Source organism: Mesorhizobium sp. M0317, from assembly GCF_040321555.1.
In the GTDB taxonomy this organism is placed as follows: Bacteria; Pseudomonadota; Alphaproteobacteria; order Rhizobiales; family Rhizobiaceae; genus Mesorhizobium.
Genome location: NZ_JAMYRV010000034.1, coordinates 1 through 57,671 on the forward strand (window position 1 = coordinate 1; position 57,671 = coordinate 57,671).

Here is a 57,671-nt window from a genome sequence, read left to right on the forward strand (position 1 = left end):
CGCCCGCGGGCTGTGCGCCCCCCGCGCCCCGCCGGCGGCGGTGGGGGTGGCTGGCCCGCGGCCGGCCGGGCGGGGGCGGCCCCCGCCACGGAGTGGATGTCGACCCTTGCGGCGCAAGGCGAGGTGATGTTTGCCCCTATTGCCCTTTCTATGTCCGTCGCGGCGGTTGCCAGGTGGTGGGCCCCCCCCCGCGGCGGGGGGGCGGGCCCGCCCGGCCCCCCCCCCCCGCCCGGCGCGCCCCCCCCCCCCCCCCCCCCCCCCGGGGGGGTGGCGTCGAGGGCGGCCCCCCCCGTCGCGGGCGGCCCCCCCCGGGCGCAGGGAGATACGCCCTATTTCTTGATCACGGCGTTGGCCTTGGCAGCCGCTTCCTTCAAGCCTGCCTCGGGGTCGCCGCCGAGATAGATCTTCTGCATGGCATCCGAGGTGATCTGGGCGACTTCTTCCCAGCCGGGGATGACCGGTGCAAAGCGGGCGTCGGGCAGCAGTGCTGTGAACGCGGCGAGGTCGGCATTGTTGACGTAATAGTCCATCTTGGCCTCTTCCTTGTTCACCGGCAGGAAGCCTTCCCCTTGCGTGAACTTGGCGCGCTGTTCGGTGGTGAACAGGAAGTCGAGCAGCTTCCAGGCCTCATCCTTGTTCTTGGAATTCTTGAACATGATGATGGAATCGGTGACGCCGTACGTGCCGCGCGCGCCGGTCGGTCCGGCGGGGATAGCGGCCACGCCATATTTCAGGTTCGGCGCCTCGTCCTTGATCTGGTTGGACAGGAAGGGCGCGGTGATCATCATGCCGACCTTGCCCTGCTTGAACAGGTTCTGGACGTCCTCGCGGTTGTTGGAGGTGACGCCGGGTTCCGTCAGGCCTTCGTCGATCATCGACTTGTAGAGCTTGGCGGCTTCGAGCGCGCCCGGCGTGCCGAGGCCCGACGTGCCATCCTTGTTGAGAATCTCGGTGCCTTGCGACCACATCGCATAATAGTAATAGACGTCGGTCTCGATCTCCTTGCCCTGCAGGCCGAAGCCGAACGTGCCGGTGCCCAGCGCCTTGATCTTGCGCGCATCCTCCTGCAACTCGGTCCAGGTTGCCGGCGGGTTGGCGATTCCGGCCTTCTCGAACAATTCCTTGTTGTAGTACATGGCGCGCGCCGAGGCCGCGATCGGCAGGCCGTAGGTCTTGCCCTCCATGATCGACGGCGACAGGAAGGTGTCGATGAAGCGATCCTTGAAGTCTGGCTTGATGTAGCCGTCGAGCGGCTCGGCGACATCCTGCTGGACGAAATCGATCAGCCAGCGGGTGCCGATGATCGACAGGTCGGCATTGGTGCCGGCGGTGATGTCGGTGGTCAGCTTCTGCAGCAGCACGTCCCACGGCACAACTTCGAACTTGACGGTGATACCCGGGTTGGCTGCCTCGAATTCCTTTTTCACCGCTTCGAAATACGGGCCGGTCTTGGCGCTGTATTCGGCGACGGTTACGCGCACCTCGCCGGCATCTGCCTGCGCGGCCAGGGCGAGCAGGCTCATTCCGGCCATCAGGCCGACAGTCCATTTTTCAAGCTTCATTCGATCTCTCCCATTTGATTGCGCCTGCGCTCTTGCGGCTTCCAGGCGACCAAGGCTTTATGTGACTTTCCTACATTATCTGGCATTTTACGCCTTGCAAGCAGATTATTCTGTTGCTTAATTACATTTCCTAAAATAGCGTTTCCGACCATCGTAGATCTCGGGGAGGCGCGCAGGGTGGTTTTTGAGGCCGAATTCGCAGGTAAGACTGTCGTGGTGACCGGCGCCGGCGGCGGCCTGGGCTCGGCCATCGTGGCGCTGCTGACCGAACGTGGCGCGCGGGTCGTCGGCTGCGACCAGTCGGAAGACGCGTTGCGCAGCCCGCACCTCGCGTCGCGTCACGTCTTCGACCTCCTCGACCGCCCTTCCATCGAGGCGGCGATACCAGCGATCCTCGAGAAAGATGGCGTTCCCGACATGCTGATCAACAATGCCGGCTGGACGCGCGCAGAGACGCTTGCCGCATTGACACCCGATAAGATTGAGCACGAGCTCGACCTCAATCTGACCGGGGTGATGCTGTTCGCCGATCCACTGATCAAGGCGATGGCCGCGCGCGGTTCGGGCAGCGTCGTCTTCATCTCTTCCGTCAACGCCATCGCCCACTTCGGCAACCCGGCCTATGCCGCAGCCAAGGCCGGCATCAATGCCTATGCCAAATCGGTCGCGGTGGAGCTCGGCCGCAGCGGCCTGCGCGCCAATGTCGTCTGCCCCGGCTCGATCCGCACTGCCGCCTGGGACCATCGCCTGGCCAAGAACCCGGATGTTCTCGGCAAGCTCAAGCGGCTCTATCCGCTCGGCCGCATCGTCGACGCCACGGAAGTGGCCGAAGCGGTGGCTTTCCTTGTTTCGGATCGCGCCTCGGGGATAACCGGCGCGGTGGTGCCGGTCGACGCCGGACTGACCGCCGGCTTCCTGCCCTTCATCGACGACATATTGGGAGCCTGACCATGACCGATGTCGAGTTCCGCGACCTGTCGAAATCCTTCGGACGCCACAAGATCCTCGAAAACATCAGCCTCGACATCAAGAGCGGCGAGTTCGTCGTGCTGGTCGGCCCTTCCGGCTGCGGCAAGTCGACCTTGCTGCGCATGCTGGCCGGGCTGGAGCCGATCACCGCAGGCGACCTCTTGATCGGCGGCGTGCGCGCCAACGATTTGCCGCCGCAACAGCGTAACATCGCGATGGTCTTCCAGTCCTATGCTCTGTTTCCGCACCTGAAAGCGGCCGACAATATCGGCTTTGGTCCCAAGATTCGCGGCGAGAGTCGCACGGCAATCGACGACAAGGTGAAAAAGGCCTCCGGCGTCCTCAACCTGTTCTCCTATCTCGACCGCTATCCCCGGGAGTTGTCGGGCGGCCAGCGCCAGCGCGTCGCCATGGGCCGCGCCATCGTGCGCGAACCCTCGGTGTTCCTGTTCGACGAGCCGCTCAGCAATCTCGACGCGCAATTGCGCGTGCAGATGCGCACCGAGATCAAGGCGCTGCACCAGCGGCTGAAATCGACCATCGTCTACGTCACCCACGACCAGATCGAGGCCATGACCATGGCCGACCGCATCGTGGTGATGGACCGCGGCAAGATCCAGCAGGTCGGCGCACCGCTGGAACTCTACGACCGTCCCGCCAACAAATTCGTCGCCTCCTTCATCGGCTCGCCGTCGATGAGTTTTGTCTCCGGCGCCCTGAAGACGACGCCCGAGAAAAGCTGGTTCGAATCGGCCGGCGGAGGGCGACTGGCGCTCGGCAGCAAGACGGTGCCGGCTGGCAGCACGGTCGAGGCCGGCATACGGCCCGAACACTTCGTCATCGGCGAGGCTGTCGACGCGATGGCGATCAAGGTCGATGTCGTCGAGCCGACCGGCTCGGAAACCCATGTCTATGGCGCGATCGGTGCCGACACGGTACGCGCCGTGTTCCGCGACCGGGTTCAGGTCAAGCCCGGCGAAATGCTGCCGGTCTCCGTCGCGCCGGGCAACATTCATCTGTTCGACACGGCAACAGGCCTGCCGCTATGAAGGCAGCGCTATGAAGACGAAACCTCTGAAATGAAAACGCCGGCCGACATCATCACGCGGCTGCAACTGATGTCGCAGGACGGCACCAAATCGGACCGCCGCCTGGCCGGCCTCGTGCTGACCGATCTCGACTTCGCCTCCAAGGCGGCAATCTCCGAGATTGCCGCGCGCGTCGGCGTCAGCGAGCCGACGGTCACCCGTTTCTGCCGCAATCTCGGCTGCGAGGGTCTGCGCGATTTCAAATTCTACCTGGCGCAGGCGATCGCCATTGGCGGCCAGTATCTGTCGCCCGAACCGCTGAACCGGGACGCGCGCGAGCAGCGCATTGCGTCGGCCATCACCGAAGCGGCAATCGCCGCCATCCAGCACGCCAGCGAAAACCTCGACATGAAGACGCTGGTGGGCGTGGCCGCGCGCATCGTCAGTTCGGGCAATGTGCTGTGCATCGGCTCCGGCGGCATTTCCTCGATGATGGCGACCGAGATGCAGAACCGGCTGTTTAGGCTGGGCGTGCCGGTGCTGGCGCAGATCGACGGGCAGTTGCAGCGCATGTATGCCGCGGTCGCTACGTCGGAGACGACGTTGATCGCGTTCTCGGTGTCCGGCTATGCGCGATCGGTCATCGACGCCGTGCAGGTGGCCCAGCAATATGGCGCCACCACCATCGCCATAACCCCGCCGGAATCAGCGCTCGCCAAGGCCGCCGATACCGTCATCCAGTTCCAGTCGCTGGAGGACGGCAACATCTACAAGCCGACCTCGTCGCGCTATGCTCTGCTGTCGATCGTCGACATGATCGTCACCTCCGTGGCCGAGACGCGCGGACCCAGGGTTCTCGAAAACCTGCGCCGCATCAAGCAGAGCGTGAACACGCTGAAGGTCGACGATCCAAAGTTGCCGCTGGGGGATTGAGGACTAACGGCCGAGCGCTTTGATGCTCGTCACCAGCGCCGCCGGATCGCCATTCACGCGTAGCGTCTTCAAGCGAGCGGTAGCGCCAGCAACGACCGACACCGCCGATGCCGGAACGCCCAGCGCCTTGGCCACCAGCCGTTCCAGCGCCGCATTGGCCGCGCCATTCTCCGGCACGGCGCGCACGCGCGCCTTCAAATGGCTGCGCGCGTCGGCCGTCGTCTCCACGCCTCCGAGCCTGTCCACGGAAGACTTCGGCGTCAGCCGGATAAACAGGTCGATGCCGTCAGCGCGCAAGCGGAATGGCGCGCTCATGCCATCGTCGGGTTCACAGGACCAGCGGCGCTATCGTGGTGAGAATGAGCTGCCTGAGGAAGAACAGGAGCAGAAGCAGGATGATCGGCGAGATGTCGACGCCGCCGAGGTCGGGCATAAATCGACGGATCGGCCGCAGCGCCGGCTCGGTCAGCCGGTAGAGCATGTTGCCGATGCTGCCGACAAATTGATTGCGCGAGTTGACGACGTTGAACGCATAGAGCCAGGAGAAGATCGCCGAGGCGATGATGACCCACCAGTACAGGTCCAGCGCCATGACGATTGTTTGAATGAGGGCGAGCATGCCGGTCTCCGATTGTTGCCGACATGTAGCCATTGCGCGCGAAACCGGCAAGGGCCGGTCGCCTACAAGCATCGGGCACAAGGGAATTCGGCAAAACCCCGCCTTGACAGGAAACCGCAGCCTTCGATAAATGCGCCATCCGCTGGACGGGGCTGTAGCTCAGCTGGGAGAGCGCGTCGTTCGCAATGACGAGGTCAGGAGTTCGATCCTCCTCAGCTCCACCAGCGGAATTTTCCTGCCTGTCGACACATCTAAGTTCCGAGACGTCTCGTCAAAGCCCCGCCTTCGCTGCGAGATAGGGCGCCAGGGCAAGCGAGTAGCTGGCGGTCAGATGATGACTGTCCCGCCAGACGATGATGTTGCCGACAACTGCCGGGCATAGTTGCGGCCCGCAAATGGCATCGAGCATATCGATGGCGCGCACATTTTTCTGTCCTTCCGCGGCCAGCGCCAACACGTTGCTCCGCTCAATATCGCTCAGTTTGGTGACGCATTTCGTTGGGGTCGAACTCAGGCATTCGCCCGGGTCGAATTTCATATAGGGCGTGTTGCGGATGGCAACGATTTGCGAGCCGGCGTCCGTCAGCCCGCCCCAGAGACTTCGCAGCCCCTCGATCATCACGTCTTGCTGAACCGCTCCGTAATTGGACTGGCTGGTGAAGATCAGATCCGGTTTCAGCTTTAGGATCTCGGCCAGCACCTTTTCGTGCCACTGCGCGCATAAGACGTTGGGTTTGCCATCCGCCGTGATGGCCACGCGGGTGAATGGGCAGGCGGATTTTGTAAAGGTAACCAGTTTGAAGTTGCGGTCCTTTGCGATCTTGTCCAGTGCCGGCACCCACTGGGCTGCATGAGAATCTCCCACCAGAACCATTGTTTTCGCACCCGTGGGATCGCCTAGAGAGCATCGTTTGGGCTCCGAGCTTTCCTCCTGGTGGCACTTCCTTGCATACACGACCGGCACGTCCCGCCTCAGCCGGGCCAGCGGCGGCAGAAGGTTCACACCGTCCGGGACCACGGCGCCGGAGACGAGAGCGGCGGGCCCAGGGTAGGAAGGCGTGCCGATCAGCGCGGTGTCGATGCGTTCGGTCTTCAGAAAGAGCAGCAGGCTGCCGGATGCGGCCACGCATGTGAGAACCGCCGCGGTGCCGTATCCCAGCGGCTTCCACCAGGCGCCGCCCCGAGCTTGCCGGTAGCGCTGCTCAACATATCGATAGGACAGATCCGATAGAAGCAGGGTCGCCGCAATCAGGCCGAAACCGCCGGCAAGGGTCAGCGAATGACCCTGCGCCTGGGAGATGGTGATCAGCGGCCAATGCCATAGATAGACCGAGTAGGAGCGATCGCCGATGAAACGAAGTGGCAACGAATCGAGCCCACGAAACCGGCCGACTTCAACCTCGCCAGCCAGGATGACCAGCACTGTGGCCAAGGTCGGCAACAACGCACTGACGCCGGGAAATGGAGTTGCAGCGGAAAACAGCAAGGCGGACGCAACGATGCCCAGGATGCCGGCGATCGCCAGCCACTGTCTAGTGAGTGCCGCCAGTCGAAACTGGTGTTCGGTCAGCACCAGCAGACCACCCAGCGCCAATTCCCACAGGCGGGTATGGCTGACGAAATAGGCCTGGGCCGGATCCGTCGCCGTCAAAACGACAGAGGCAACAAGTGATGCCGCGAAAATGAGCGACAACGCCCCGATCAAGCAGGCCCTCAGCGGAAGGTCACGGCGGCGCGCCAGCCAGATCACGCCGATCATCACCAACGGCCAGGCGATGTAGAACTGCTCTTCGATGGAAAGCGACCAGTAGTGTTGCACCGGGCTCGGCAAGGTGTCGGCCTCGAGATAGCTGACCGCAATCGAGGCCAGCCGCCAGTTCTCGACATAAAGAGCGCTCGCCACGATCTGGTTGCCTATTTCCTCCCAGCGCGCCTTTGAGATGAAAAGCAGCGTGCCCAGCAATGCCACCAGCAGCACCAGGGTTGCTGCCGGCAACAACCGTCGCACCCGTCGCGAGTAGAATTCGATCAGTGAAATCCGGCCGCCGCGCAGCGCCATCTGCGCCAGCAGGCCCGTGATCAGATAGCCAGAGATGACGAAAAAGACGTCGACGCCGACATATCCGCCAGGCAGCACATCCGGCCATATGTGATAGACCACGACAAGCGCGACCGCCAAGCCGCGCAGCCCCTGTATTTCGGGTCGAAACCGACGGTTCTGATCGATTGTCACCGGATATCCCCAACAGTCTCAGCCGGCCTGGATCAACCGGCCAGTCCCCGCCACGATCTTCATAAGGGCAGAGTGCCGTGAAGCAAGAGCCGATCGCAGCAGCTCATTCTCTTTCCGCCTTCAGCCCGCTTACCAGCGTGTCGACGAAACCCAGCAGCTCACTTTCGAGATCGGTGGACGCCAGGCCAATGAAACGGTCTTCGAGCGAGATGGTGACGATCCCATGCACGGCGGAGAACAGCGTGCGCGCGCGGGCCAAAAGCTCCGGCGTTGCCGCCGCCGGGAGCAGCTGGGCCAGCGGCTCGACCAGATGCTGGATCAGCACGGCATGTTCGGCCAGATGCCATCCGGGCACCGCCACGCCTGGCGCCATGCGATGCTCGAACAGCGCCTTCCACGCCATGCGATTGCCGCGGGCGAAGCCGAGATAGGCCTTGGCCAGTGCCTTCAGCTTGGCCCTTGGCTCGGCGGCGGCGGTCGCCTCTTGTTCCAACGCCGCCCCAAGTCTTGCCAGCGTGATCGAATTGACATGCAGGATGAGCTCGTCCAGGTCGGCGAAGGCGGTGTAGAGCGCGCCCAGCGCGCAGCCGGCATCGGCCGTGATGTCGCGCGCACGCAGACCGGCGAGCCCCGAGGACTGGATGCGCGCTTGCGCGGCCTCGATCAGCCTGCCTTTGAGGTCCTCGCGTTTGGCGTCCCGTTTTGCGGTCATTAACCTTCTCTTATGCGCAATCATGAACACCGTTCATTTTCTCCTTGAACGCCGTTCACAATGTGCTACTTTGCCTCATGAACAACGTTCATAGAGGAGAAACGGAAATGTTGAAACAGTTTTTTGCTCTCGTTCGCGGCCGAAGCTACGAAGCCGCCGAGGCGGTCGTCGACCGCAACGCGCTGATAATCCTGCGCCAGCAGATCCGCGATTGCGCCGACGCTATCGCGGCCGCCCGCCGGGCGGTTGCAATTGCCATCGCCCAGAATGAACAGGAAGTCGCGCAGTACAAGAAGCTTGTCCTCCGCATCGACGATTTGGAGAAGCGCACGATCGCCGCGATCGAGCAGGGACAGAATGAACTGGCCCGCGAAGCCGCCGAAACCATCGCCATGCTGGAAGCCGAACGCGACGCCTCCGCCGAGGCGCAGAAAAGCTTCGGCACCGAGATCGAGCGTCTCAAGCGGATCATCCGCGTCTCCGAAATGCGCCTGCGCGAATTGCAGCGCGGCCAGCGCATCGTTGCCGCGGTCGACTCGACCCAGCGCCTGCGAGAAAGCGCGCCCGGCTCCAGCCTGTCGGCGCTCAGGGACGCCGAGGAGACGCTGCTGCGCCTGCGCACCAGGCAAAAGCAGATCGACGCCACCGCGGCCGCCATGGCCGAGATGGAACAGTCGGGCGATCCTGCCGCGGTCTCAGAGAAGCTTGCGGCCGCCGGCTGCGGCGCGCCGCTGAGAAGCAGCGCCGACGCCGTGCTCGAACGGCTCACGAAGACCATGACCAAGCCGGCCTGATCGTACCCGGCCTGATTGTATCCAGTCTGATTGTATCCGGCCTGATTGTATCCAGCCTGAAACAGACCCACGCCCAACCAACCTAACCTTGAAACGAAAGGACCATATCGATGACCCCGAACACCTATTCCCCCAAGGACTCAAGCGCCTGGAAGACCTTCACCATGGCCAGTTTCGCCGTTGCCGCCACGATGATGGCCGGCGGCATCTACTTCATGGAGGCGAGCTTCGCCGCCAAGGGGTTTTATGCGATGGCCGCCATCATGCTCGTGCACACCTCGATCACCATCACCAAGACGCTGCGCGACTCGGAAGAGGCAAGCCGCTTCATCAACCGGCTGGAAGACGCCAAGACCGAGAAGTTGCTGATGGAAGTCAGCCGCAGTAACGAAGTGTAACCGGGTTCCCGCTAAACAAGGCTCAACGCGCAAGACCGCTGATCAATCCAGCCAGGATTTTAATCGGTCATGCCCAATGGAAGTCGCCGCTATGGAAATCGCCCCGATCAACCGACCGACAGCTCATCTGATGACGTCCAGGCGCTTTGCGCCCTTGTTCTGGACGCAGTTCCTGTCCGCCTTCAACGATAATTTCCTCAAGAACACGCTGGTGTTCCTTATTCTGTTCACGCTGGCGGCGGACCAGGCGGCATCACTGGTCACCTTGGCGGGCGCCGTCTTCATGGCCCCCTTCCTGCTCCTGTCGGCGCTCGGCGGCGAGCTCGCCGACCGCTTCGACAAGGCTCTCATAGCCAAGCGTCTGAAATTCGCCGAGATCGCGGCGGCGGGTGTCTCCGTCGTCGGCATCGCCCTGTCGTCCATTCCCGTGCTGATGACGGCGCTGTTGATGTTCGGCGTTATCTCGGCGCTGTTCGGACCGATCAAATACGGAATCCTGCCCGATCACCTCGAACGCAAGGAACTGCCCAAGGCCAACGCCTGGATCGAGTCAGCCACGTTTGCCGCGATTCTCGGCGGCACCATAGCCGGCGGCGTCGTTTCCGCCGATGGTATCGGCGTCGCGGTGTTCGGACCGATCATGATGGCGCTCGCCGTCGGTTGCTGGCTCGTCAGCCGCTATATCCCGTCCACCGGTTCGGCGGCGCCCGACCTTGTCATCGACAAGAACATCTTCCGCTCGACCTGGCGCCAGGTCACCGAATTGCGCACCGACACGCGCATCTGGCGCGCCGGCCTGATGACGTCTTGGTTCTGGCTGATCGGCGCCATCGTGCTCTCGCTCCTGCCGGTGCTGATCAAGGATTCGCTCGGCGGCAACGAAATGGCCGTCACCGTCTACCTCGCCGTGTTCGCCGTCTCGATCGCCATCGGTTCGGCCATCGCCGCCTGGATGTCGCAGGGCCGCATCGTGCTGTTGCCGGCACCGGTCGGCACGGCGCTGCTCGCCCTGTTCGGCCTGCATCTCGCCTGGACCATCTCCGGCATGACGCCGTCGCCCCAGGCGGAAACCCTTGGCGCATTCTTCGCCGGCCCAAACACGATCCGCGTCGCCATCGACCTCGCCGGCATGGCCATTGCAGCCGCTTTCCTGGTGGTGCCGACCTTCGCCGCCGTGCAGGCCTGGTCGCCCGAAGCGCGGCGCGCCCGGGTCGTCGCCGCCGTCAGTATCGTCAATGCCGGCTTCATGACTGGCGGCGGCATCATCATGGCCCTGATCCAGACGAAGGTCTCGACCGGCGGCATCCTGTTCGGCCTCGTCGCGGCCAATGCGATTGCCGCATGGCTGATGCTGAAATATTTGCCGACGAACCCCTTCCGTGACTTCGTCTCCATCCTGTTCCGCGCTTTCCTGCGCCTCGAAGTCGAGGGCATGGAAAACCTCAAGGCGGCCGGCAAGGCGCCGATCCTGGCGCTCAACCATGTCAGCTTCCTCGACGGTCCGCTCGCCTTGACGCTGACCGATGAGGAACCGGTCTTCGCCATCGACTACACCATTGCCCAGGCTTGGTGGATGAAGCCGTTCATGAAACTTGCCCGCGCTTTGCCGCTCAACCCGGCCAAGCCGATGTCGACCCGCACGCTGATCAAGATCGTGCAGGGCGGCGACCCGCTGGTGATCTTCCCGGAGGGACGCATCACCGTGACCGGCGGCCTGATGAAGGTCTATGACGGCGCCGCCATGGTTGCCGACAAGACCGGCTCGATGGTTGTGCCGGTGCGCATCGACGGGCTGGAGAAGACCTACTTCTCGCGGCTGAGCTCGCAGCATGTGCGCCGCCGCCTGTTCCCGAAGGTCAAGGTGACTATTCTGGAACCGGTCAAGCTCGAGGTGCCGCAGGAGCTGAAGGGCCGCAAGCGCCGCGCCGCGGCGGGTTCCGCGCTCTACCAGGTGATGTCGGATCTCGTTTTCCGCACCCAGGACATCGACAAGACCGTACTGGAAAAGATCATCGAGACGGCGAACGAACGCGGCATGAAACAGCTCGCAGTTCAGGATCCGGTCACCGGTTCTCTCAGCTACAGCAAGCTGCTCACGGCTGCCGCCGTGCTTGGTGAGAAGTTCCAGACCCTTTATGCCGACCAGCAGACGCTGGGCATCATGCTGCCCAACGCCAACGGCTCTTGCGCGACACTGCTCGGCGTCATGTCCGCCGGCAAGGTTCCGGCGATGATGAACTTCACCGCAGGTGCTGCCAATATTCTGTCCGCCTGCAAGGCCGCCGAAGTCCGCACCGTGCTGACGTCCCGCGCGTTCGTCGAACAGGCAAAGCTCGGCGTTGTAGTCGAGGAACTCGGTCGCTCGGTCGACATCGTGTGGCTCGACGATCTCAGAAAGACCATCAGTCTCAAGGATAAGCTGCTCGGCTTGCTGCGCAAGTCGACGCCGCGCGCGAAACGCAAGCCCGGCGACGCGGCGGTGATCCTGTTCACCTCGGGTTCGGAAGGTACGCCGAAGGGCGTCGTTCTGACGCACCGCAACATCCTGGCCAACGCCGCCCAGGCGGCGTCGCGTATCGACTTCCATTCGGGCGACAAGGTGTTCAACGTGCTGCCGATCTTCCACTCCTTCGGCATGACCGCGGGCACGGTGCTGCCGTTGATCTCCGGCGTGCCGGTCTATTTCTACCCCTCGCCGCTGCACTACCGCCTCGTGCCGGAACTGATCTACGGCTCGAACGCGACGATCATCTTCGGCACCGACACCTTCCTCTCCGGCTACGCGCGCACCGCGCACCCCTACGACTTCCGCTCGATACGCTACTGTTTTGCCGGCGCGGAACCGGTCAAGACAGCGACGCGCATGACGTATATGGAGAAGTTCGGCCTACGCATCCTCGAGGGCTACGGCGTCACCGAGACGGCGCCGGTGATCTCCATCAACACGCCGATGTACAATCGCTCTGGAACCGTCGGCAAGATCATGCCCGGCATGGAATACCGCCTCGATCCGGTCCCCGGCGTCGACGAAGGCGGCCGGCTGTTCGTGCGCGGCCCCAATGTCATGGCCGGTTATCTCCGGGCCGAGAAGCCCGGCGTGCTCGAACCGCTGGAGGACGGCTGGCATGATACGGGCGACGTCGTCGCTATCGACGAAGGCGGCTTCATCACCATTCGCGGCCGCGCCAAGCGCTTCGCCAAGATCGGCGGCGAGATGATCTCGCTCGCCGCTGTCGAAGCGCTGGCCGGCGAATTGTGGAAGGGCTCGCTGTCGGCGGTCGCCACGGTGCCCGACGCGCGCAAGGGCGAAAAGCTGATCCTCATCACTGAGGCATCCGGCGCCACACGAGCGGAATTCCTCGCCTACGCCAAGGCCAACGGCGCCATGGACCTGATGGTCCCGGCCGAAGTGCGGGTGGTCTCAAAGGTACCGGTCCTTGGCTCCGGCAAGCTCGACTTCGCCGCCGTGACAAAAATGGTGCGCGACGAAGAGGCCTTGAAGACCAAGGCCGCCTGACCCGGCTACGGCAACGGGCCGACGCAAGAGCCGGCCCGTTCAGTATGATCAACCCTTCGCATGCCGCTGCGAGATCAGCATCGCCATGCGCTGGACTGCCCGCAGCTCCATTTCCACGCCCGGCGACGATGCCAGCGCCGGCATGTTGAGCGCCACCACGGTCAACGGCTCGAGCGTCGCCAGCAGCACATGGGTCGCCTCAAATTTCTCGAACAGCCAGGCCAGCTGCTCGCGTATATCCTGGTCGACTGGCGCCCCCGGCTGCGTATCGGCGAGCGAGCGCACGGGCTCCTGCTCTAGTGCACGGGCCAGCACCTTCAGGTCGAAATCACCGAGGTCGGCTGCCGGCAGGATCAGCGCACCGTCGACAAGAATATGGCTCTGCAGGCCGCGCAGGAAGCGCGCCGAATCGGTGAGGTCGCCCTCGGCCATATGCTTCAGCAACGAGTCGCGGCGCTTCTCCGCGGTGAGGCTGACGCTGTCATTGTAGATGACTGCCAGCAGCGTCGCCGACAGCACGATCACCACGCCCTGCACACTGCCGCGCCAGCCGAGATCGTCGATGCCGCCCAGCGCCAGCCCGGCGAAAACCGAGCTCAGCGTAATCACGGTAAAGGCGCCGATCGTGTCGCGATGGCCGAGGCTCGCGCGTCCAAGGCCGATCGTCAGCCAACACAGGAACAGGATGGCGATGCCGCCAAGCCGAACCGGCACTTCGAACAGGCCGGGCCGGTAGTCGGTGACCATGAACGGAATGATCAACAGCAGCGACAGCGCCATGCGCTCGACCGTGCGGTTTTCGGCCGCCGACAGGCTGTCGCGATCGCGCGTCATCACCAGCCAGCCGATGGCGAGAAAACCTCCGAACTGGAAGGCAAGTAGTACCGCCATCCGCCATGGCTCGGCAAAGCGTTCCGGGATCGGCGCCAGCAGTAGAAACAGCAGGGCGCCGCCGGCGGCAAAGAACTTTAGCGCAAACGGCGCATGCCGGCGCAACAGCCCCTCGGTCAGCAGCAGTGCGGCCAGCGGCAGCAGGCCCGCCGCCGCGATGGTGACGAAGCGGAAGAGTGCGAGGCCGGTAGTCCAGTCGAGGATGCGGCAGGCGAGCAGAACCGTCAGCACCCGCAAACCGAACAGAAAACGCCGCGACAGCGGATCGCCGGTGTCGCGCCCGCCGACGACCGATATCACGATCAGCAGCCCGAACAGCGCCGCCAGCGAGGTGATGGTGTCGGCCACGAGCGTGTCGTCGAGGTTCATCGGTCAGCGCCCATCAGCTCACACCCAGGCATCATCACGGATGAAGCCATCAGCGTGTCCATGGTCTCAGCACATTCCATTGGCGGCTGCTATCCGCCCAGTGTACCACCGGCAAAACCAGCCGCTGCAGCGTGGCCGCCGCACCTGCTACCACAAGGGCGGCAAGCGAGCCGCGCGGAACCGCGTCGGCGAGATAGGTGCGCGCCGACTGAAAGCTCATCTGTCCGATCTGCAGCACATCATCGCCGCGCGTGTAGTCGAGTTCCTTGCGGCAGAACTCGTTAAAGGTCTCGACGCGGTGCTTGGCCGCCTCGTCGAAGGTCTTCTTCAGATCGTCCGATCCGCCCGTATAGGCGTTGGTGATGACGAAGCGCTCTTCGTCGAAACCAGCTTCGGGGCCGACACCGAAGACATGGCGATGGCGCGCCATGATCTGCCGCGCCAGAAGCACATGGGTAAGCGAGCGGCGCGCGCCGGCATGCGGTCCTGGGAACACATTGCTGAACGCCTCCGCGACCATGCCGACGACAGCGGGTACCTGGGTGACATTGGAAATCCAGATCGGCCGCAGTTGATTGCGCAAAAACATCAGGAAGCAGGTCAGGCCGTAGAGGATCCAGCTCAGCCCGCGGCTGCGCTCGTCGGGATCGATCATGACCAAACCGAGGTGCAAGACTTCATAGGGCTTGCCGGCGAGCGATATCTCCATCAGCGCCAGCGAGTTGAAGGCGATCGGCTGCCGGTCGCTGCGCCGGTAGACAATGGTGATGATGGAATGTTCCAGCCGGCTGCGGTCGCCGGAAAACACGCCATAGGTCAGGCTGCCGAACTTCAGTGTCTTGGACGCTACCAGCCGCAGATCGCTGCTCAGCTGCTCCAGTTCGGCAGCCTTCATCCAGCGCCCGGGCCGCTCCACGACGCGCGTCTCGTAGTCGGCGGATACGCGCATGCGCACATCCATGAACCGACCCGGCAGCAGCTGCAGAACCGCCTTGAGCACTATTTTTCCCCGTGGCAAGAACGCCGACCGTATAGTGGCCGCCGTCCACCTAAGACGCGGTAAACCCGAGACGGCAGTTCTTGGTTGTACTCAACTAAGTAAAAGAACAGCTGCCAGCCAGTGCGGGCTCAGCTTTCCGCAGCAACCAGATGGCCGCCGCCGACATCGTTCAGCGCCAGCTTCAGCGGCGCCTCCCCGATCCTGCGGGTGGCGCTCGGGATTTCCTGGTCGAGGCGCGCGAAGCGCGTTCTGCGCTGCGCCGGATCGGGCACCGGCACCGCTTCGATCAGCCGCCTCGTATAGGGATGGAGCGGGTTGGAAAACACCTGGTCGCGCGTGCCCATCTCGACGATCTGGCCGAGATACATGACGGCAACGCGGTCGGAAATGTTCTCGACCACCGCCATGTCGTGCGAGATGAAGAGATAGGCGACGCCGAATTCGCGCTGCAATTCCTTCAGGAGATCGAGCACGCGCGCCTGCACCGAGACGTCGAGCGCCGAGACGCTTTCGTCGGCGATGATCAGTTTTGGTCGTAGCGCCAGCGCTCGGGCGATGCAGCCGCGCTGGCGCTGGCCCCCGGAGAATTCGTGCGGGTAAAGCTCCATCTGGTCGGCCGACAGGCCGACACGCTCGAACAGCGCCCCCACTCGTTCGCGGCGCTCGTCCTTGGAGGCGATGCCATGAATCACCAGCGGCTCGGCGACGAGCTCGCCGACGCGCATGCGCGGATCGAGCGAAGCGAAGGGATCCTGGAAAATCATCTGGACGTCACGGCGCACCGCCTTGCGCTCGTCGCGGCCAAGACCGGAGAGATTGCGCCCGCCAATGACGATGTCGCCGCTATACGGCGCCAGTCCGGCCAGCGCCTTGGCCGTCGTCGACTTGCCGCAGCCGGATTCGCCGACCAGAGCGAGCGTTTCGTTGGGCGCGATCGAGAAGCTGACGCCCTCGACGGCATGGACGCGGCGGGTGACCTGGCCAAAGATGCCGCCACGCAGATCGAAGCGGACATGCAGGTCGTTGACCTCGGCGACATTGGCCGGCTTCAAGACGTCAATCGCATCCCTGGATTTCTGTCGACCGACACCACGGCCGATGCGCGGCACGGCAGCCAGCAGTTCGCGCGTATAGTCGGCCTGCGGCTGGACAAAAATATCCGATGTCGTGCCTTCTTCGACCATGCGGCCGTCGCGCATGACGATGACCCGGTCGGCCATTTCGGCAACCACGCCCATATCGTGGGTGATCAGGATGACGCTGGTGCCATGCTGGCGCTGCAGGTCGCGCAACAGCTCCAGCACTTCGCCTTGCACGGTGACGTCGAGCGCCGTCGTCGGCTCATCGGCGATCAGCACGTCGGGCTCGAGCGCCAGCGCCATGGCGATCATCACCCGCTGGCGCATGCCGCCGGAGAGTTCGTGCGGAAACTGCTTTAGCCGGCTTTCCGCCTCCGAAATGCGCACCGCCTTCAACGCCTCGATCGCGCGCTGGCGGGCTTGCGCCGACGACAGGCTGGTATGCGCTTCGATGGATTCGGTCAGTTGCCGGCCGATCGACAGCACCGGATTGAGCGAGGTCATCGGCTCCTGGAAGATCATGGCGATGCGGTCGCCGCGAATGCGCCGCATCTGGCGTTCGTCGAGGGTTGCTAGGTCGGTGTCGCCCCGATTCCCATCCCGAAGACGGATCATGCCTGACGATATGCGCGCCGCCGGCTGCGGCAAAAGCTGCATGATCGCCAGCGCGGTCATCGACTTGCCGGAGCCGGATTCGCCGGCAATGCAGAGCGTCTCGCCGCGCGCCAGCGTCAGCGACAGGTTGGAGACTACATTGCGCTCGCCGTCCTCGCCGCGCACGCTGACGGAGAGGTTGGCGATGGAGAGGACGGGGGTGTCGGCGAGGGTCATTGTGGGTGGAGCCCTGCGACGGATTGGTTCCGTCGCACCATTCGCACAAACCTTGGCGCTGACCCCCACCCGGACGTCCGGTCCGACCTCCCCACAAGGGGGAGGTAGGGCGGCAGCGCTTTACCCTCCGCCTTGTGGGGAGGGTCGCTGCGAAGCAGCGGGGTGGGGGTGCAGCGCCGACCTGACATCATTCAAACACGCAACGCGGAAAATAGAACGACACCACCCAGTTCGGCATGTCGACGATCTCGCTGATGCGCAGATCACCACACACCGAGGCCAGCATATAGGCCTCGACCGGATCGATCTGGTAACGCCCAGCGAGCAGATCGACCATCTGCGCCACCGCCTCCTTGGCGCCGGTCATCAGGTCCGGCCCGATACCCGTCGTCACCTCATAGCCCTTGGCGTCGAGATGGCGCGTCACCGGACCGGCGGTGGTGAAGCGCGGCGTCTTCAGCCTGGCGTCCTTGACAAGGTCGAGCTTGAGCACGACGTCCATCGGGCTCTCGATCGCCGTGCCGCAGACCTCGCCATCGCCTTGTGCGGCGTGCGTATCGCCGACCGAGAACAGCGCGCCGGCCACCTCAACCGGCAGATAGAGCGTCGTGCCGGCAGCGAGATCGCGGATGTCGAGATTGCCGCCGACCCGCCGTGGCGGCACCACCGAGTGAAGCCCCATCTCAGCCGGCGCATTGCCGATGGTGCCGGCGAACGGCTTCAGTGGTACGCGCGCGTTTTTCCCGAACAGCGCCGGTTCGAGCGCGGCTGCATCGTATTTCCAGATGTTCAGCGCCGGTTCCGTGAAGTCATCGGCGAGCAGGCCGAAACCGGGAATGTTCGCCGTCCAACCGAAGCCGGACGGTTTGAACATCTCGATCGTCACCTTGAGCGCGTCACCCGGCTCGGCGCCCTCGACGAAGATCGGCCCGGTCACCGGGTTGACCCCGGCGAAGTCGAGCTTGACGATTTCGGCGACCGTGCTGTCGGCGTTCAGCTGGCCGCCGGCGGCATCGAGGCACTGGAACTCGATGGTCGCGCCGGGCGCCACCCGCTCGGCCGGGACAAAGGAATTGTCCCAGCCGAAATGGTGATGGCGCCCATGGATGGTGTAGTCGCAGCTATTGCACATCTTTTACGTACACATTGTCATAGTTGATCGGGATATGGACCGGGTCGACATAGAGGTTGTCGGCGCCGCCCATTCGGGCGGATTTCATGGTGAAGCGCTGTTCGTTGAAGACCGGCGCCCAGGGCGCGTCTTCCATCACCTTGTCGTAGATGGCGCTCCACATCTTGTCGCGTTCGCCGGCCTTTGCCGGGTCGACCACAGAATCCGCCTCGGCCGCCTTGGCGTCGAGGTCCTTATTGCAGTACCACGACCAGTTCCAGCCGCCCGGCACCGCGCCGGCGCAGCCGAGGATCGGGCCGTAGAAATTCGACGGATCGGGGAAGTCGGCGATCCAGGCCATGCCGCCCGACCAGATCATCGGCGCGCCGGCCTTGTCACCGCCGGCGGCGATGACATTGGCCTGCGCCAGCGACTGGATGCTGGCCTTGATGCCGATGGCCGCCAGGTCCTGCTGGATCGCCTGGGCAATGCGCGGGTTGGGATCGGTGTTCATGGCGAACAGCTGCGTGTCGAAACCATCGGGATGACCGGCCTCGGCCAGCAGCGCCTTGGCCTTGGCTACGTCATAGGGATAACCTTTGTATTCCTTGTCGTAGCCCGGCATCGACGGCGGCAGCGGCTGGTTGGCCGGCACGGCGCGGCCGTTGATGATCTGGATGATGCGCGCCTTGTTGAGCGCCATGTTGACGGCCTGACGCACCTTCACATTGTCGAACGGCGCCATGGTGGTGTTCATGGTGACGTAGCCGGTGTGCAGCTGACCGCCTTCGACGACGCGCGCCTTCTGCTCGGGATCGGCCATCACCTCCTGGAATTTTGCCGGCGGAATGCCGTCGCCGGGCACATCGATCTCGCCCTTCTGCAAGCGCAGCAGCGCCACGATCGGTTCCTGGCCGATCTCGAAGGTGATCTTGTCGAGATGCGGCAGGCCCTTGTGCCAGTAATCCGCATTGCGCTCGAAGACGATGCGTTGGCCGAGTGTCCACTCGGCGAGCTTGAAGGCGCCGGTGCCCACCGGATGCTTGCCGAAATCGGCGCCATATTTCTCGACCTCTTCCTTCGGCACGACATGGGCGAAATTGATGGCCATGACATGCAGGAAGGTGGCGTCGGGCCGGGTCAGCTCGAACTTCACCGTGTAGGGATCGACGACGGTGACGCCGGAAAGGCCTTCGGCCTTGCCGGCAGCGACATCGTCATAGCCCTTGATCGAGCCGAAGAAGCCGGCGCCGGGGCTCTGCGTCTTCGGATTGGTGACGCGGTCGAGCGAATATTTCACGTCGTCGGCCGTCATCTCGCGGCCATTGTGGAATTTCACGCCATGGCGCAGCTTGAAGGTAAAGGTCTGGCCGTCGGGCGAAATCTCGTAGCTTTCTGCCAGATCGGGTTTCAGGTTGGTGGTGCCTGGCTCGTAATCCATCAGCCCATCGAACAGGCTCTTGATCATCGACCAGTTCTGCCAGTCATAGCCGATCGCCGGATCGAGGGTCGCAACATCGTCCTTGTAGGTGATGGTCATGGCGCCGCCTTGCTTGGCGTTGGGATCGACCGTGTCTTCGGCGCGGACGCTTGTCATGCCGAGCATGAGGGCCAAGGCGGATGCCGCGACTGTGGATGCGAGAAACTTTTTCATTGTTGTGTTCCCTTTCTCTGTTTCATTTTCATCTGAGCTTGATGCGGGGATCGATGAACGGCGCGATGATGTCGGCGAGCAGATTGCCGAGCACGATGGCGAAGGCCGACACCAGCGTGACGCCCATGATGATCGGAATGTCGACGCGCTGGATCGCCTGCCACGCCAGCTGACCGATGCCGGGCCAGCCGAACACGCTTTCGACGACGACGATGCCGCCCATGAAGATGCCGATGTCGATGCCGATCATGGCGATGACCGGCAGGATGGCATTCGGCAGTGCGTGGCGGAATATGATGGCGCTGCGCGCCAGGCCCTTGGCCCGCGCCGTGCGGACATAATCCTGGCGCAGGACGTCTATCATCGACGAGCGCATCATGCGCGCATACCAGCCGGCGCCGAGTACGCCCATGGTCAACGACGGCAGCACCAGATGGCGCCATGTGCCGTAGCCGCCGATCGGAAACCAGCTTAGCCGCACGGCAAAGACGTAGAGCAGCAATAAGCCGACGACGAATTGCGGCGCCGAGACGCCGACGAAGGAGGCCACCATCAGGGTCTGGTCGGTGGCGGAGCCGCGCTTGACGGCGGCGATCAGCCCCATGCTTAGACCGATCAGCAACTCGCACAATATGGCGCCCACCATCAAAAGCAGGCTGGCCGGCAGCCGCGAGACGATGAGCTCGGTAACCTCCGAGCGCTGGATGTAGGAGCGGCCGAGATCGCCGCTGATTAGCTTCGTCAGGTAGTGCCAATACTGGACGACGAAAGGCTGGTCCAGGCCGAGCTGCTGGCGGATGTTTTCCACGGTCTGCGGCGTAGCACTGCGGCCGGCGATCTGCCGCACCGGGTCGGCCGGCAAGAGGTAGAGCAGCGCAAAAGTGATCAGCGAGACGCCAAGCAGGATGAGCAGCGACTGGATCAGCCGGCGGCCGAGATAGGCGATCATGACCGGCCCCCCATTATTCCCGGCCCCTTTGCGTCGGATCGAGGATGTCGCGCAGCGCGTCGCCGATCAGATTGAAGGCCAGCGCCAACGCCAGGATTGCGGCGCCGGGGAAGAACACCAGCCAGGGCGCGGCCTGGAAATAGGTCTGGTTCTCGAAAATGATGTTGCCCCACGACGCCGTCGGCGGCTGCACGCCGATGCCGAGGAAGGAAAGCGTCGCCTCCAGCAGTACCGTGGTGGAGATGCCGAGCGTGCCCCAGACGATGATGGTCGGCAGCAGATGCGGCAGGATGTGGCGAAACAGGATGCGCGGCGCACTCGCCCCGATGCTGCGCTCGGCATCGATGAACTCGCGCTCGGCCAGCGATGAGGTCTCGGTGTAGATGACACGCGCCGTCTGCACCCAGTTGACCAGCGCGATGACCATGGCGACGATCCACAGACTCGGCTGAAACACTGCCGCCAGGCAGATGGCGAGCAGCAGCGCCGGGAACGCCATCATCAGATCGGTGAAGCGCATCAGCGCACTGCCGATCCAGCCGCGGAAATAGCCTGCGGTGACGCCCACCAAAGTGCCGATCAAAAGCGCCACGCCATTGGCGACGATGCCGATGATCAGCGAGGTGCGGGCGCCGTAGAGGATGCGGGTCAAGAGGTCACGTCCGAGCAGGTCGGTGCCGAGCCAATACTGGGCGCTGGGCGGCAGCGGCGAGCCCTCGATGGTCAGGCCGTCGAACATCTGCTCGTTGGGATCGTAGCCGGTCAGCCGGGGCGCCAGCACAGCGCCGGCGACAACAATGGCGACGATGACCAGCCCGAGCAGCGCCAGGCGGCGTTTGACCAGCCGACGCCAGACGCCGGCGCGCGGTTTTGCCGGCATGCGTACCGGGAGATCAGGCGCGATGGGACTGGTCATCGCCGCCTTCCTCATCCGTCATTGCCACGATCCTGCGCGCGGCATCCTCGACGCTGATCTGCCAGCTCATCGCCAGCGATCGCAGTTGTGCATAGGCACGCTCGTCATCGCTGCCTTTCGACAGCGCCGTCACCGCGCGCACAATGGTCTGGCGCTCGGCGACGCGCTGGCGCAGCGACGCTATCTCGCCGGCTAAATGCTTGCGTGCCTCGAAGCTCTGCCTTGCGATCAGCAATGCGCTGTACACACCGGCATTGCCGACCGGCTTCAGCAGCTGCGCATCGGCCTTGTGCGACAGCGCCCATTCGATACGCCCCGGCGCCTCGGAACCGATCAGCGCCACCAGCGGCATCGGCGCCTCGCCCGGCTTCCACGGGAATTGCTCGTCAAAGCCGAGATCGGCATCGAAGAAAACGAAATCGGCCGCGAGAGCTTCCGGCGGCAATTCCGGCCAGCAGTCGATCGTAGCCAGGCCGATGGCCGACAATTGCCTGGTGATGGCCTGCACCGTCGGATGCGGGCGATGCAGGATGAAAGCCCGCGCGCCGCCGAGATTGGGGATGCGCGTCCGGGTCATGACACCACCCTCAGGCGCGGACGGCCGAATGTCTTGGCGGGGTCGTAGCGCGACAGATAGGGATCCGGCGCGACCTCATCCTCCTGGCTGACGACCTCGAAGAAGCCATCGGCGATCCGGCCGATGATCACCGGCAGCGTCGCGTGCTGGGAGTGGGCGTCGATGGCGATCGGCCCGAGCCGGGTGGAGAAGCGTCGCTCGGCGAAGGCTTTGGAAAATTCCGCCGGGCCGGCATCAGTGTCGCGCGACAGCACGTCGGCCATCACCTGCACCGAGGCATAGGCGGAGGCCTCGAAGGACGAAGCGAAGGCAGCCGGCCGGGGCGCGAAATAGGGCCCGACCGACAGATGCCCTTTCCCTGTCTCGCCGATCGCCGGCAACTCGCCTTCGGTGAGGTTGCAGGAGATGACGGGGCAGTTTTCCGGCCTGAATGCCGCATCCTCATCGCCCAGCTCGCGGTAAGCCGCCAGGAAGGCGTAGGATGAGGTGCCGATCAGATTGTTGAGGATGAAGCTCGGCCGCGTCGCCCGGACCTCGGCGATCAGCCGCGACACGTCGGTCTCGCCGATGCGCAGATAGCGCTCGCCCAGCACTTTGCCGCCGGCATCCGCGATCAGGTCGCGCGCCACGCGGTTCATCTCCCAGCCCCAAATGTAGTTCGAGCCGAGCAGGAAGCCGTTGGCGCCGAAACGCGGCACGACATGCGCCATCAGCGGAACCAGATGCTGGTTGGGGCAGGCGTGCATGTAGACGACATGCTCGTTGGCCTCGAACCCTTCATAGGGGCAGGCATACCAGAGCATGCCGCCGGCCTTCTCCAGCACTGGGATGGTTTCCTTGCGGCTCCACGAGGTGACGCAACCGACGACATGGCGCGCGCTGCTGGTCCTGAAAATGTCCTCGCACAAAGTCGCGTAGCGATCGGCATTACTTTGCGGATCGCGCTCGACCGGAACCAGTTCGATGCCATAGCTCCGATCGGCATTGATGTCGGCGATGGCGCGCATGGCGCCCATCCGGCACGCATCGGAGACCAGCTGGTAGCTGCCCGAGCGGGAATACAGGATGCCGATCTCGATACGCCGTTTCAAACCGATCCTCAGAAATGACAATGCCCCGCAGCCAGCGCCGGAGGGCGAGGCATGCGAGGCATATTTGCCGCCCGGCGACCAAGGCCGGTATTTTGCGCTAGCGTATTCGGTCCGGCGGGTCAGTCAAGCGGGAAAGTACGTGGTCATGGGATCGGCCTTGTCCGGCTGCTTCTAGTTCCGCAGCGTGAACATCAAAGGCGCCACGACAGCCGTACCGGCCTTCTCAGGCGGTGGCGCGGGCACCGTCGCACCCTGCAGAATGCCGAGCGCGGCGCGATCGAGATCGGCGTCCCCCGAAGATCGTGTCAGCCGGACGGAGGTCACCTTGCCCGAAGCGCTGACGACGAAGGTCACATTTGCGGTACCCACGGCGCGCCGCGACCTTGCCGCGCTCGGGTAGCGCTTGTGCCGATTGATCCATCCGATCAGCTGGGAGTTCCATTTGCTTGCATTGACTGATGATCCACTCGATTGCGAAGCCTTCGGCGCCGACGCCTTCGCCGCTGCCTTTTGATCGACACTGGCGGTCACGACCGCTTTCGCCGGCGCGGCCTTTTCCTTCTTCTCTTTCTTTGCTTTCGGCTTGGGTTTTTCGGCAGCCTTCTTCGCCTTCTCGATCGGCTTGTCCTCCACCGGCTTGTCCTCCGTCGGCTTGGTCTCCACCGGCCTGGTCTGCAGCGGAATGACCACATCCGGCGCTATGGTCGGGACGATGTCGGGCACCACCTCATCCAGCGGCGGCGATTGATCGGGCTGCTCGGCCGCTGCCGTCTCGATCGGAGCGGCGGGTTGAACCGCTTCCGTCTTCTCGGTGACCGGCTCCGGCTGACCGGGCTCGGGCTCCACGACCGGCTTGAGTTCGGCAACCGCCTCCTCGATCTGGTTCGGCGGCTCGGGCGTCACCACGTCGGCCGCTGAGTCCACCCGCACCGCCGGCGCCACCATCATCGGCGACAGCTCGATAGCCACAGCCGGCGGGCCGCCATCGGCCATGTTGGCCAGGCTGAAGCTCTGCACGACATAGGCGATCGCGACATGCGCGCCGACAATGACAATGGCCGCAGCCGCCCACAAACCGATCTCGCGCGCGCCGGCGCCCGGCGGGTCGGCGGTGGGAACGGCCGCGGCCAGTTGCGTCATGGGGCGGCGCCCGGGTGCGGCGGGGATGCGTCCGCTGGCACCCTCTCCAGCCCGACCAGCGCGATCTTCAGATAACCGGCGCCGCGCAGCAGGTTCATCACCTCCATCAACTCGCCATAGCCGACCGCCTTGTCGGCACGCAGGAAGATGCGGGTCTGCTTGTCGCCCTTGGTTCTGCCGTCGAGCACGGAGGCAAAAGCCTGGCGCGGCACGCTGTCATTGCCGATCGCCAGCGTCAGATCGTCCTTCAGCGTCAGGAACAGCGGCGTTTCCGGCCGCGGCGCCGGTGTCGCGGTCGAACCCGGCAGATCGACATTGACGTCGACTGTCGCCAACGGGGCAGCGACCATGAAGATGATCAGCAGCACCAGGATGACGTCGATGAACGGCGTCACGTTGATCTCGTAGCTTTCCTCGAGATCGCCGTCGATAGTCTCGCGAATTCTAGCCGCCATGGCCCATCACTCCGCCGCCAGCGCGGGCGCCTGCGGCACCGTGCGGAAATCGAGATCGCGGCTGACCAGCCGTTCGACCCCGGCCGAGGCATCGGCAAGGAGCTGCCGGTAGCCGGCTATCGACCGCGCAAAGACGTTGTAGATGACCACCGCGGGAATGGCCGCGACCAGGCCCATCGCCGTGGCGAGCAGCGCCTCGGCGATGCCGGGCGCGACGACCGCGAGGTTGGTGGTCTGCGCCTGCGAGATGCCGATGAAGGCGTTCATGATGCCCCAGACGGTGCCGAACAAGCCCACGAAGGGCGCCGTCGAGCCGATCGTCGCCAGCACGCCGGTGCCGCGCGACATGCGCCGCGCCGCCGCCGCTTCGATGCGCGACAGGCGCGACGTCACGCGTTCCTTCAGCCCGTCGCCGGTGACATGGCCGAGCGCACCGGCCGAAAGGGCAGTCTCTTCCTCGGCCGCCCGCACCAAAAGCGCACCGGGGCCGCCACTGTTGCCAAGCGCGCGCCCGGCCTGGCGCAGCGTGGCGGCATTGCCGATGGCGCGCGCAGCGCGACGGGCGCCGAGCTTGCCGAAGAGAATCTCCAGCGATTTGGCCAGCCACACCGTCCAGGTGACCAGCGAGGCGAAGGCCAACCCGATCATCACCGCCTTGACGATGATGTCGGCGGCCATGAACATGCCCCAGGGCGACAGATCGTGCGGCAGCGTCAGCGATATTGCCGAAGGCTCGGCCTGCGCGGATGCACCGGGCTGGGTTGCCGGCCGTAGCGCGGTCGGCGCCGCCTGCCCGGCAGCTGGCGAAGCCGGCGCGACAGGCGCAGCCGGTGCGGGCTGTTCGACTACGGTTCGCGCCGACTGGGGAGCTGCAGCGGGCACCGTCGTCACCCTGGGCTGCGTGTTTGGCTGCTCTTGCGCAGCAGCGCTGCCGGCCGACAGCATGACCGCGGCCAGCGCCGCCAACAAACCATTTCTGGACACGCTTCGTCCTCGCTTCGTCATTGCACGTACCGATCGGCTGGTCGGTGACGGGATGCGGGAACACCCCGATCTCGACCCCGAAAACTCCAGCCACGGATTCTGGCTTCTCTCAAACGCGGCACAGCCGCTGGAAACAATTCAGGCGGCCGAGTGCCCCTGCTTGACTATAAAACATGAGTTTAGTAGTCAACAAACAAGATGGCTTTTTTGGCCAACGATTGTGGGCGCGATGTCTCAACGGCACATCGTCCTGGCATCGGTCTACCTGGTGTCGTCGCACTGAGGGATGGACGGCCGCAGGGTTGCTGGGCCACGATACCGGGCAGCAATTGAGGCAGGCTGCGATGATCAAGGCGATACCGTTCGATTTCCCCTATGACGGCCGGCTGGTGCCAGCAAACACCGCGCTGCTGGTCATCGACCTGCAGGAGGATTTCCTTTCGCCGACCGGCTATTTCGCCAGGAAGGGTTATGACCCCGCGCCGCTGCGCGCCATCCTGCCGACAGTTAACCGACTGATATCAGCGGCACGTGCGGCCGGCCTCACCATCATTTACACCAGGCAGGGATATCGCGGCGACATGGCCGACATGACGCCGTACGAGAGATGGCGCCGCAAGCGGGCGGGTCTCGAAGGCACCGACGTGCTGCTGCGCTCCGGCCCCGGCTTTCAGATCGTCGCCGAGATCGACGTCGCGCCGCACGACATCATCGTCGACAAGACCTGCAACAGCGCCTTCACCTATACGGATCTGGAGCTTGTGCTGCGCGCACGCGGCATCACCCATCTGATCTTTTCCGGCTGCACGACCGATGTCTGCGTGCACACGACGCTGCGCGAGGCCTGCGACCGCAATTTCCAGTGCCTGACCATCGCCGATGCCTGCGCCAGTGGCGACCAATACGCGCATGACGCGGCGCTGCATATGGTGACGGTGGAGGACGGGGTATTTGGTACGCTGACGGAATCTGACGCGGTGCTGGAGGCGCTGGCAGTGCTGAGTGGTGATTAGACGCTGGCGGGACAGCGCCCCTCTGCCCTGCCGGGCAGAGGGGGGTGTGACGGAACGCTACGAAATAGCTTTTCATTCCACCCGCAAATTCACCCTGCGTGAATGTCCCCACCCGCCCGCGCAAACTGCGGCACCTCAGCCTCACGGCGTGCCAGCGAGTTGCGCAAGAGCGCGATCGTCTCGCGGCCGACGCTGGCGATCTCGCGCGGCCGGTCGACACCGACGATCATGAACTCGCTGATGCCCAGCGCTGCATAGGGCAGCAGCGACAGGGCGATCTGCGCCGGTGGTCCGGAAAGTTCGACCGCCTTGTGTCCGACGGTAGAGGCGCCACCCTCCGAGCGGACCCGGACCGGAAGCGCAAAACGCAGCTTGCCGGCGCGGCCATGCTCGGCGGCGGCGCTGCGCGCCCGTTCCATCAGCTGGCGGATCTCGTCGAGCGAACCAGCCGTGAGTTCAAACACGTCGGCATGGCGGCCGGCGACCTTGAGCGCGGTGCCGGACTGGCCACCCATGCGGATGATCACGTCGACGCCATGCGGCCCCTTGCGCGGCACATAGCCACCCTTGATGCTGTAGAACGCACCTTCATGGTCGAAGGGCCGGTCGTTCGACCACAGCCGCTTCAGCAGCACCAGATATTCGTCGATGCGCTGCCAGACCACGGTGTGGCCGACCGGACGCGTCTCGGCATCGTCGTCATCCAGCGGCTCGCTCAGCATCCTCAGCGCCAGCCGGCCGCCGCTCCTGGCGTCGAGCGCCGCCAGTTGCCGCGCCGCAACGGCTGGCGCGATCACGCCGGCCCAGTGCGTCAGCACCACTTCCAGCGACGAGGTGCGGTCCAGCGCCTGGGCGGCGATGTCCATATTGGTCAACAGCCCGGCCGGGTCGTCGACGACGATGTTCTGGAAGCCGGAATCCTCGATCAGCGACAGCTTGGTCGCCGTCTCGACGAAATCATAGAAGAACGGTACGGCCGAACCGGCATCGGCGGCGTGCGTTTTACCGGGAACATGCGTGAACTCGATCGGCATTGCCATCTCCTCCATCACGTTGGATGTATGTCGCCCCCGGTTTTGAGACGACGACATGCGTAAAAACAAGCATCAGCGCCAAAGCGCGTCCGCGTTCGGTTCATCAACTCCGGTCACTCACTGAAAGCGCTAGGTCGCCACCCTTTCGGCCTGATCGGTCAGGGAATCAAGCCGAGCACGACTGCCCCGGTGAACACGAACGCAAGGGCAAAGACGAGATAGGCGAAAGCGCCGGCATAGGCCGGGCGGAAAGCCTGGCTATTGGCCAGCCTCTGGCTGGTGCGGTCCGTCTCGGCGTTCTGGATATAGGACATATCGACCTCCGTCTTGCGGATTAATCTATAAAATCAGTAGACTTTGTCGAGTGCTATTTTTTGGCGATATGTAGAACGATTTTCTCAGTATTCCTTATTATTTGGTTTGGGATTGCTGGGAGACCCCTGTTGGCGACAAGCGAGCGACAAGCTTGGCCGACATCTGCATAGGCGATAGCATCGCCATTCCGGCGTAAATGCGGATCATTTCGATCGGGAACGGGGAACAGAACATGGGTACAAGACTAGCCGGCAAGATTGCAATCATCTCGGGCGGCGCGACCGGAATGGGCGGAGCGGCCTCGGAATTGTTCGCCGCCGAAGGCGCCAAGGTGGCGATCATCGACCGCAATGGCGAGGCGGCGGCAGCCACTGCGGCGGCGATACGCGCGCGGGGACATATCGCCGAACACTGGGTGGCCGACGTCTCGGACGAGGCGCAGGTCGAGGCCGCAGTGAAGGCGGCGACTGCCAGGCTCGGCCCGGCCACGGTGTTGTTCAACCATGCCGGCACCATCGTGATAAAGCCGTTCCTGGAGACGACAGTGCAGGAATGGGACTGGCTGCATGCGGTCAATGTCCGCTCGATGTTCCTGATGACGCGCGCCGTGTTGCCGGGCATGATCGCTGCCGGTGGCGGTTCGATCGTCTGCACCTCGTCGATCTCGGCTGTGGCGGCCACACCCATGGAGGTGCTCTACGACACCACCAAGGGCGCCTGCCACATGTTCGCGCGCGCCATCGCAGTCGAATTCCGCGACCGCAACATACGCTGCAACGCCGTCTGTCCCGGCTTCATCCGCACGCCGCACGGCCTGCGCGAGGTCGCCGATCTCGGCAAGCTCGGCGTCGACGTGTCGGACGCCGCATTGGCCGCACAGCAGGGCCGCATCGGTGAGCCGGAGGAAGTGGCCAAGGCAGCGCTGTACCTCGCCAGCGATGAGTCCAGCTTCGTCAATGGCACGCATCTGTTTGTCGATAATGGTTTTACGGCGATGTGAGTATCCCAGGCTTGGCGCCCTTCCTCTCCCCCGTCGATCGGGGGAGAGGAAGGGCGCCAAGTCCTACTCGCTTACCGCTCTTCTCGTCGAAACGGCTTCAGCAGCGCCGACGGCGCAACCGCGTTGCGTGACATCACGGCCATCGCGACGGTGGTGAAAATGAACGGCAGCATCAAGAACGTCTCATAGGGAATATGCCCGAGGCCGCTCGCCTGCATGCGCAATTGTAGCGCATCGACGAAGGCGAACAGCAGCGCCGCGCCCGCAGAGCGCCACGGGTCCCAGCGGCCGAACACGACCAGCGCGATCGCCACCCAGCCACGGCCCGACACGACACCAAAGGTGAAGGCGTTGAACTGTGCCATGGTGAGGAAGGCGCCCGCAAGCCCCATCAGCGCACCGCCGAGGATGACCGCCTGGAAGCGCGTGGCGATGACGCTGACCCCAGCGGAATCAGCGGCGCGCGGGTTCTCGCCGACCATCCGCACCGACAGCCCCCAAGGCGTGCGGTAGAGCACGAAAGCAGCGAGCGGGATGGCAATGATTGCCAAGTAGACCAGCGCAAACTGGTTGAAAACCGCTGACCCCAGAACCGGAATATCCGACAGCAGCGGGATCGGCACCGTCTGAAAACCCTTGATGCTGGGCGGCACCGATTGCTGGCCGAAGGTCAGACGGTAGAGGAAATAGGCAAGGCCGGACGAGAACAAAGTAACGCCGATGCCGCAGACATGCTGGCTGAGGCCGAGCGCCACGGTGAACAGCGCATGCAGCGCGCTCATCGCCATGCCGGTCAACACCGCGGCCAGCACGCCGAGCCACAGGCTGCCGCTGAGGCTGGCGGCGGTGAAGCCGGTCATCGCGCAGAGCAGCATGATGCCTTCGATACCGAGATTGAGCACGCCGGCCCGCTCGGAGAACATCTCGCCCAGCGTGGCAAATGCCAGCGGCGTGGCGATGCGGATAATGGCGGCGAGGAAGCCGACCTGAAAGATCTGTTCGAACACCGCGCTCATAAGGCGGCACCGACGCGGCGGATGCGATAGGCCGTGAACAGCAGCGCCACCAGCATGGCGAGCAGCGCCGTGCCCTGGATGACATCGCTGAGGAACGCCGGCACGCCGGTGGCGCGCGACATCGCTTCGGCGCCGGTCATCACGGCGGCCAGGAAGATCGCCGCCGGTACGACGCCGAGCGGATTGAGCCTGGCCAGCATGGCAACGACGATGCCGGAATAGCCATAGCCCGGCGAAATGTCGCTCATCACCTGGAAATGCACGCCGCCGACCTCGCCTACGCCGGCAAGCCCGGCCAGCGCGCCCGACAGCAGCGCCGTCGAAATCAGCACCCGCTCGACGTGGATGCCGCCATAGCGGGCGGCTTCCGGGCTTTCGCCGGTGACCCTGATCCGGAAGCCGAGCGTGGTGCGCACGATCAGGAACCAGATCAACGGGGCCCCGATCAACGCGGCGATGACACCCAGATGCAGCCTTGTGCCTTCGAGCAGCACCGGGAAATTCGCCGAATCCTCGATCGGCGGCGAGATCGGATAGCCGCTGAACGAGTCCTTCCACGGCCCCTCGATCAGCGCCATTAGCGCATAGTAGATGACCGAATTGAGCAGCAGCGAACTGACGACGTCATCGACTTTGAATTTCACTCGCAGGGTCGCCGGCACAAGCGCGACAGCGGCACCGGCAGCAGCGCCGGCCAGCGCCATCGACAGGATCGCCAGCGCGCCCGGCATTGGGATGGCGCCGACGAAGCAGCTGGCCACGGCGCCGGCCAGCAATTGGCCCTCGGCGCCGATGTTCCAGAATTTGGCCCGGAAGGCGACGGCCACAGCCAGCCCGGTGAAGATCATCGGGGCGGCGCGCACCAGCGTTTCGGTGATGGCATAGCTGTCGCCGAACGAGGCCGACAGCATCACGCCATAGGCCTCAAGCACGCCGGCGCCGGCCAGCGCGATGAGGCCGCTGCACAGGACCAGCGCTGCGCCGATGGCCAGCAGCGGCAAAGCGAGATTGAACCAGGCGGGGGTGGAACTGCGGGCTTCGAGGCGGAACATCAGCTATGCCCCTCCGCCGCCCAGACGGTCGCGCCGCCCTTCATCCGCCTGCCGGCACCTTCTCCCCGTATAGACACGGGGAGAAGGGATCCGGGCCCTATGCAACTCCCCTCTTGCAGCTGTGGTGATTGGCGAAACCATGGGTGAGAGCCCCTCTCCCCGTCTCTATACGGGGAGAGGATGCCGGCAGGCAGGTGAGGGGCAGCGCTGACGCTTAAAGTCAGCCAAAAGCGGGCAGTATTATTTGAGGTTTCTGCGAGGAACCGAGTGAGAAAGTCCATCTAGGCTCTGCCCTCCGCCCCGGTCATCAGCAGCCCAAGCCGCGCGATGGTCGCATCGGCGCTGTCCAGCGTGCCGGCGATGCGGCCCTCATACATCACCGCGATGCGGTCGCAGAGCACCAGCAGCTCTTCGAGATCCTCGCCGATGACGATGATCCCGCAGCCCTTGGCACGCATGTCGAGGAATTTTTCGTGGATGAAGCGGGCGGCACCGATGTCGAGGCCGCGCGTCGGCTGCGAGACGATCAGCACCTTCGGGTCGAAAGCCAGTTCGCGCGCCAGCAGCGCCTTCTGCAGATTGCCGCCCGACAGCGCGCCGGCGCGGGTCATCGGCCCGGGGCACCTGATGTCATAGGCCTTGATCTGTTCTTCGGCGAAGGCGCGGATCGCATCTGGCTTGAGCAGGCCCCGGCTGCTGAAAGCCGCAGTACCAATGCGCGGCAACACCATGGAATCGGCGAGCGGCAGATTGGTGACCAGCCCGGTCGTCATACGGTCTTCCGGGATGCGGCCAAGGCCGAGCGCCTGCACCTCGCGCGGCGAGAACCGCGTAACAGGTTTGCCGGCTATCGTCATCGCGCCGGCGTCGGGCGCGCGCGTGCCGGAAATCACCTCGGCCAGCGCCCGCTGGCCATTGCCGGAGACCCCGGCAATGCCGAGGATTTCGCCCGCGCGAACGGCAAGCGATACATCGCGCAGCGGCGTCCCCGAATGCCGTGAGGTGGAAATACCGTCGAGCGTCAGCACCGCCGCGCCTGGGGTCGAAGGTCCTCTTGCCGGCGGCACGATCTCATGGCCGCACATCAGCTGCGCCATTTCTGCCGATGTCGTGTTCGCCGGATCGTCGACACGGCCGGCGACGCGGCCGTGCCGCAATACGGTGCAGCGATGGGTGAGCGCCCGCACCTCGTTCAATTTATGCGAGATGAAGATGATTCCGAGCCCCTGCGCCGCCATCGAGCGCAGCGCCGAAAACAGCCCGTCGACCTCGCCCGGCGCCAACACCGCCGTCGGCTCGTCGAGGATTAACAGGCTGGCGCCACGAAACAGCGCCTTGACGATTTCGAGCCGCTGCTGCTCGCCGACCGACAGCGCGGAGACAGGCAGGTTGGGGTCCAGCGTCAGCCCATGCCGACGGCTGATGTCGGACAACCGGGCAAGTCCGCCGGCGCGGTCGATGCGGCCGGATTTGCCGGGAATGCCAATCAGAAGGTTTTCCAGGACCGTCAGCCTTGGCGCCAAATGAAAATGCTGGTGCACCATGCCGATGCCGGCGGCCAGCGCATCGGCCGAACTGGTGATCCGCACGGTCTTGCCCTGGATAAGAATTTCGCCGGCATCCGGCGCATAGGCGCCGAACAGCACATTCATCAGCGTCGTCTTGCCGGCGCCGTTTTCGCCCAGCAGGCCGAGGATCTCACCTGGGGCGACGCTTAGATCGACAGCCTCATTCGCCTTGACGGCGCCGAAGCTCTTGGTGATGCCGCGCATTTCGATGAGAGGGGCGGACAAGGATGCTCCTGCGGAGATACCCCTCCCCCTCGAGGGGAGGGTGCCGAGCGAAGCGAGGCGGGTGGGGTCACCTCAACTGCCTCAACCCATGACTTAGCAGGATGGAGCACTTCGCGGAGGACCCCACCCGGCCCTGCGGGCCACCCTCCCCTCAAGGGGAGGGGGTGCGCCGAGCTAATCCGAAACCGGCGTGTTCTCATCCACATCCACCCGGAAATTGCCTTCCAGGATCTCGACCTTCTTCTTCTCGACCAGATCCTTCACATCCGCCGGCAGCGTCTTGTCGAATTTATGGTAGGGCGCCAGGAACGACCCGCCCTTGGCCATGCGCGAGAAATCGCCATAGTCCTGCGCGGTGAAGACACCGGCCTTGACCAGCTTGATCGCCTGCTCGACCGTCGGATACATGTCCCAGACCGGCCCGGTTATGACCGTGTCGGGGCCGAGGCTCGACTGGTCGGACATGTTGGAGATGGCGAGGATCTTCTTGTCCACCGCCGCCTCGATGACGCCGAAGCGCTCCGCATAGATGACATCGACGCCGGCATCGATCTGGGCGACCGCCGCTTCCTTGGCCTTGGGCGGATCGAAGAACGAGCCAATGAAGGCGACCTTCTTCTTGATGTTGGGATTGACCTCCTTGGCGCCGGCAAAGAAGGCGTTGACCAGCCGGTTCACTTCCGGAATGCCCATGGCCGCCACCGCGCCGATCGTGCCCGACTTCGACATCTTGCCGGCGATCATGCCGGAGAGATAGGCCGGTTCGTGGATCCAGTTGTCGAAGACGCCGAAATTGGGCTCGGCCGGCCCGGCGCCCGAGCCGAACAGCCATGCCGTCTTCGGGAACTGCTTTGCCGTGCGGCGCGATTCACGCTCGGCGGCGAAGGCGTCGCCCAGCACCAGCTGATACCCGCCTTGCGCATATTCGCGCATGACGCGGCTGAAATCGGCGGTCTGCACCTTTTCCGACCATTTGTATTCGATGCCGAGTTCCTTCTCGGCCTTCTGCAGGGCGACGTGGATCTGGTTGTCCCACGGCTCCTCGATCGGCGTGGCGAAGATCGCCGCCACCTTCAGCTTCTTGTCCTTGGCGAAGGCTGCACCCGGCAGCATGGCTGCGGCCAGGCCAAGTGCGCCGAGTTCCAGCACGTCGCGCCGCGACAGGCCGGTCGATTGCGATTTGTTTTTCCGGTTTTCCATCTAGTGCCCCTCTGTTTGACAGCCGTGTCGAGCCGGCTGTTCCGAAATCAGACGCGGAACTATGGAACGGGTGCGGACTTTTGTCCACATGGTCAAATTTGGCGGTGTCGCTGGCAGGAGCCGGCGCTAGCGTACCGCTTTCTCGCCGCCGGCTACGGTGATGACGCCGACGATGATCAGCCCGGTCAGCAACAGCCGAACGCCGGCGCTGACGCCGAACGTGTTGAGCATGGTCAGAAGCAGTACCAGGAACAGCGCCGCGCCCCAGACACCGGGAACATTGGCCTTGCCACCGGCGACCGAGGTGCCGCCGATGACGACGACGGCGATCGAGGCCAGCAGGTACTCGTTGCCGATATCGACATTGGCGCCGCGGAAATAGCCGGCGAGCAGCGCCCCGTCCATGCCGCCGAGCGCGCCCGACAGCGTGTAAGTCAGGAAGCGGGTGCGGCCGACATTGACGCCGGCAAGCCACGCGGCGCGGATGTTCTGGCCGATCGCCAGCACCGAGCGGCCATAGATCATGCGCTGCAAGGCGATGGCCGCACCGATGCTGAACAATACGGTAAGGATCGCCAGCACTGGAATGCCCAGGATTTGCCAGTTCGCAAAATCGGCAAAGCCGGGCGGCGGCTTGATCTGCAGGCCACGCCCATAGCTGATGTCGATCGACTGGATGATGAAGCTGGCCGACAGAGTGGCGATGATCGGCGGGATCCTCAGCGCCCAGATCAGGAGATAGTTGACGGCACCGATGGCGGCGCCGCAGGCGAGCGCGGCGAGCAGCCCGACCACGATCATGGAATCGCTGCCGCCCATGACCTTCATGGCGACGGCACTGGCGAGCCCGATATTGGCCGGCAGCGACAGGTCGACATTGCCTGGCCCGAGCGTGATGACGAACATTTGGCCGACTCCGACGATGACGGTGAACACCGCCAGCGACAGTGCCGCCGTGACCATGCCACCGCCGCCATAGCCGCCGGTGAAAGCGATGGTCGCCAGCCAGACGAACATCGCGCCGATGAACGACCATATCCAGGGTTTGGCGGCCAGCGATTTAACCAGCGTCATCGCTACCTCTCCCTGCGGCTGATCAGGACGCGGGCTGCCAGCACGATGATCAGGATGGCGCCGTTGGCGGCGACCTGCCAATCCGGCGGAATGTGCATGAAGGTGAGCAGAGGCGATGCCGCCAGCGCCAGTGTCAGCGCGCCGAGCACGGCGCCGATCGGCGACACCCGGCCGCCGACGAACTCGCCGCCGCCGAGAATGACGCCGGCGATCGCCAGCAGCGTGTAGCCATTGCCGATATTGGCGTCGGCCGAGGTGGTGATGCCGATCAGCGCCATGCCGGACAGAACGCCGAACAGGCCGGTCAGCGCAAACAGCACGATCTTGGTTCGAAGCAGCGACCAGCCAGCGCGCCTGAGCGCCGCCGGATTGCCGCCGGATCCCCGCAGGATGACGCCATAGGAGGTGCGCATCAGCCCAAAATGCACCACCGCTGCGATCGCCAGCGCGGCGATGATAGGGAACGGAATGAAGGGCGGCTTGAAGGCCATCAGCGACAAGAGCCAGTCCGGCGCCTTGCCACCGGGCTTGGGCAGCACCAGAATGGCAAGCCCCTGCCAGACGAAGCTCATGCCCAGCGTCACCACGATCGACGGCAGATTGCGCAGATGGATCAGTGCGCCGAGCAGCGCATAAACGCCTATGGAGCCGAGCAGGATGATCACGCCGAGCAGCGGCGCGTCCTTCAGCCAGGTCGCGGTGACGCAGCCGACAAAGCCGACAAAGGTGCCGATCGACAGATCGAGCTCATTGCCGGCGATGACGAACATCTGGGCGATCGTCGCCAGCGCGATCGGAATAGCGAGGTTCAACATCAGGCTGAAGCCGAAATAGCTGATGGCGCGTGGGTTGAGCCAGGCGATGGCGATAACCACCAGCGCCAGCGACAGCGCCGGCAACAGGCTGCGCAGCAGGCGCGCGCGGGCCGCGCTGCTGCGCGGCGAGGACGTAGGGCCGGGAGCGACTGCCGTCATCTCAGGCCGCGTCGCCGAATGAGGACTGGATGATCTTTTCCTCGGTCAGCTCGTCGCGCGTGAGATTGGCGACGATGCGGCCGTTCTTGAAGACATGGATGTGGTCGCAATTGTCGAGCTCTTCGGTCTCGGTGGTGTACCAGAGGAAGGTCCGGCCCTTGGCCGCCTCCTCGCGCACGAGATCGTAGACCTCGAGCTTGGTGCCGATGTCCACGCCGCGCATCGGATCGTCCATCAGCACGATCTGCGCATCGGAACCCAGTGCGCGGGCAAACAGCGCCTTCTGCTGGTTGCCGCCGGACAGCGAGAAGATGTTGTTGGTCATGTCAGGCGTGCGGATGCCGATCTTCTGCTTCCAAAACTCAGCAAGCTCGGCCTCGCGCTGCGGCGAGATCAGCAACCCTTTGCGCAGCCGCGCCAGCGAGCGGATGCCGATGTTTTCGGCAATAGACCATTGCGGGAAAATGCCGTCCGATTGGCGGTCTCCGGCCACCAGCGCCACCGGGGCGGTCACCTCGATATCAAGCCTTCTACGCGTCGCGGCGGCAAAGATCGCCAGCAACAGGTCGGTCTGGCCATGGCCGGCAAGCCCGGCAAGCCCGATGATCTCGCCGGCGCGGGCGACAAGCTCCTTGCCGTCCTGCTGCCGCTCGGGCCGCGCCCGCACCCTGACCGGGCCACCCGCCGGCCTGGCGGCGATCTCCGCCGCGATCTTCTCGCGCGCTTCCGAGCCACCCATGGTGGCCACCAGCCGGTCGCGGTCGAACGCTTTTGCAACGTCCGTGGCGACCACCTTGCCGTCGCGCATCACCACGATGCGGTCGGCATTTTGCAGCACCTCGCCCAGCACATGCGAGATCAGGATGCAGCTGCCCCCGGTGGCTACGAAACGGCGCACGAAGGCAAGCAGCTGGCCCGCAGTATGCGCGTCCAGCGAAGAAGTCGGCTCGTCGAGAATGACCAGGTCGAGCGGATCGCGCGTCACCGTGAAGGCGCGCGCCACCTCGACCATCTGCCGCCGGCCGATGGAGAGATCGCCGGCAATGTCGTCCGCCGAGATGCCGTGATCCGGAAAGATTTCGTCCAGCTTGGCGGCAATGAGAGCAGCCGCCTTGCGTCGCCAGCCGAAGCCGGTGAGCGCCGGATGGTTGATGCGCGTATTCTCCGCGATACTGAGGTTAGGGCAGAGCGACAGTTCCTGGAACACGCAGCGTATGCCGAGTTTCAGCGCGCGCGCCACCGAGTAGTCGGTTTCGGCATTGCCACGCACCGCGATCTCACCGCCATCGGGCTGCAGTGTACCGGCCACCATATGCATCAGCGTCGACTTGCCGGCGCCGTTGTGGCCGACCAGCCCGACGCATTCGCCTGATGCGACATGAAAATCGACGCCGTTAAGCGCCCGAACGGCGCCGAAATGTTTTTCGGCGCCGTTCAGCCTGATGATGTCCAAATGGGCGGCGCCGATTTGTTTTTCGGCACCGCCCAGTCTGATGATGTCCGTATTGGCCTCAGGCATGCTCAACGATATCCGGTCGGTCATGCCGCTGGCAATGAATGCAATGCATCACTTGATATTGGCTTTGATCGCCGCGATTGCGTCTTGCTGGCTGTATTCGTGGGTGGCGACGCCGCCCTCCTTGATTTTCGGCAGCTCGGTCTCGAAATTGTCCTGGGTAAAGGCGAGATACGGCACCAAAAGGTCATGCGGAATGTCCGTGCGGCCGTCGAGCACCTGCTGCGCCACCCAGAAGGCCAGCGACGACACGCCGGGCGCGATCGAGGCTGACCAGGTCTGGTAGCCGTCCTTGTCCTTCTGCTCCTTCCACCATTTCAGCTCGTCCTGGCGGTTGCCCATGATGATCGTCGGACGCGGCTTGCCTGCGGCGGCAAAGGCTTGTGCCGCGCCATAACCGTCACCGCCCTGGTCGACGATGCCGACGATGTCGGGCAACGAAGGCAGGATCGTCGCGACCGCCTTCTGCGCCGTCGTCTGGTCCCAGTCGCCGGTCACCGAACCGACGATCTTGAACTCGGGATGGGCGGCGACGCCTTCGAGGATGCCGGCATGGATGGCATCGTCGATCGAGGTGCCGGCAAGGCCGCGGATTTCCAGCAAATTGCCGCCCTTGGGCTGGAATTTGGCCATCTGCTCGACTTCCTGCTTGCCCATGTCCTTGAAGTCGACGACGACGCGGTAGGCGCAAGGTTCGGTGACGGTCCCGTCGAAGGAGACGACGACGATGCCGGCATCGCAGGCCTGCTTGATGGCGCCGTTCAGCGCATCCGGCGAGGCGGCGTTGATGACGATGGCGTCATAGCCCTGCAGGATCAGGTTCTGCACCTGGGCAGCCTGCGTCGGCACTTCCTTGTCGGCGGTGGTGAAGATGTCGGCGGCGCCGACGATCTTATCCTCCACCGCCTTCTTCGTGACGATGCCGTAGCTGTCGAGCATCGCCTGACGCCACGAATTGCCGGCGTAATTGTTGGAGAAGGCGATCTTCTTGCCGCTGGTGTCGGCAAGCGCCGTGCCCGAGGCGAGCATCGCCGCCAGAGCGCTCAGGACGAGCAGTTTCTTCATGTCGTAATCCTCCCATGGATTGTCGGCCCCGCCGACTGTTGCTGATGGTTTTGGCGTTGGCTGCCTGTTTTTTATCTATTGTCAGACAAATGCAGATGAGCTCGCTTGTCAACTGCGATCGATCACGCTTGGACGATCAACTTCAGGTGCGGCGGTTGAAAAGCCTTCGCGTGCTGGTCTAGGGAAGGGTCCAGGAGACCATGCATGGCAGCGATGCCGCCGACCCTTCCCCCCAGTGCACCCAAAAGAATGGGCGCCCCCGGAATTCCGGCGCGCTGGACGTCAAGCGCCAAGAGCGGCGTAGGTGCCGCGCTTTCGCCGGCGAGCCGCGTCTGGTTCACGCTCAGCCATGGCATCGTCAACGAGGTCTATTATCCCGGCCTCGACAGCGCCTGCACGCGCGACATGGGACTGCTGGTCACCGGTCCCGGCGGCTGGTTTTCCGAGGAGAAGCGTGACGCCACGCATGCCATCGAGCCGTTCGAGGACGGCGTGCCCGCCTACCGGCTGGTCAACGCAACGGCGCGTTACCGGGTCGAAAAGCGCATCCTGGCGGATCCGGCGCGCCCGGCCTTGCTGCAGGAAACCAGCTTCACGGCACTCGAGGGCGTGGCCACGGACTACCGCGTCTACGCCCTGCTGGCGCCGCATTTGGTCAATGCCGGCATGGGCAATACCGCCTGGATCGGCGAGCACAAGGGCAAGCCGATGCTGTTTGCGTCCGGGCGCGGCGCCTGCCTGGCGCTTGCCTCCTCGCTGCCCTGGGGCGACTGCTCGGCCGGCTATGCAGGCTTTTCCGACGGTTGGCAGCAACTCAGCCGCGCCGGCCGGCTCGATCCGACCTGCCAAAGGGCGGAGGACGGCAATGTCGCGCTGACCGGCGAGATCGGCTTTTCCTTACGCAACAGCAAAGCCTTGCTTGCGCTTGGGTTTGGGGCAACGCCGGATGAAGCGGCCGAAAACGCCGCCGCCAGCCTGAAACGCGGTTTTGAGCCGGCGGCAAAGGCCTATGTCGCGAAATGGCGGAAATGGCAGGCAGGCCTGACGGCGCTCGACCACCATGATGCATCCGGGCTCAACACCTACCGCGTCAGCACAGCGGTGCTGGCGACGCACCTGTCGCTGGCGAGGCCCGGTGCGGCCGTTGCCAGCCTGTCGATCCCCTGGGGAGCGAGCAAGGGCGACGACGACCTCGGCGGCTATCATCTGGTCTGGCCGCGCGACCTCGTCGAAACCGCGGGCGGCTTCCTCGCCGCCGGCGATCCGGCGCAGGCACTTGAGATCCTCGCCTATCTCCGTTCCATCCAGCAGCCGGACGGCCACTGGCCACAAAATGTGTGGCTCGACGGCTCGCTCTATTGGCCGGGCATCCAGATGGACGAATGCGCCTTCCCGCTGCTGCTTGCCGATGCGCTGCACCGCGCCGGCCACCTGCCGCGCGCCAAGCTCGCCGCCTTCATGCCGATGATCGAGAAGGCCGTGTCCTATGTCGTGCGCAATGGTCCCGTCACCGGGCAGGACCGCTGGGAAGAGGATGCCGGCTACAGCCCATTCACGCTTGCCGTCGAAATATCGGCACTGCTTGGCGCCGCCGATCTGTTCGACGTTGACGGCAAACCGGAGCCGGCTAACTATTTGCCCGAGGTCGCGGATTGCTGGAACGACCAGATCGAGCGCTGGACCTATGTCAGCGGCACACCGGAGTGCCACGAGGCTGGCGTCGACGGCTACTACATCCGCATCGCGCCGGCCGACGGTTCAGGCGCCGCATCGCCGAAGGACGGCTTCGTACCGATCAAGAACCGTCCGCCGGGCGATACCGACAAGCCGGCCGAAGCGATTGTCAGCCCGGACGCGCTGGCGCTGGTCCGCTTCGGCCTCAGGGCCGCGGACGATCCGCGCATCGTCGATACGGTCAAGATCATCGACGCGCAACTGCGCTGCGACCTGCCGCAAGGGCCTCTCTGGTATCGCTACACCAGCGACGGTTATGGCGAACACGCCGACGGCGCGCCCTTCGACGGCAATGGCCGGGGCCGGCCCTGGCCGTTGCTGGCCGGCGAACGCGCCCACTACGAGCTGGCCGCCGGCCGCAAGGACAAGGCGGCAAGCCTGCTCGACACATTCGAGGCTTCGGCTGGCGTGGGCGGTCTGCTGCCGGAACAGGTCTGGGACGGCGCCGACATACCGGAGCGCGAATTGTGGCTGGGCAGGCCGTCGGGCAGCGCCATGCCGCTGGTCTGGGCGCATTCGGAACACATCAAGCTGTTGCGCTCGCTCCGCGACGGCGCCGTCTTCGACATGCCGCCGCAAGGCGTCAAGCGCTATGTCAGGGACAAGACCGGCTCGCCGCTGAGGATATGGCGCTTCAACAACAGGCTGCGCACCATGGAAGCCGGCAAGACGCTGCGGGTTGAACTGCTGCAGCCGGCACTGATCCGCTGGAGCGGCGACCAGTGGCAGACCAGCCATGAAATCAACACGTCCGTGAATGTCTTTGGCGTCCATCTGGCGGATCTGCCGGTGGCCGATATTCCGCGAGGTAATACGATCGTCTTCACTTTTTTCTGGCCCGACGGCGACCGTTGGGAGAATGTCGACTTCACCGTCGGCATTGAGAACTAACTCGCCAGCAATTTCTTTCCTCAAGCGACTAGGACAAGACCATGCAGATCGGAATGATGGGACTGGGCAGGATGGGCGCCAACATGGTGCGCCGCCTGATGCGCGACGGCCATGAATGCGTCGTCTACGACATCAACCCGGCAAGCGTTGCCGCCCTGGTTGCCGATGGCGCCATCGGCGCCGCATCGATGGAGGAGTTCGTCGGCAAGCTTTCCAAGCCGCGCAGCGCCTGGCTGATGCTGCCGGCGGCGATCACCGGCAAGATCGCCGACCAGGTGGCGGCGCTGATGGAGCCCGGCGACATCATTATCGACGGCGGCAATTCCTATTATCACGACGCTGTCGACCAGGCGGCCGAGCTTGCGGCCAAGGGCCTGCACTATGTCGATGTCGGGACCAGCGGCGGCGTCTGGGGCTTGGAGCGCGGCTATTGCCTGATGATCGGCGGCCCCGATACGGCGGTTAAACACCTCGATCCGATCTTCGCCACGCTGGCGCCCGGCGCCGATGCCGGCGCCACGCCCGACAAGGCGGGCGGAACCGCACCCTTTGGCTACCTGCATTGCGGACCGAGCGGCGCCGGTCATTTCGTCAAGATGATCCACAACGGCATCGAATATGGCGTCATGGCCGCCTACGCCGAAGGCATGAACATCCTGAAATCGGCCAATGCCGGCAAAAGACAGCGCACGGCGGACGCCGAGACCAGCCCTTTGGAAAACCCGCAATACTATCAGTTCGACATCGACCTGCCGCAAGTGGCCGAGGTCTGGCGCCATGGCAGTGTGATCGGCTCGTGGCTGCTCGACCTCACCGCCGGCGCACTGAAGAGCGACCCGGCATTGACCCAGTTCGGCGGCCGCGTCTCCGATTCCGGCGAAGGACGCTGGACGCTGAAGGCGGCGATCGACACCGGGGTGCCGGCGCCGGTTCTGTCCTCGGCTTTGTTCGACCGCTTCTCCTCGCAGGGCGAATCCGAATTCGCCGACAAGCTGCTGTCGGCCATGCGCTATGCCTTTGGCGGCCATGTCGAAAAGCCGAAGGCCGGCAAGTGAAGGCCGCAGGGGAGACGCGCAAGATGAACCCGGAACGGTCCGACACGCTGGTGCTCTTCGGAGCAACCGGCGACCTTGCCCACAAGAAGATATTTCCGGCCCTCTACCAGATGGTAGCCAAGGGGACGCTGACCGAGCCGGTGATCGGCGTCGCCTTCGATGCCTGGGACATCAACCAATTGCAGGCGCGGGCCCGCGACGGCATCGTCAACGCTGTCGGCAAGATCGACGAAAAGATCTTCGCCAAATTCGCCAGTCTGCTGCGCTATGTCAGCGGCGACTACCGCGACGGCGCGACCTTCGAGAAGCTGAAGACGGCGCTCGGCTCGGCGCAGCGGCCGCTGCACTATATGGCGGTGCCGCCGACCATGTTCGAGACCGTTGTCCAGGGGCTGGAGCAATCCGGTACCGCGCATGGCGCGCGGCTGATGGTGGAAAAGCCGTTCGGCCACGATCTCCAATCAGCGCGCTGGCTGAACCGCGTGCTGCATCTGGTGTTCGAAGAGCAGTCGATCTTCCGCATCGACCACTATCTCGGCAAGGAGGCGATCCAGAACCTGCTCTATTTCCGCTTTGCCAATTCCTTTCTCGAGCCGATCTGGAACCGCAACTTCGTCGAAAGCGTACAGATCACCATGGCCGAGGACTTCGGCGTCGAAGGCCGTGGCAAATTCTATGACGATGTCGGCGCTATCCGCGATGTGATCGAGAACCATCTGCTCAACATCCTTTTGCTGCTCGCCATGGAACCGCCGGTCGGCCGCTCGGCCGACGATCTGATCGACGAGAAGGTGCAGGTGCTGCGCGCCATCCGCACGCTGACCAAGGACGACGTCGTGCGCGGCCAGTTCACCGGCTACCTCGCTGAACCCGGCGTGAAGCCGAACTCGCCGGTCGAAACCTTTGCCGCGGTGCGCTTCATGGTCGACACCTGGCGCTGGCAGGACGTGCCCTTCTTCATCCGCACCGGCAAGAACATGCCGGTGCATGTGACCGAAGTGATCGTGCGGCTGAAGCGGCCGCCGCTCGACGTCTTCGATCCGATCAAGCCCAGCGACGCCAATTACGTGCGCTTCCGCATCGACCCGCAGGTGGCGATCTCGATCGGCGCGCAGCGCAAGGCGCCCGGCGACGACATGGTCGGCGAGCAGGTCGAGCTCACCGCGCTGGACGATTCGAAGGGCGACATGCCGCCCTATGAGCGGCTGATCGGCGATGCCATGAACGGCAATGGCCAATTGTTCACCCGCCAGGATGCCAGCGAGCTTGCCTGGCGCATTGTCGGCCCGGTGCTCGGCGACACCACGCCGCCGCATATATATGAGCCGAAGACCTGGGGGCCGGCCGACGCCATGGTCAGCTTCGGGCCGCCCAACGGCTGGATCAATCCGAGTTGAGCAATTCCAGGAAAAGTGCGAGCGGTCTTTCCGTCCGAAATTGGGTAAAAACAAAGAGTTGGAGCATTCCCCCGTTTCCCTGAAACGCGGGAATGCGCCAAGTGAGCGGAGGAAACGACATGGCCAAGGCAGCCAGGCCCGCGAAGGCCAAGGCCGAACCGATCGTGCTGACGATCGATGTCGGCGGCTCGCATGTGAAAATCCTCACCAGCGCAGGCGGCGAGATGCGCCGCGCCGATTCCGGACCGGACCTGACGCCGCAGCAGATGGTCGCCACGGTGAAGACGCTGGCCGAAGGGCTGGCCTATGACCTGATCTCGATGGGCTATCCCGGCCCGGTCAGGCACAACAGGCCTTCGCTCGATCCCGCCAATCTCGGCAAGGGCTGGGACGGCTACGATTTTGCCGCCGCCTTCGGCAAGCCGGTCAAGGTCGTCAACGACGCGCTGCTGCAGGCGATCGGCAGCTACGATGGCGGGCGCATGCTGTTCCTCGGCCTCGGCACCGGCCTGGGCGCTGCGATGATCCTCAACAATGTCGGCCAGCCGATGGAACTGGCGCATCTGCCGTACCGCAAGGGCGGCAGTTTCGAAGATTATGTCGGCGAGCGCGGCCTGGAGAAATACGGCAAGAAAAAATGGCGCAAATACGTTTTCGACGTCGTCGGGCGGCTGCGTGCGGCGCTGCAGCCGGATTATGTCGTCATCGGCGGCGGCAATGTCGACAGACTGGATGAATTGCCCGCCACATCCAGGCGTGGCGACAATACGCGCGCCTTCGAGGGCGGTTTTCGACTATGGCGCGACAAGGCGCTGATCGTCTGATAGTATTAAAATTCAGTATAGTTGTTCAAAATGACGTGTGGCGCGATACGAAGTCATTGCGTTACGCAGATTTGGCGATTAGATCGGTGGCACCGGATGGAATCATCTGGCGCAACCGCACATATGCGGCAGACAAATGACTAGAGCGGATTTCCGGCTCCGCTGGGACCGCTCTGGGAGTTTCCGCCACCCCCCTAGCGACGGAGAGATAAATTGGCCGACGACAGCAACGACTCTGACAAGGACATCGACCTGCTCGAGCTTACCGCCCATATCGTGTCCGCTTACGTCGAGAAGAACCGCTTGCCCGTTGCCGGCCTGAGCGATCTCATCGCCAGCGTTGCGGCGTCGATCGGCGGGCTCAGCCAGCCGCCGGCCCCAGTGGCGGCGCCGCAGATCCCGGCCGTCAATCCCAAGCGGTCGGTGACGCCGGATTACATCATCTGCCTCGAGGACGGCAAAAAATTCAAATCGCTGAAGCGCCATCTCGGCGTCCATTTCAACCTGACGCCGGAAGCCTATCGTACCAAATGGGGCCTGCCGGCCGACTATCCGATGGTTGCCCCCAACTACGCGGCGTCGCGCTCCGAGCTGGCCAAGTCGATCGGCCTCGGCCGCAAGGCTGCAGTGGCCGCGCCGGCGAAAGCCAAGGGTCGGAAGGCCAAAGTTCCGGCCTGAGTGGGATCAGCGCCTCGGCCCTGAGCCAATCGTTTGGACGACTGGAACAGAAGCCTGCCGGCGAATGAGCCTTGGCAGGCTTCGTGCTTTTATGGCTTGTACCTCTGAGTGTCAGGACTTTGGGGGAGCAGCCATGAACTACGCCAGAATGGTGATCGAGAAAGAGGCGCCGGAGGAATACGGCTACGATCGCATTCGGTTCAATCTCTCCGAAAGCTCGATCGCCGATCAGAAACTCTCCGACGTCGGCCTGTCGCTGCCGGATCTCACGCTGTTCTACGGCGAGCATCGCGGCGACAAGGAGTTGCGGGCGCTGATCGCGGCGCAGGATTCCGGCATTTCGCCTGACGATGTTCTTGTGACCGCCGGTGCGGCGGGCGCGCTCTTCATCATTTCGACCTCGCTTCTGTCGGAGCGCGACCACCTTGTCGTCGTCCGGCCGAACTACGCCACCAACATCGAGACCCCCAAGGCGATCGGCTGCGCCATCTCCTATGTCGATCTCGATTTCGACGCAGGCTTTGCCATCGATTTCGGCCGCGTCGCCGCCAGCATGCAACCGAACACCAAGCTGATCAGCGTCACCTGCCCGCACAACCCGACCGGCACGATGATGGGCCGGGCCGATCTCGACGCGCTGATTGCGCTGGCCGAAGCGAGCGGCCGCCATCTGCTGGTCGACGAGACCTATCGCGACCTCTCCTATGGACAGCGCCTGCCGGCGGCGGCTTCTCTCAGCCCCAAAGCGATCAGCGTCTCGTCGCTGTCGAAAGCCTTCGGCATTCCCGGCATCCGCATTGGCTGGCTGATCACCAGCGATGCCGAACTGCAGGAGCGCTTCCTCGCCGCCAAGGAGCAGATCGGCATTTGCGGCAGCGTCATCGACGAAGGCATTGCGCGCGGCATGCTGGGGCGCCGCGACGCTTTCTTGGGCGCGCTGCTGCCCGAGATGGCGAAACGCCGCGACATCGTGCAAGACTGGATCGACCGCGAGCCGCTGGTCGACTGGGTGCGGCCACAAGGCGGCGTCGTCGGATTTCCAAGGCTCAATGTCAGTCCAGACTTCGACCTCGACCGTTTCTACGTCAATCTCTTGGAAAACCACGGCACCTATGTCGGTCCCGGCCACTGGTTCGATATGCCCAAGCGCTTCTTCCGCGTCGGTTTCGGCTGGCCGAAAGAGGCGGAATTACAGGGCGGCCTCGACGCCATCACCGCCGCGCTGAGGCAGTAACGTCCGCGTGCAATCGGGCGAGCGGCTGGAAAACCGCTTGATCCAGGCCCGATTTTCACGCATACGCGCCCCGAACTTTGATAAGTTTCATTGGCCGGAACAGCGCCCATTTCCGGGAAGTGCCCCGCCGGCCAATGCAAGCAACGGGGCCTGTATCCATGACATCCCATTCCCATACACCGCCTGACCGGCGTTACGCCGCCTTCCGCCATCGCTCCTTCCTGAGCTATTGGGCGGCGCGTTTCCTGACCACCTTCGCCACCATGATCGTGTCCGTCGCCGTCGGCTGGCAGATCTATGATCTGACGCGCGATCCCTTCGATCTCGGCATTGTCGGAATCGTCCAGTTCCTGCCGTCGCTGCTGCTGGTGCTGGTCACCGGCGTTGTCGCCGACCGTTTCGGCCGCCGCCTGATCATGGCGCTGGCGACGGTAGTCGAGGCAGGTTGTGCGCTTGTCCTGTTGTACTTCACGCTGCGCGGTCTCGTCAGCCCGCTGCCGATCTTCATCGTGCTGGCTATGTTCGGCCTGGCGCGCGCTTTTTATGGGCCGGCCTCGTCGTCGCTGTTCGCCAACCTTGTTCCGCCGGAAGATTTCGGCAATGCGATCGCCTGGAACTCGTCCGCCTGGCAAACGGCGACCATTGTCGGCCCGGTCGCCGGCGGCCTGCTCTATGGCGTCTCGGCCGAAGCCGCTTACGCCGTTGCCTCCGTGCTGATGCTGGTGGCCAGTCTGCTGATCTTCACCATTCCGAAACCGGCCCAGCAGAGCGCCACCGACAAGCCGACGATGGAGACGCTGTTTGCCGGCTTCCGATACATCTGGAGCGAGAAGATCGTCCTGGGCGCCATCTCGCTCGACCTCTTCGCCGTGCTTCTGTCCGGTGCCTCGGCGCTGCTGCCGGTCTATGCCCGCGATATTCTGGAACTCGGCCCGTGGGGCCTCGGCCTGCTGCGCTCGGCGCCCGGCATCGGCGCCATCTGTGTCGCGGTCTGGCTTGCCGGGCATCCGCTGCGCGACAGTGCCGGCAAGATCATGCTCGGCTTCGTCGCCGGGTTCGGCGCCTTCACCGTGCTGTTCGGCGTCTCGACCATCACCTGGCTGTCGATCCTGGCCCTTGCCGGCCTCGGCGCCACCGACATGTTCAGCGTCTATATCAGGGAGACGCTGATCCAGCTGTGGACACCCGACGAGGTGCGCGGCCGCGTCAACGCCGTCAACCAGGTCTTCGTCGGCGCCTCCAACGAAGTCGGCGAGTTCCGCGCCGGCACCATGGCGGCGCTGATCGGCACCGTGCCGGCGGTGGTGATCGGCGGCGTCGGTGCGATTGCCGTCGCCGGACTGTGGGCGGTGCTGTTTCCGCAACTGCGAAGGGTGCGGCATCTCAACAGCCGCAACTGATCGAGTAAGCCGCAGGATCCGGCGCTCGGTCCAAATCAGCTTGCGCCGATGACGGCTGAGATGGACCGGAAGCGGATGGGCCGGTTCTGGGCGAACTAGCCAGATGGCGGGGCAGCCACAGGGTGGACATTTCAGTCCATATGGAAAATGATTATGTTGCCATGCACAATACTGCAGTGCTCTGGTCTCGACGAGAAACCTTAAATATAGAAGAGAACCACCCGACCTCCGGGTCCAGCTAGCGGGGACGCAAATGGACACTTCAGGGAATCGGCAATCGCATCGCGACGCAAGCGGGCGACCCAGCCGATCGGTCGGCTGGCTGGCCCGCTCCGCCGTCCCAGTGGCATTCCTGCTCGGCATGGCTTTCAGCAGCAACGCGTTTGCGCAGGACCAGCAACTGCCGGTGGTGACGGCGGCCAAGCCGGTGGTGCGTGAAATCGTCGAAGACGACGAGTTCGTCGGGCGCTTCGAAGCCGTCGACGAGGTCGCCATCCGTTCGCGCGTCAGCGGCTATCTGGACAAGATCAGCTTCCAGGACGGCGCACTGGTCAACAAGGGCGACCTGCTCTTCACCATCGACCAGCGTCCGTACCAGGCGGCCTACGATGCCGCCAAATCGCAAGTGGACGTCGCCAAGTCCCTGCTCGAATTCTCCAAGATGCAGCTGGATCGCGCCGATGAACTCGCCAAGACCGGCAATATCTCGGCCGCTACGGTCGACGACCGCCGGCGGGAATACCTTTCGGCGCAGGCGCAGATGCAGGGCGCGACGGCGGCGCTGACGACGGCCAACCTGAACCTGGAGTTCACCGAGATCAAGGCGCCCTTGTCCGGCCGCATCGACCGCCGGCTGGTGTCGGTCGGCAACCTCGTGCAGCCGGATTCCACCTTGCTGACGACCATCGTCACGCGCGATCCGATCGACTTCTATTTCGACGTCGATGAGCGCCTGTATTTCAGCTACGCCCGCGACGCGAAGGAGCGCGGCGGCAGCATGCAGGAAGGCGCCGGCGGGCTCGAGGTGGTGGTTCGCGTCGCCGACCGCGCGGAGGCGGTATTCAAGGGCAAGCTCGATTTTGCCGAGAACCGGATCGACAACGCGACCGGCACCATGCGGGTGCGTGCAAGGTTTGCCAACGCCGACGGCGTTCTCCAGCCAGGCATGTTCGGGCGCATCAACGTGCCGGGGTCGCTGCCGCATAGCGGCGTCCTGGTGCCCGACGAGGCGGTCGGCGCCGATCAGGATCGCCGCATCGTGTACCTAGTGGATGAGGCTGGGATGGTGTCGGCGAAGCCCGTGCGCACCGGCCCGCTTCTCGACGGCTACCGGGTGATCCGCGCGGGCCTGACCGGCGACGAGACGATCATCGTCAACGGGCTGATGCACGCCAGGCCCGGCACCAAGGTGAAGGTCGAGATGGTGACGTTGCCGCCCAAGGTCGAGACCGCCGGGTTGCAGCAATGAGGTTCGCCCATTTCTTCGTCGACCGTCCGATCTTCGCATCGGTGGTTTCGATCGTCCTGCTGATCCTCGGCGGGATTGCCTATACCCAGCTGCCGATCGCGCAATATCCCGAGATCGCGCCGCCGACCATCGTCGTTCGCGCCCAGTACCCGGGCGCCGACGCCGAGACAGTGGCAGCGACGGTGGCAACGCCGATCGAGCAGGAGATCAACGGCGTCGAGGGCATGCTTTACATGTCGTCCTATTCGTCGGGCGACGGAGCGATGGCGCTGACCATCACCTTCAAGCTGGGCACCGATCTCGACCAGGCGCAGGTGCTGGTGCAGAACCGCGTCTCGGTCGCCGAGCCGCGCCTGCCCGAAGAAGTCCGCCGCCTCGGCATCACCACCATCAAGAGCTCGCCCGACCTGATGATGGTCGTGCACATGCTGTCGCCCGACAATACCTACGACCAGCTCTACGTCTCGAACTACGCCCGCTCGCGGGTGCGCGACATACTGCTCAGGTTGGACGGCGTCGGCGACCTCATCATCTTTGGCGAACGCGAATATTCGCTGCGCATCTGGCTCGATCCGGAAAAACTGTCCGCCTTGGGGATGACCTCGGGCGATGTGGTGCAGGCGCTGCGCGACCAGAACGTCCAGGTGTCGGGCGGCTCCATCGGCGCGCCGCCGACCAATACCGGCACGGCGTTCCAGTACACGGTCACCACGCAAGGCCGCTTCAACGACGCACGGGACTTCCGATACGTGATCGTCAAATCGGCCGAAGACGGCCGCCTGATCCAGCTGCAGGACGTGGCGCGCATCGAGCTCGGCGCCAAGGATTACGTCACCAACTCCTATCTCAACGGCAAACCGGCGGTGGCGCTCGCCATCTTCCAGCGGCCAGGCACCAATGCGCTCGCCGCAGCCGCGGAGATCCAGGACAAGATGAAGGAGCTTTCCCAGGACTTCCCGAAGGGATTGAGCTACGACATCGTCTACAATCCGACCGAGTTCGTCGCCGAGTCGATCCAGGAGGTCTACAAGACGATCCTCGAGGCGATGGTTCTGGTCATCATCGTCATCATCGTCTTCCTGCAATCGTGGCGCATGGCGATCGTGCCGATCGTGGCGATCCCCGTGTCGCTGATCGGCACGCTGGCGGTGCTTTACGCCGCCGGCTTCTCCCTCAACATGCTGACGCTGTTCGGCCTCGTGCTGGCCATCGGCATCGTCGTCGACGATGCGATCGTCGTGGTCGAGAACGTCGAGCGAAATATCGCCAGCGGGCTGGCGCCCAATCCGGCGTCGCATCTGACCATGGACGAAGTCGGAACGGCGGTCATCGCGATCTCGCTGGTGCTGATAGCGGTGTTCGTGCCGACAGCCTTCATTCCCGGCATTTCCGGGCAGTTCTACCTGCAGTTTGCGATCACCATCGCGGTGTCGACGGCGATCTCGGCATTCAATTCGCTGACGCTCTCGCCGGCCTTGGCCGCGCTGCTGTTCAAGCCGCACCACACTGCTGCGGCGCCGCCGCGCTTTTTCCTGGCGCGGTTTGGACGGGCGCTCGCCGACGGCTTCAATCGCGGCTTCGACAAGGTCGCCCATTGGTATTCGAGCATCGTGCGCGTGTTGGTCGGCTCGCGGATAGCGATCGCCGCCACGCTGGCCGTTTTCGCGGCCCTCATCTACGCCACGGTCTATATGGTTCAGACGGTGCCGCGCGGTTTCATTCCGTCGCTCGACCAGGGCTATGCGATCGTCGTCGTCCAGTTGCCGGACGGCGCCTCGCTATCGCGGACCGATGCCGTCATCCAGCAGGCGTCGCAGATCATCCAGAAAACGCCGGGCGTCGACTACGCGGTCGCCTTCGCCGGCTTCTCCGGTGCCACCTTTACCAATGCCAGCAACGCGGGCGTGATCTTCGCCAGGTTCAAGCCGTTTGACGAGCGACTGGAAACCGGCCAGTCCGCGACCCAGGTCATCGGCAATTTGTTCGGCAGCCTGCAAAGCATCAAGGAAGCCTTCATTATCGCACTGCCGCCGCCGCCGATCCGCGGCGTCGGCAATGCCGGCGGCTTCAAGCTGCAGATCCAGGAGCGCAACAGCGCCGACATGCGGCAGATCCTGGCGCTTGCCTATGAAATTGCCGGCAAGGCCAACAAGACGGCGGGGCTGACCGGCGTGTTCACCACCTTCTCCGCGTCCAGCCCGCAATTCTTCCTGGCGATCGATCGCGACAAGGCGCGCATCCTGAACGTGCCGATCCCCAATATCTTCGAGACGCTGTCGATCAATCTGGGCACCGCCTACGTCAACGACTTCAACGCTTTCGGGCGCGTCTACCAGGTGCGCGCGCAGGCCGACCAGGCGTTCCGCCTCGATCGCGCCGACATCTTGAAACTGAAGGTGCGCTCGGCGACCGGCGCGCTGGTTCCGCTGGGCACGTTGATCGAGATCCGCGACGTCACCGGCCCGGCGCTGGTCCAGCGCTACAACATGTACGTCTCCGTGCCGCTGCAGGGCAACGCCGCGCCCGGTGTTTCCACCGGCGATGCGCTTGCCAAGATGGAAGCAATCACGGCACAGACGTTGCCGGCCGGTACCTCCTACGAATGGACCGAACTCGCCTATCAGGAGCGCAACACCGGCAATGCCGCTGTCTATATCTTCGGACTGTCGGTGCTGTTCGTGTTCCTGGCGCTGGCGGCGCAATATGAAAGCTGGGTGCTGCCGTTCGCCATCGTGCTGGTGGTGCCGCTCGGCGTGCTCGCAGCGTTGCTCGGCGTGTCGTTCCGAGGGCTGGACAACAACATCCTCGTGCAGATCGGCCTCATCGTGCTGATCGGACTTGCCGCCAAGAACGCGATCCTCATCGTCGAATTCGCGCGGCAGGCGCAGGAACGCGGCCTGTCGGCCGCCGAGGCTGCCGTCGAAGCCTGCCGGCTCAGGCTGCGGCCGATCCTGATGACCGCCTTCTCGTTCATCCTCGGCGTCGTGCCGCTGATGATCGCGACAGGCCCGGGCGCGGAAATGCGCCAGTCGCTCGGCACCGCGGTGTTCTCCGGCATGCTCGGCGTCACCTTCGTCGGCCTGTTCCTGACGCCGGTGTTCTACGTCACGCTAAGGTCGCTGTTTTCACGGCGCAAGCCGCATGCGGAGGCCGAGCCTTCGGCACCAGCAGAGGTGCCGTCGGAGACGGCCGCCGAGTAGTGTTACACGGGCAGTTCGTGGCGCTGCCGACTATTTCGTTTTGGTGTTGAATTCACGGTTTGCGGCATAGTCGATAGTGAAGGTGCCCGCAGGAGCGCGAACGCCCTGCTTCACGTTGGATATGGTGACTGTCGAGGTAAGGCCCCTCTCGTCAGTCAGGGTCCATCTGCGTAGATCGAGCGATTCCCTGTCAAACACCATAGTGATATTCGAATTGCCGAAGGCCGACTTGTCGGCCAGCCTGATGATCACCTGGGCGCCATCGTCCTTGATACTTTTGAGGCGATTGCCGGAAAAGTTGACCTGATTGTCGAGGAGCAGCTTGAGCGGCGTCTTCGAGAGAGCATAAAGCCGCGATGTCTTGAGCTTATTGTTATAGACCACCAAGGATTTTCCATCTGCATTACGCTGACCCCTGATTGGCCTGCATAGTTGAACCGGATCTTGCCCGGCCGCTGGAGGAAAAATTTCCCTTTGGTCCTTTCCGCTCTTGGCCCCGACTGGACAAAGTCCCCGGACATGGACTTTACCGATGAGAAGTGATCGGCAATCGTCTTCGCTTCTACAGGTGCGGCCAAGGCCGCAGTCGAAAGTTCGGCGTTTATCGCGACAGCGCTGACAACGGCTAACCAGAAAGCCAGCAGTCTTTTGCTGTCATATGCCATTCAAGTTATCCTACCCCGAGCAGGCGCGTGATCGAAAGAGATCACGCGCCTTTGAGATCAGTAGCCGTCCGGGCACTGAGCAACGTAAACTCGACCGTTCCGACCGCGATATCTGCACTGGCCGGCTTCGCTGGCGTGCCCGATGACCGCCCCGGCCAGCGCTCCGACCGCCCCGCCAACAACCGCCCCTTTTACCGGGTCGCCGGCCACTGCTGCGCCTACAGCTGCGCCACCCAAACCACCGACGGCAGCGCCTTGTTCGGTGCGGGAGCATGCCGCGAGCGGAATGAGTAGGCTCAAAATGAGCAGCGTCTTCTTCATTGGTTCTCTCCTGGGGCCGTTATTAGCCGAAGCTTAAATGCGCCACGGAGTTTTTCGATCCATCGGAGTGTTTGGGGCGCAATCCAAATCTGCGGGAACGGGCTAAGGTCCCGGATCCATCGTACACGCCTCCCAGAGGTAAGTCGTCTTTGGGCAAGCTCGGCCGTTCAGAGTAGTTGGATTTTGCTCTATCCCTCAGTAGGCTTGCCGAAGATCAGGCTCAAAAATTCGCTCAGCCAGCGCTTGAGGTGCATATCCCAGATCAGCCGGCCGCCGAGATGGTCGCGGCCGGGCTGCGCGCCGGGCAATTCGAAACGGTGTGCGCCGCGCACCACCCAGCGCTGCATCATCAACCGGGTCAGTTCGCCATGGAACTGGATGCCCCAGGCATTGTCGCCATAGCGAAAAGCCTGGTTGGGGTAGGTTTCCGCCGTCGCCAGCAGCGTCGCATCCCTGGGCAGCGAAAAGCCTTCGCGGTGAAACTGGTAGACCATGTCGGGCCAGGGCAGCAGTTTCTTGCCGGCCTCGGTCGGCTTCAGCGGATACCAGCCGATCTCGACCAGCCCCTCGCCATGCCCCTCGACCTTGCCGCCGAGATGATTGGCCAGCATCTGCGCGCCAAGGCAGATGCCGAGGACGGGCCGGTTCTCCTTTAGCGGAATATTGAGCCAGTTGGTCTCGCGGCGGACGAACTCATCTTCGTCATTGGCGCTCATCGGCCCGCCGAACACCACGGCGCCGGCGTGTCCCTCCAGCGTCTCCGGCAGGCTGTCGCCGAGAGGCGGCCGGCGGATGTCGAGGTCGAAACCTTCCTCGAGCAGCATGTGGCCAACCCGGCCGGGGCTCGAAGTCTCCTGATGCAGCACGATCAGGATTTTTGGTTTCGAGCTCGGTCTGGACGGCATGGAAAGGCGGAATCCTATTCGTCGCTCGACGTTCCGCTGGCGCCGGGCGCGGCGGCCGCCGCCTTGCGGCGCGCCTCGACGCGATCCTGGCGCTCGACGCCGATCAGTTCGGCAACGCGCCAGACGGTGTTGTCCTCCAGTTCATGCAGTTCGCCGTCGGCATAGACGATTTCCCACATCAGGCCGATGAAAGCCTTGCGCGCCTCGGCGTCGAGATGGCGCTTCAAGACGCTGGTGAAGGCATAGAGGTCGATCGCCTCATTGTCGGCGCGCTCGCCGGCGGCGGCCAGTGCATCGAGCTCGTCGCCGCTGATCGAATAGCTCTGCGCCAGCACCTGCTTGAACCGCTCCCACTCGACATCCTGGCGCACGCCGTCGGCATTCATCACATGATAGAGCAAAGCCGACGCCGCAACGCGCGGATCGTCCGCATTGGCGCGAGCCCCAGCCCCGGAGGGCAGGTCTTTCAGAAAGGCCAGGACGCGTTCGAACATGGTGCTCACTTCACTTTATTGGAGCATGATCTTTTCCAAAAACCGGTATCCACTTTTTGGGATCATGTTTCAGGGATCAAAACAGGCGGAAGCGGCGCGGTGACTTCTCCGCTTCGTCATCGGGGTCGACGCCGGGGTCGTCGGGCAGCCGCGCCAGTTCCTCGGCAGGTTCGACGGGTTCGGCATCGGGTGGTATTGCGGCGAAAGCGGCGGCGGTGACCGGCGTGACCTGGTCATCGCCCACAGCGGGCTTCGGCTCGGTCGGCGCCTCGCTGATCGTCCTGGCGATGGCCGGATGATCGATCACTTCGGCTTCCTTTGCCGGCTTGGCAGGTGCGAGCACAGGAACATCGGCTTCGTCTTCATGGCTGTCGATGAGCTGGCCCAGCCGCTCCATCGGCGCGCGCCAGGCGAAAGCGTCGAGCTTGCCGCTGACCGGCGATACCGGCGCCCAGCGTTCGGAGACGACGCCGTCGGCGACCCAGGCCGGATCGCGCGGCGCGCGGACCGCCTTGGACAGCAATTGCCTGATCTTGCCCTGGTCGCCGGTCTCTGCCTCCTCGATATCGGCCAGCAGCAGGTAAGCGCCTTCCCGGCGATCCATGCGGATCGCCGCTTCCGCCTCGCGGCGGGCGGTGGAAAAATCCTGCGCATCGAGCGCGGCGCGCGCCACCGTCATCGACGATTCGGCATTGTTGCGCTTCAGCTCCTGCAGCTTCTTCGCCCGGTTGAGACGATCGACCACGGCATCTCCCGGCCTTGCATGGGTGTAGAGCTCGGCGATCTCGGGATGCGGCTCCGCCTTCCAGGCTGCCTCAAGGATCTTCGAGCCTTTGCGCACATCGTTCTGTTTGAACAGAAGATTGGCGGCTGCAACCGCGGCCGGCGCGAAATCGGGCGCGAGCTTGTTTGCCTCGAGTGCCGCTGCCTTGGCTGCATTGGGGTCGCTGTCGGTCAGCGCCTGCGCCTTGGCGGTCAACAGCACAGCGCGGCGGCGATTGGCGGCGTCGCGTTCGATCTGCCTGGTCGACTTCTGCGCCTCCACCAGCTTCAGCGCGCCGTCCCAGTCGCCGCGCCCGGTCAGATCTTCAAGCGTCGATTCGGCGGCCCAAGCCAGTTGCGGTGCGACGGAAGCGGCGCGCCCGGCATAGTGACGCGCGGCGTTGCGGTCGCCGAGCCGTTCGGCTTCGAGATAGAGCCCGCGCAGGCCGAGCAGCCGCATTTCGGGGTCGTCGAGCATGGCCTCGAATTTTTCGCGCGCGCCCTCATGGTCGCCTTCGAGCAGCGAGGCTTGCGCTTCGAGCAACTGGATCAGCGGCTCCTGGTCGGAGCGGATCAGCTTGGCGGCTTCCTTGGACTTCTTGCGGGCCAGCGCGCCATCGCCGGCGCCGGCTGCGATCATGCCGGTCGACAGCGCCTGATAGCCACGGTCGCGGCGGCGGACGCGGAAATAGCGCGAGATCGTGTACGGGCTGTTCCACAGCGACTTGATCAGCCACCAGACGATCATCACCGCTGCGACGACGGCAACGATCGCCACCGCCGCCACCATCAGGCTGACCTGGTATTGGTAACCGTTGAAGGTGACGACCATCTCGCCGGGACGATCGGCCAGCCAGGCAAAGCCGAGGCCGAGCGCGAAGACGGCGGCGAGAAAGATGAGAATGCGGATCATCGTGTCGTCCTCATGCCTTCATCGCACCTGCAATCAGCGCGTCGACCTGCATCTCGACGTCGATGCGCGCCTTCAGTTTGCCGGCAAAGTCGGCGCCGGCAGCCTTGACTGGATCCGGCAGCGTTGCGTATTCGCTGAGCGCCTTGGCGTAGTCGCCCTGATTGACCGCCACTTCGATGCGCGCCACGGTTTCCGGCGCGCCGGCGCCTTCGACGGCGCCGATCGGCCGAACCTTGACCAGCGATTCGGCGCTCGACAAAAGGTTCTGGAAGAAGCCGGCATTTTCATCGACCGGCGTCGCCGCCGCGACCATCGCATTGGCCGCGGCATCGGCCTCGCCGGCGATCTCGGTGCGGGTCGGGACGCCCTTTTCAGCGTAGGGACGCAGCGCCGCAATCTGCGGTGCATCGGGCGAGATCGCTGCGAAGGTCTCCAACTCGGCGGCGAACGGCGCGCCGCGGTCAAGCGCCGCCTTCAAGGCCGAAGCGGCGATGGCCATCGCGATCTTTGGCTGCGAGGCCTGCGCATCGACCTTGCCGGCGAGCTGCGTCACCGACTGCTCCAGCGCGGCGATCTTGCCTTCCTGCGTCTTGGCTGCCTCACCGGCCGATTTCACCAGTGCGTCGAGGCCCGCCAGTCTTTCATTGAGCGGCGCGAGATCGACGGGCGCTGCACCACTGGCCTGGCGAAGGGCGGCAACCGCCGTCTCGATCTGCTTGACCTTGTCGCCAAGCGCTGCAAGCCCGGCATTGTCGCCGGCGCCGCCCTTTTCGACCGCCGATTTCAGCGATGCGACATCGGCCTTGACCTGATCCAGCGCCGAAGACAGCCCGTCGACCTTGGCGGTTGCGGCGCTATTGCCGCTG

Annotated in this window: 49 protein-coding genes, 1 tRNA gene and 1 pseudogene (1 of these 51 running past the window's edge); 18 read left to right on the top strand and 33 right to left on the bottom strand. The window is 64.1% G+C overall.

From position 1 onward, the window contains the following. Window positions 1-329: 329 nt before the first annotated feature. The gene (locus NKI88_RS21730) at window positions 330-1,562 is read right to left on the bottom strand and encodes an ABC transporter substrate-binding protein (RefSeq protein WP_352657106.1); all 1,233 of its coding nucleotides are present in this window, start codon (window positions 1,560-1,562) and stop codon (window positions 330-332) included. 177 nt (window positions 1,563-1,739) lie between these two features. On the opposite strand from NKI88_RS21730, the gene NKI88_RS21735 reads away from it, so the two are divergent. Genes NKI88_RS21735 through NKI88_RS21745 form a run of 3 tightly spaced genes read left to right on the top strand, consistent with a single transcriptional unit; the run spans window position 1,740 to window position 4,492 of the window. After that, window positions 1,740-2,510: an SDR family oxidoreductase gene (locus tag NKI88_RS21735; RefSeq protein WP_352657108.1), complete on the top strand. Its 771-nt coding sequence runs from the start codon at window positions 1,740-1,742 to the stop codon at window positions 2,508-2,510. Between the two features lie 2 nt (window positions 2,511-2,512). Continuing rightward, window positions 2,513-3,580, top strand: coding sequence for an ABC transporter ATP-binding protein (locus tag NKI88_RS21740; protein ID WP_352657110.1), 1,068 nt, complete (start codon window positions 2,513-2,515; stop codon window positions 3,578-3,580). Window positions 3,581-3,610: 30 nt separating this feature from the next. Beyond that, the gene (locus NKI88_RS21745; RefSeq protein WP_352657112.1) at window positions 3,611-4,492 is read left to right on the top strand and encodes a MurR/RpiR family transcriptional regulator; all 882 of its coding nucleotides are present in this window, start codon (window positions 3,611-3,613) and stop codon (window positions 4,490-4,492) included. A 3-nt stretch (window positions 4,493-4,495) separates the two neighbouring features. On the opposite strand, the gene NKI88_RS21750 is transcribed toward NKI88_RS21745, so the two are convergent. Then, window positions 4,496-4,807, bottom strand: a complete 312-nt coding sequence (locus tag NKI88_RS21750; RefSeq protein ID WP_352657115.1) for a DUF167 family protein — start codon at window positions 4,805-4,807, stop codon at window positions 4,496-4,498. 13 nt (window positions 4,808-4,820) lie between these two features. Then, window positions 4,821-5,111 carry a YggT family protein gene (locus NKI88_RS21755; protein ID WP_023668602.1) on the bottom strand — a complete coding sequence of 97 codons (291 nt, stop codon included), beginning with the start codon at window positions 5,109-5,111 and terminating at the stop codon, window positions 4,821-4,823. A gap of 148 nt (window positions 5,112-5,259) precedes the next feature. On the opposite strand from NKI88_RS21755, the gene NKI88_RS21760 reads away from it, so the two are divergent. Beyond that, a tRNA-Ala gene (locus tag NKI88_RS21760) sits at window positions 5,260-5,335 on the top strand. Between the two features lie 47 nt (window positions 5,336-5,382). On the opposite strand, the gene NKI88_RS21765 is transcribed toward NKI88_RS21760, so the two are convergent. Both NKI88_RS21765 and NKI88_RS21770 read right to left on the bottom strand, forming a co-directional pair. After that, complete coding sequence (locus NKI88_RS21765) at window positions 5,383-7,344, bottom strand: acyltransferase family protein (protein ID WP_023834657.1); 1,962 nt, start codon at window positions 7,342-7,344, stop codon at window positions 5,383-5,385. A 103-nt stretch (window positions 7,345-7,447) separates the two neighbouring features. Beyond that, window positions 7,448-8,056: a TetR/AcrR family transcriptional regulator gene (locus NKI88_RS21770; RefSeq protein WP_352520792.1), complete on the bottom strand. Its 609-nt coding sequence runs from the start codon at window positions 8,054-8,056 to the stop codon at window positions 7,448-7,450. 107 nt (window positions 8,057-8,163) lie between these two features. Here NKI88_RS21770 and NKI88_RS21775 point away from each other — a divergent pair, with 107 nt between their 5' ends. The 3 genes from NKI88_RS21775 (at window position 8,164) to NKI88_RS21785 (ending at window position 12,765) form a co-directional block, all read left to right on the top strand. Beyond that, the gene (locus NKI88_RS21775; RefSeq protein ID WP_023745372.1) at window positions 8,164-8,850 is read left to right on the top strand and encodes a PspA/IM30 family protein; all 687 of its coding nucleotides are present in this window, start codon (window positions 8,164-8,166) and stop codon (window positions 8,848-8,850) included. Between the two features lie 110 nt (window positions 8,851-8,960). Next, window positions 8,961-9,248, top strand: a complete 288-nt coding sequence (locus NKI88_RS21780; RefSeq protein ID WP_023668598.1) for a YiaA/YiaB family inner membrane protein — start codon at window positions 8,961-8,963, stop codon at window positions 9,246-9,248. A 91-nt stretch (window positions 9,249-9,339) separates the two neighbouring features. Beyond that, the gene (locus tag NKI88_RS21785; protein ID WP_352657118.1) at window positions 9,340-12,765 is read left to right on the top strand and encodes an acyl-[ACP]--phospholipid O-acyltransferase; all 3,426 of its coding nucleotides are present in this window, start codon (window positions 9,340-9,342) and stop codon (window positions 12,763-12,765) included. A 48-nt stretch (window positions 12,766-12,813) separates the two neighbouring features. Here NKI88_RS21785 and NKI88_RS21790 read toward each other — a convergent pair whose 3' ends face one another. From NKI88_RS21790 to exbB, 12 genes are all read right to left on the bottom strand, one after another. Continuing rightward, window positions 12,814-14,025, bottom strand: a complete 1,212-nt coding sequence (locus NKI88_RS21790) for a hypothetical protein (protein WP_023730197.1) — start codon at window positions 14,023-14,025, stop codon at window positions 12,814-12,816. A 49-nt stretch (window positions 14,026-14,074) separates the two neighbouring features. Continuing rightward, window positions 14,075-15,025: a hypothetical protein gene (locus tag NKI88_RS21795; protein WP_352657121.1), complete on the bottom strand. Its 951-nt coding sequence runs from the start codon at window positions 15,023-15,025 to the stop codon at window positions 14,075-14,077. Window positions 15,026-15,153: 128 nt separating this feature from the next. Next, window positions 15,154-16,935 (bottom strand): ABC transporter ATP-binding protein, encoded by a 1,782-nt coding sequence (locus NKI88_RS21800; RefSeq protein ID WP_352657124.1) that lies wholly within the window; start codon window positions 16,933-16,935, stop codon window positions 15,154-15,156. A 187-nt stretch (window positions 16,936-17,122) separates the two neighbouring features. After that, window positions 17,123-18,067: an acetamidase/formamidase family protein gene (locus NKI88_RS21805; protein WP_027050527.1), complete on the bottom strand. Its 945-nt coding sequence runs from the start codon at window positions 18,065-18,067 to the stop codon at window positions 17,123-17,125. After that, window positions 18,057-19,652, bottom strand: a complete 1,596-nt coding sequence (locus tag NKI88_RS21810) for an ABC transporter substrate-binding protein (RefSeq protein WP_502909485.1) — start codon at window positions 19,650-19,652, stop codon at window positions 18,057-18,059. Before NKI88_RS21810 ends, NKI88_RS21805 begins: the two co-directional genes overlap by 11 nt. A gap of 76 nt (window positions 19,653-19,728) precedes the next feature. Further along, complete coding sequence (locus NKI88_RS21815; RefSeq protein WP_023668591.1) at window positions 19,729-20,649, bottom strand: ABC transporter permease; 921 nt, start codon at window positions 20,647-20,649, stop codon at window positions 19,729-19,731. 13 nt (window positions 20,650-20,662) lie between these two features. After that, window positions 20,663-21,565 carry an ABC transporter permease gene (locus NKI88_RS21820; RefSeq protein ID WP_023693235.1) on the bottom strand — a complete coding sequence of 301 codons (903 nt, stop codon included), beginning with the start codon at window positions 21,563-21,565 and terminating at the stop codon, window positions 20,663-20,665. Beyond that, window positions 21,543-22,142 (bottom strand): ANTAR domain-containing response regulator, encoded by a 600-nt coding sequence (locus tag NKI88_RS21825; RefSeq protein WP_023715884.1) that lies wholly within the window; start codon window positions 22,140-22,142, stop codon window positions 21,543-21,545. Before NKI88_RS21825 ends, NKI88_RS21820 begins: the two co-directional genes overlap by 23 nt. After that, the gene (locus tag NKI88_RS21830) at window positions 22,139-23,233 is read right to left on the bottom strand and encodes a transporter substrate-binding protein (RefSeq protein ID WP_023715883.1); all 1,095 of its coding nucleotides are present in this window, start codon (window positions 23,231-23,233) and stop codon (window positions 22,139-22,141) included. Before NKI88_RS21830 ends, NKI88_RS21825 begins: the two co-directional genes overlap by 4 nt. A 171-nt stretch (window positions 23,234-23,404) precedes the next feature. Continuing rightward, complete coding sequence (locus NKI88_RS21835) at window positions 23,405-24,373, bottom strand: energy transducer TonB (RefSeq protein ID WP_352657130.1); 969 nt, start codon at window positions 24,371-24,373, stop codon at window positions 23,405-23,407. After that, window positions 24,370-24,828 carry a TonB system transport protein ExbD gene (exbD, locus tag NKI88_RS21840; protein WP_023747352.1) on the bottom strand — a complete coding sequence of 153 codons (459 nt, stop codon included), beginning with the start codon at window positions 24,826-24,828 and terminating at the stop codon, window positions 24,370-24,372. Before exbD ends, NKI88_RS21835 begins: the two co-directional genes overlap by 4 nt. A 6-nt stretch (window positions 24,829-24,834) precedes the next feature. Then, window positions 24,835-25,812: a tonB-system energizer ExbB gene (exbB, locus tag NKI88_RS21845; protein WP_023737952.1), complete on the bottom strand. Its 978-nt coding sequence runs from the start codon at window positions 25,810-25,812 to the stop codon at window positions 24,835-24,837. A gap of 344 nt (window positions 25,813-26,156) precedes the next feature. On the opposite strand from exbB, the gene NKI88_RS21850 reads away from it, so the two are divergent. Beyond that, the gene (locus tag NKI88_RS21850; RefSeq protein ID WP_023702406.1) at window positions 26,157-26,825 is read left to right on the top strand and encodes a cysteine hydrolase family protein; all 669 of its coding nucleotides are present in this window, start codon (window positions 26,157-26,159) and stop codon (window positions 26,823-26,825) included. Between the two features lie 89 nt (window positions 26,826-26,914). Here NKI88_RS21850 and NKI88_RS21855 read toward each other — a convergent pair whose 3' ends face one another. Further along, window positions 26,915-27,859, bottom strand: coding sequence for an LLM class flavin-dependent oxidoreductase (locus tag NKI88_RS21855; RefSeq protein ID WP_352657133.1), 945 nt, complete (start codon window positions 27,857-27,859; stop codon window positions 26,915-26,917). Window positions 27,860-28,017: 158 nt separating this feature from the next. Then, window positions 28,018-28,173 (bottom strand): hypothetical protein, encoded by a 156-nt coding sequence (locus NKI88_RS21860; protein ID WP_023670454.1) that lies wholly within the window; start codon window positions 28,171-28,173, stop codon window positions 28,018-28,020. Between the two features lie 233 nt (window positions 28,174-28,406). On the opposite strand from NKI88_RS21860, the gene NKI88_RS21865 reads away from it, so the two are divergent. Beyond that, complete coding sequence (locus tag NKI88_RS21865; protein WP_023686096.1) at window positions 28,407-29,174, top strand: SDR family NAD(P)-dependent oxidoreductase; 768 nt, start codon at window positions 28,407-28,409, stop codon at window positions 29,172-29,174. Window positions 29,175-29,245: 71 nt separating this feature from the next. Here NKI88_RS21865 and NKI88_RS21870 read toward each other — a convergent pair whose 3' ends face one another. From NKI88_RS21870 to NKI88_RS21905, 8 genes are all read right to left on the bottom strand, one after another. After that, the gene (locus tag NKI88_RS21870) at window positions 29,246-30,190 is read right to left on the bottom strand and encodes an ABC transporter permease (RefSeq protein ID WP_352657136.1); all 945 of its coding nucleotides are present in this window, start codon (window positions 30,188-30,190) and stop codon (window positions 29,246-29,248) included. Next, complete coding sequence (locus tag NKI88_RS21875) at window positions 30,187-31,242, bottom strand: ABC transporter permease (protein WP_023831836.1); 1,056 nt, start codon at window positions 31,240-31,242, stop codon at window positions 30,187-30,189. The genes NKI88_RS21870 and NKI88_RS21875 overlap by 4 nt, the downstream gene beginning before the upstream one ends. 281 nt (window positions 31,243-31,523) lie before the next feature. Beyond that, window positions 31,524-33,035 carry an ABC transporter ATP-binding protein gene (locus NKI88_RS21880; RefSeq protein WP_023715879.1) on the bottom strand — a complete coding sequence of 504 codons (1,512 nt, stop codon included), beginning with the start codon at window positions 33,033-33,035 and terminating at the stop codon, window positions 31,524-31,526. Between the two features lie 174 nt (window positions 33,036-33,209). After that, window positions 33,210-34,235 (bottom strand): BMP family protein, encoded by a 1,026-nt coding sequence (locus tag NKI88_RS21885; RefSeq protein ID WP_023687751.1) that lies wholly within the window; start codon window positions 34,233-34,235, stop codon window positions 33,210-33,212. 126 nt (window positions 34,236-34,361) lie between these two features. After that, window positions 34,362-35,309 carry an ABC transporter permease gene (locus NKI88_RS21890; RefSeq protein ID WP_352538938.1) on the bottom strand — a complete coding sequence of 316 codons (948 nt, stop codon included), beginning with the start codon at window positions 35,307-35,309 and terminating at the stop codon, window positions 34,362-34,364. Between the two features lie 2 nt (window positions 35,310-35,311). Further along, on the bottom strand, window positions 35,312-36,283 hold the full coding sequence (locus tag NKI88_RS21895; protein WP_023694460.1) for an ABC transporter permease: 972 nt from the start codon (window positions 36,281-36,283) through the stop codon (window positions 35,312-35,314). A gap of 1 nt (window position 36,284) precedes the next feature. Continuing rightward, window positions 36,285-37,802: a sugar ABC transporter ATP-binding protein gene (locus NKI88_RS21900; RefSeq protein WP_352657139.1), complete on the bottom strand. Its 1,518-nt coding sequence runs from the start codon at window positions 37,800-37,802 to the stop codon at window positions 36,285-36,287. Between the two features lie 48 nt (window positions 37,803-37,850). Continuing rightward, the gene (locus NKI88_RS21905; protein ID WP_023736805.1) at window positions 37,851-38,864 is read right to left on the bottom strand and encodes an ABC transporter substrate-binding protein; all 1,014 of its coding nucleotides are present in this window, start codon (window positions 38,862-38,864) and stop codon (window positions 37,851-37,853) included. A 204-nt stretch (window positions 38,865-39,068) separates the two neighbouring features. Here NKI88_RS21905 and NKI88_RS21910 point away from each other — a divergent pair, with 204 nt between their 5' ends. The 9 genes from NKI88_RS21910 (at window position 39,069) to NKI88_RS21950 (ending at window position 52,745) form a co-directional block, all read left to right on the top strand. Continuing rightward, the gene (locus NKI88_RS21910) at window positions 39,069-41,489 is read left to right on the top strand and encodes a glucan 1,4-alpha-glucosidase (protein WP_502909484.1); all 2,421 of its coding nucleotides are present in this window, start codon (window positions 39,069-39,071) and stop codon (window positions 41,487-41,489) included. A 41-nt stretch (window positions 41,490-41,530) separates the two neighbouring features. Continuing rightward, entirely contained in the window at window positions 41,531-42,544 is a 1,014-nt protein-coding gene (gene gnd, locus NKI88_RS21915) for a phosphogluconate dehydrogenase (NAD(+)-dependent, decarboxylating) (RefSeq protein WP_023831841.1), read from the top strand. A 23-nt stretch (window positions 42,545-42,567) separates the two neighbouring features. Beyond that, window positions 42,568-43,941 carry a glucose-6-phosphate dehydrogenase gene (gene zwf, locus NKI88_RS21920; protein ID WP_023831842.1) on the top strand — a complete coding sequence of 458 codons (1,374 nt, stop codon included), beginning with the start codon at window positions 42,568-42,570 and terminating at the stop codon, window positions 43,939-43,941. Window positions 43,942-44,060: 119 nt separating this feature from the next. Then, a complete protein-coding gene (locus NKI88_RS21925) occupies window positions 44,061-44,765 on the top strand; it encodes an ROK family protein (RefSeq protein WP_023670469.1) in 705 nt (234 codons plus the stop codon). 213 nt (window positions 44,766-44,978) lie between these two features. Beyond that, entirely contained in the window at window positions 44,979-45,443 is a 465-nt protein-coding gene (locus tag NKI88_RS21930) for a Ros/MucR family transcriptional regulator (RefSeq protein ID WP_023687743.1), read from the top strand. A gap of 133 nt (window positions 45,444-45,576) precedes the next feature. Next, window positions 45,577-46,677: an aminotransferase class I/II-fold pyridoxal phosphate-dependent enzyme gene (locus tag NKI88_RS21935; RefSeq protein WP_352657142.1), complete on the top strand. Its 1,101-nt coding sequence runs from the start codon at window positions 45,577-45,579 to the stop codon at window positions 46,675-46,677. A gap of 158 nt (window positions 46,678-46,835) precedes the next feature. Further along, window positions 46,836-48,077, top strand: a complete 1,242-nt coding sequence (locus tag NKI88_RS21940) for an MFS transporter (protein ID WP_352657144.1) — start codon at window positions 46,836-46,838, stop codon at window positions 48,075-48,077. Window positions 48,078-48,438: 361 nt separating this feature from the next. Then, window positions 48,439-49,545, top strand: coding sequence for an efflux RND transporter periplasmic adaptor subunit (locus NKI88_RS21945; RefSeq protein WP_023687741.1), 1,107 nt, complete (start codon window positions 48,439-48,441; stop codon window positions 49,543-49,545). Continuing rightward, the gene (locus NKI88_RS21950; RefSeq protein ID WP_352657146.1) at window positions 49,542-52,745 is read left to right on the top strand and encodes an efflux RND transporter permease subunit; all 3,204 of its coding nucleotides are present in this window, start codon (window positions 49,542-49,544) and stop codon (window positions 52,743-52,745) included. Before NKI88_RS21945 ends, NKI88_RS21950 begins: the two co-directional genes overlap by 4 nt. A gap of 30 nt (window positions 52,746-52,775) precedes the next feature. Here NKI88_RS21950 and NKI88_RS31855 read toward each other — a convergent pair. The 6 genes and pseudogenes from NKI88_RS31855 to NKI88_RS21985 all read right to left on the bottom strand — a co-directional run. Next, a pseudogene (locus NKI88_RS31855) lies at window positions 52,776-53,410 on the bottom strand (LolA family protein). 57 nt (window positions 53,411-53,467) lie between these two features. Next, window positions 53,468-53,731, bottom strand: coding sequence for a YMGG-like glycine zipper-containing protein (locus NKI88_RS21965; protein ID WP_023670477.1), 264 nt, complete (start codon window positions 53,729-53,731; stop codon window positions 53,468-53,470). Between the two features lie 188 nt (window positions 53,732-53,919). Next, window positions 53,920-54,636 (bottom strand): glutamine amidotransferase, encoded by a 717-nt coding sequence (locus NKI88_RS21970; protein WP_352657148.1) that lies wholly within the window; start codon window positions 54,634-54,636, stop codon window positions 53,920-53,922. 14 nt (window positions 54,637-54,650) lie between these two features. Continuing rightward, entirely contained in the window at window positions 54,651-55,130 is a 480-nt protein-coding gene (locus tag NKI88_RS21975) for a tellurite resistance TerB family protein (protein ID WP_023702389.1), read from the bottom strand. 76 nt (window positions 55,131-55,206) lie between these two features. Beyond that, window positions 55,207-56,805 (bottom strand): heme biosynthesis protein HemY, encoded by a 1,599-nt coding sequence (locus NKI88_RS21980; RefSeq protein ID WP_352657150.1) that lies wholly within the window; start codon window positions 56,803-56,805, stop codon window positions 55,207-55,209. Between the two features lie 10 nt (window positions 56,806-56,815). Further along, window positions 56,816-57,671: the 3' portion of a COG4223 family protein gene (locus NKI88_RS21985; RefSeq protein ID WP_352657152.1), read on the bottom strand. 635 nt of this gene lie beyond the right edge of the window; 856 of the gene's 1,491 nt are visible here — the last part of the coding sequence; its start codon lies off the right edge, out of view; it ends in the stop codon at window positions 56,816-56,818.

Bases quoted from the DNA above. Each gene is read 5' to 3' on its own strand.
- NKI88_RS21730 (WP_352657106.1), bottom strand. From the start codon at position 1,562: ATGAAGCTTGAAAAATGGACTGTCGGCCTGATGGCCGGAATGAGCCTG.
- NKI88_RS21740 (WP_352657110.1), top strand. From the start codon at position 2,513: ATGACCGATGTCGAGTTCCGCGACCTGTCGAAATCCTTCGGACGCCAC.
- NKI88_RS21745 (WP_352657112.1), top strand. From the start codon at position 3,611: ATGAAAACGCCGGCCGACATCATCACGCGGCTGCAACTGATGTCGCAG.
- NKI88_RS21750 (WP_352657115.1), bottom strand. From the start codon at position 4,807: ATGAGCGCGCCATTCCGCTTGCGCGCTGACGGCATCGACCTGTTTATC.
- NKI88_RS21755 (WP_023668602.1), bottom strand. From the start codon at position 5,111: ATGCTCGCCCTCATTCAAACAATCGTCATGGCGCTGGACCTGTACTGG.
- NKI88_RS21770 (WP_352520792.1), bottom strand. From the start codon at position 8,056: ATGACCGCAAAACGGGACGCCAAACGCGAGGACCTCAAAGGCAGGCTG.
- NKI88_RS21775 (WP_023745372.1), top strand. From the start codon at position 8,164: ATGTTGAAACAGTTTTTTGCTCTCGTTCGCGGCCGAAGCTACGAAGCC.
- NKI88_RS21780 (WP_023668598.1), top strand. From the start codon at position 8,961: ATGACCCCGAACACCTATTCCCCCAAGGACTCAAGCGCCTGGAAGACC.
- NKI88_RS21785 (WP_352657118.1), top strand. From the start codon at position 9,340: ATGGAAATCGCCCCGATCAACCGACCGACAGCTCATCTGATGACGTCC.
- NKI88_RS21790 (WP_023730197.1), bottom strand. From the start codon at position 14,025: ATGAACCTCGACGACACGCTCGTGGCCGACACCATCACCTCGCTGGCG.
- NKI88_RS21800 (WP_352657124.1), bottom strand. From the start codon at position 16,935: ATGACCCTCGCCGACACCCCCGTCCTCTCCATCGCCAACCTCTCCGTC.
- NKI88_RS21805 (WP_027050527.1), bottom strand. From the start codon at position 18,067: ATGTGCAATAGCTGCGACTACACCATCCATGGGCGCCATCACCATTTC.
- NKI88_RS21810 (WP_502909485.1), bottom strand. From the start codon at position 19,652: ATGCTCGGCATGACAAGCGTCCGCGCCGAAGACACGGTCGATCCCAAC.
- NKI88_RS21815 (WP_023668591.1), bottom strand. From the start codon at position 20,649: ATGATCGCCTATCTCGGCCGCCGGCTGATCCAGTCGCTGCTCATCCTG.
- NKI88_RS21820 (WP_023693235.1), bottom strand. From the start codon at position 21,565: ATGACCAGTCCCATCGCGCCTGATCTCCCGGTACGCATGCCGGCAAAA.
- NKI88_RS21825 (WP_023715884.1), bottom strand. From the start codon at position 22,142: ATGACCCGGACGCGCATCCCCAATCTCGGCGGCGCGCGGGCTTTCATC.
- NKI88_RS21835 (WP_352657130.1), bottom strand. From the start codon at position 24,373: ATGACGCAACTGGCCGCGGCCGTTCCCACCGCCGACCCGCCGGGCGCC.
- exbD (WP_023747352.1), bottom strand. From the start codon at position 24,828: ATGGCGGCTAGAATTCGCGAGACTATCGACGGCGATCTCGAGGAAAGC.
- NKI88_RS21850 (WP_023702406.1), top strand. From the start codon at position 26,157: ATGATCAAGGCGATACCGTTCGATTTCCCCTATGACGGCCGGCTGGTG.
- NKI88_RS21855 (WP_352657133.1), bottom strand. From the start codon at position 27,859: ATGCCGATCGAGTTCACGCATGTTCCCGGTAAAACGCACGCCGCCGAT.
- NKI88_RS21860 (WP_023670454.1), bottom strand. From the start codon at position 28,173: ATGTCCTATATCCAGAACGCCGAGACGGACCGCACCAGCCAGAGGCTG.
- NKI88_RS21865 (WP_023686096.1), top strand. From the start codon at position 28,407: ATGGGTACAAGACTAGCCGGCAAGATTGCAATCATCTCGGGCGGCGCG.
- NKI88_RS21870 (WP_352657136.1), bottom strand. From the start codon at position 30,190: ATGAGCGCGGTGTTCGAACAGATCTTTCAGGTCGGCTTCCTCGCCGCC.
- NKI88_RS21875 (WP_023831836.1), bottom strand. From the start codon at position 31,242: ATGTTCCGCCTCGAAGCCCGCAGTTCCACCCCCGCCTGGTTCAATCTC.
- NKI88_RS21885 (WP_023687751.1), bottom strand. From the start codon at position 34,235: ATGGAAAACCGGAAAAACAAATCGCAATCGACCGGCCTGTCGCGGCGC.
- NKI88_RS21890 (WP_352538938.1), bottom strand. From the start codon at position 35,309: ATGACGCTGGTTAAATCGCTGGCCGCCAAACCCTGGATATGGTCGTTC.
- NKI88_RS21895 (WP_023694460.1), bottom strand. From the start codon at position 36,283: ATGACGGCAGTCGCTCCCGGCCCTACGTCCTCGCCGCGCAGCAGCGCG.
- NKI88_RS21900 (WP_352657139.1), bottom strand. From the start codon at position 37,802: ATGCCTGAGGCCAATACGGACATCATCAGACTGGGCGGTGCCGAAAAA.
- NKI88_RS21905 (WP_023736805.1), bottom strand. From the start codon at position 38,864: ATGAAGAAACTGCTCGTCCTGAGCGCTCTGGCGGCGATGCTCGCCTCG.
- NKI88_RS21910 (WP_502909484.1), top strand. From the start codon at position 39,069: ATGGCAGCGATGCCGCCGACCCTTCCCCCCAGTGCACCCAAAAGAATG.
- gnd (WP_023831841.1), top strand. From the start codon at position 41,531: ATGCAGATCGGAATGATGGGACTGGGCAGGATGGGCGCCAACATGGTG.
- zwf (WP_023831842.1), top strand. From the start codon at position 42,568: ATGAACCCGGAACGGTCCGACACGCTGGTGCTCTTCGGAGCAACCGGC.
- NKI88_RS21925 (WP_023670469.1), top strand. From the start codon at position 44,061: ATGGCCAAGGCAGCCAGGCCCGCGAAGGCCAAGGCCGAACCGATCGTG.
- NKI88_RS21935 (WP_352657142.1), top strand. From the start codon at position 45,577: ATGAACTACGCCAGAATGGTGATCGAGAAAGAGGCGCCGGAGGAATAC.
- NKI88_RS21940 (WP_352657144.1), top strand. From the start codon at position 46,836: ATGACATCCCATTCCCATACACCGCCTGACCGGCGTTACGCCGCCTTC.
- NKI88_RS21945 (WP_023687741.1), top strand. From the start codon at position 48,439: ATGGCTTTCAGCAGCAACGCGTTTGCGCAGGACCAGCAACTGCCGGTG.
- NKI88_RS21950 (WP_352657146.1), top strand. From the start codon at position 49,542: ATGAGGTTCGCCCATTTCTTCGTCGACCGTCCGATCTTCGCATCGGTG.
- NKI88_RS21965 (WP_023670477.1), bottom strand. From the start codon at position 53,731: ATGAAGAAGACGCTGCTCATTTTGAGCCTACTCATTCCGCTCGCGGCA.
- NKI88_RS21970 (WP_352657148.1), bottom strand. From the start codon at position 54,636: ATGCCGTCCAGACCGAGCTCGAAACCAAAAATCCTGATCGTGCTGCAT.
- NKI88_RS21975 (WP_023702389.1), bottom strand. From the start codon at position 55,130: ATGTTCGAACGCGTCCTGGCCTTTCTGAAAGACCTGCCCTCCGGGGCT.
- NKI88_RS21980 (WP_352657150.1), bottom strand. From the start codon at position 56,805: ATGATCCGCATTCTCATCTTTCTCGCCGCCGTCTTCGCGCTCGGCCTC.